At 60.5% G+C, this 56,989-nt stretch carries 53 protein-coding genes (1 of these 53 cut by a window edge); 24 read left to right on the forward strand and 29 right to left on the reverse strand.

Annotation, left to right across the window (positions count from 1 at the left end; all coding sequences use genetic code 11):
- Positions 1-114, forward strand: partial view of a 30S ribosomal protein S20 gene (gene rpsT / locus CRX69_RS23575; protein ID WP_003185593.1) — the 3' portion only. 165 nt of this gene lie to the left of the window's left edge; only the last 114 of its 279 coding nucleotides appear in the window; its start codon lies off the left edge, out of view; the stop codon is at positions 112-114.
- 182 nt (positions 115-296) lie between these two features.
- Here rpsT and CRX69_RS23580 read toward each other — a convergent pair whose 3' ends face one another.
- The 5 genes from CRX69_RS23580 to rplU all read right to left on the reverse strand — a co-directional run bounded on the left by CRX69_RS23580 (position 297) and on the right by rplU (position 4,189).
- Complete coding sequence (locus tag CRX69_RS23580) at positions 297-761, reverse strand: CreA family protein (RefSeq protein WP_076386392.1); 465 nt, start codon at positions 759-761, stop codon at positions 297-299.
- Positions 762-770: 9 nt separating this feature from the next.
- On the reverse strand, positions 771-1,889 hold the full coding sequence (proB, locus tag CRX69_RS23585) for a glutamate 5-kinase (RefSeq protein ID WP_047230164.1): 1,119 nt from the start codon (positions 1,887-1,889) through the stop codon (positions 771-773).
- Positions 1,890-2,167: 278 nt separating this feature from the next.
- A complete protein-coding gene (cgtA, locus tag CRX69_RS23590) occupies positions 2,168-3,391 on the reverse strand; it encodes an Obg family GTPase CgtA (protein ID WP_047230163.1) in 1,224 nt (407 codons plus the stop codon).
- 190 nt (positions 3,392-3,581) lie between these two features.
- Positions 3,582-3,839: a 50S ribosomal protein L27 gene (rpmA, locus tag CRX69_RS23595; RefSeq protein WP_003205738.1), complete on the reverse strand. Its 258-nt coding sequence runs from the start codon at positions 3,837-3,839 to the stop codon at positions 3,582-3,584.
- Between the two features lie 35 nt (positions 3,840-3,874).
- Positions 3,875-4,189, reverse strand: a complete 315-nt coding sequence (gene rplU / locus CRX69_RS23600; RefSeq protein WP_003176051.1) for a 50S ribosomal protein L21 — start codon at positions 4,187-4,189, stop codon at positions 3,875-3,877.
- A gap of 239 nt (positions 4,190-4,428) precedes the next feature.
- Here rplU and CRX69_RS23605 point away from each other — a divergent pair, with 239 nt between their 5' ends.
- The 3 genes from CRX69_RS23605 (at position 4,429) to CRX69_RS23615 (ending at position 6,387) form a co-directional block, all read left to right on the forward strand.
- Positions 4,429-5,397, forward strand: a complete 969-nt coding sequence (locus CRX69_RS23605; RefSeq protein ID WP_047230162.1) for a polyprenyl synthetase family protein — start codon at positions 4,429-4,431, stop codon at positions 5,395-5,397.
- 188 nt (positions 5,398-5,585) lie between these two features.
- Positions 5,586-5,927 carry a zinc ribbon domain-containing protein YjdM gene (locus CRX69_RS23610; RefSeq protein WP_047230161.1) on the forward strand — a complete coding sequence of 114 codons (342 nt, stop codon included), beginning with the start codon at positions 5,586-5,588 and terminating at the stop codon, positions 5,925-5,927.
- A 202-nt stretch (positions 5,928-6,129) separates the two neighbouring features.
- The gene (locus CRX69_RS23615) at positions 6,130-6,387 is read left to right on the forward strand and encodes a PA4570 family protein (protein ID WP_047230160.1); all 258 of its coding nucleotides are present in this window, start codon (positions 6,130-6,132) and stop codon (positions 6,385-6,387) included.
- Positions 6,388-6,514: 127 nt separating this feature from the next.
- Here CRX69_RS23615 and CRX69_RS23620 read toward each other — a convergent pair whose 3' ends face one another.
- The 4 genes from CRX69_RS23620 to CRX69_RS23640 form a co-directional block, all read right to left on the reverse strand.
- Positions 6,515-7,132: a BamJ family beta-barrel-assembly machinery protein gene (locus tag CRX69_RS23620; RefSeq protein ID WP_025215564.1), complete on the reverse strand. Its 618-nt coding sequence runs from the start codon at positions 7,130-7,132 to the stop codon at positions 6,515-6,517.
- A 205-nt stretch (positions 7,133-7,337) separates the two neighbouring features.
- Positions 7,338-7,826, reverse strand: coding sequence for a TIGR00645 family protein (locus CRX69_RS23625; protein ID WP_047230159.1), 489 nt, complete (start codon positions 7,824-7,826; stop codon positions 7,338-7,340).
- 132 nt (positions 7,827-7,958) lie between these two features.
- Entirely contained in the window at positions 7,959-8,300 is a 342-nt protein-coding gene (locus CRX69_RS23630) for a PA4575 family protein (RefSeq protein ID WP_047230158.1), read from the reverse strand.
- Positions 8,301-8,646: 346 nt separating this feature from the next.
- On the reverse strand, positions 8,647-11,085 hold the full coding sequence (locus CRX69_RS23640; RefSeq protein ID WP_047230157.1) for a Lon protease family protein: 2,439 nt from the start codon (positions 11,083-11,085) through the stop codon (positions 8,647-8,649).
- Between the two features lie 272 nt (positions 11,086-11,357).
- Between CRX69_RS23640 and CRX69_RS23645 the strand changes: the two genes are divergently transcribed.
- The 4 genes from CRX69_RS23645 to CRX69_RS23660 all read left to right on the forward strand — a co-directional run bounded on the left by CRX69_RS23645 (position 11,358) and on the right by CRX69_RS23660 (position 14,823).
- A complete protein-coding gene (locus tag CRX69_RS23645) occupies positions 11,358-11,846 on the forward strand; it encodes a DUF3015 domain-containing protein (protein WP_047230156.1) in 489 nt (162 codons plus the stop codon).
- Positions 11,847-11,935: 89 nt separating this feature from the next.
- Entirely contained in the window at positions 11,936-13,789 is a 1,854-nt protein-coding gene (locus CRX69_RS23650; protein ID WP_047230155.1) for an Lnb N-terminal periplasmic domain-containing protein, read from the forward strand.
- A gap of 118 nt (positions 13,790-13,907) precedes the next feature.
- Complete coding sequence (locus CRX69_RS23655; protein WP_047230154.1) at positions 13,908-14,261, forward strand: hypothetical protein; 354 nt, start codon at positions 13,908-13,910, stop codon at positions 14,259-14,261.
- A gap of 70 nt (positions 14,262-14,331) precedes the next feature.
- Complete coding sequence (locus tag CRX69_RS23660; protein WP_047230153.1) at positions 14,332-14,823, forward strand: GreA/GreB family elongation factor; 492 nt, start codon at positions 14,332-14,334, stop codon at positions 14,821-14,823.
- A 290-nt stretch (positions 14,824-15,113) separates the two neighbouring features.
- Here the strand turns inward: CRX69_RS23660 and ettA are convergent, their stop codons facing one another.
- Positions 15,114-16,778 (reverse strand): energy-dependent translational throttle protein EttA, encoded by a 1,665-nt coding sequence (ettA, locus tag CRX69_RS23665; RefSeq protein ID WP_047230152.1) that lies wholly within the window; start codon positions 16,776-16,778, stop codon positions 15,114-15,116.
- 270 nt (positions 16,779-17,048) lie between these two features.
- On the opposite strand from ettA, the gene CRX69_RS23670 reads away from it, so the two are divergent.
- The 6 genes from CRX69_RS23670 to CRX69_RS23695 all read left to right on the forward strand — a co-directional run bounded on the left by CRX69_RS23670 (position 17,049) and on the right by CRX69_RS23695 (position 26,233).
- A complete protein-coding gene (locus CRX69_RS23670) occupies positions 17,049-20,897 on the forward strand; it encodes a bifunctional diguanylate cyclase/phosphodiesterase (RefSeq protein ID WP_047230151.1) in 3,849 nt (1,282 codons plus the stop codon).
- 239 nt (positions 20,898-21,136) lie between these two features.
- Positions 21,137-22,390: a serine hydroxymethyltransferase gene (gene glyA, locus CRX69_RS23675; RefSeq protein ID WP_047230150.1), complete on the forward strand. Its 1,254-nt coding sequence runs from the start codon at positions 21,137-21,139 to the stop codon at positions 22,388-22,390.
- A 200-nt stretch (positions 22,391-22,590) separates the two neighbouring features.
- Positions 22,591-23,121 carry a hypothetical protein gene (locus CRX69_RS23680; RefSeq protein WP_047230149.1) on the forward strand — a complete coding sequence of 177 codons (531 nt, stop codon included), beginning with the start codon at positions 22,591-22,593 and terminating at the stop codon, positions 23,119-23,121.
- Between the two features lie 292 nt (positions 23,122-23,413).
- Positions 23,414-24,727 (forward strand): C4-dicarboxylate transporter DctA, encoded by a 1,314-nt coding sequence (locus CRX69_RS23685; protein WP_076386402.1) that lies wholly within the window; start codon positions 23,414-23,416, stop codon positions 24,725-24,727.
- 59 nt (positions 24,728-24,786) lie between these two features.
- The gene (locus CRX69_RS23690; RefSeq protein WP_047230147.1) at positions 24,787-25,491 is read left to right on the forward strand and encodes a FadR/GntR family transcriptional regulator; all 705 of its coding nucleotides are present in this window, start codon (positions 24,787-24,789) and stop codon (positions 25,489-25,491) included.
- A gap of 22 nt (positions 25,492-25,513) precedes the next feature.
- Positions 25,514-26,233, forward strand: coding sequence for a GntR family transcriptional regulator (locus CRX69_RS23695; protein ID WP_107322958.1), 720 nt, complete (start codon positions 25,514-25,516; stop codon positions 26,231-26,233).
- Here the strand turns inward: CRX69_RS23695 and yjiA are convergent.
- The 3 genes from yjiA to CRX69_RS23710 form a co-directional block, all read right to left on the reverse strand.
- Positions 26,225-27,193: a GTPase gene (yjiA, locus tag CRX69_RS23700; RefSeq protein WP_047230146.1), complete on the reverse strand. Its 969-nt coding sequence runs from the start codon at positions 27,191-27,193 to the stop codon at positions 26,225-26,227. The genes CRX69_RS23695 and yjiA overlap by 9 nt on opposite strands.
- A gap of 310 nt (positions 27,194-27,503) precedes the next feature.
- Positions 27,504-27,701, reverse strand: a complete 198-nt coding sequence (locus CRX69_RS23705) for a YbdD/YjiX family protein (RefSeq protein ID WP_107322959.1) — start codon at positions 27,699-27,701, stop codon at positions 27,504-27,506.
- A gap of 16 nt (positions 27,702-27,717) precedes the next feature.
- The gene (locus tag CRX69_RS23710; protein ID WP_107322960.1) at positions 27,718-29,784 is read right to left on the reverse strand and encodes a carbon starvation CstA family protein; all 2,067 of its coding nucleotides are present in this window, start codon (positions 29,782-29,784) and stop codon (positions 27,718-27,720) included.
- Positions 29,785-29,942: 158 nt separating this feature from the next.
- Between CRX69_RS23710 and CRX69_RS23715 the strand changes: the two genes are divergently transcribed.
- Positions 29,943-30,311 (forward strand): PilZ domain-containing protein, encoded by a 369-nt coding sequence (locus CRX69_RS23715; protein WP_107322961.1) that lies wholly within the window; start codon positions 29,943-29,945, stop codon positions 30,309-30,311.
- Between the two features lie 31 nt (positions 30,312-30,342).
- On the opposite strand, the gene radA is transcribed toward CRX69_RS23715, so the two are convergent.
- The 3 genes from radA to katB all read right to left on the reverse strand — a co-directional run bounded on the left by radA (position 30,343) and on the right by katB (position 33,995).
- On the reverse strand, positions 30,343-31,710 hold the full coding sequence (radA, locus tag CRX69_RS23720; protein WP_030140305.1) for a DNA repair protein RadA: 1,368 nt from the start codon (positions 31,708-31,710) through the stop codon (positions 30,343-30,345).
- A 43-nt stretch (positions 31,711-31,753) separates the two neighbouring features.
- Positions 31,754-32,305 (reverse strand): ankyrin repeat domain-containing protein, encoded by a 552-nt coding sequence (locus tag CRX69_RS23725; protein ID WP_370695174.1) that lies wholly within the window; start codon positions 32,303-32,305, stop codon positions 31,754-31,756.
- Between the two features lie 148 nt (positions 32,306-32,453).
- Positions 32,454-33,995, reverse strand: a complete 1,542-nt coding sequence (katB, locus tag CRX69_RS23730) for a catalase KatB (protein WP_047229581.1) — start codon at positions 33,993-33,995, stop codon at positions 32,454-32,456.
- A gap of 282 nt (positions 33,996-34,277) precedes the next feature.
- Between katB and mscL the strand changes: the two genes are divergently transcribed.
- Positions 34,278-34,691 carry a large-conductance mechanosensitive channel protein MscL gene (gene mscL / locus CRX69_RS23735; protein ID WP_047229580.1) on the forward strand — a complete coding sequence of 138 codons (414 nt, stop codon included), beginning with the start codon at positions 34,278-34,280 and terminating at the stop codon, positions 34,689-34,691.
- 56 nt (positions 34,692-34,747) lie between these two features.
- On the opposite strand, the gene CRX69_RS23740 is transcribed toward mscL, so the two are convergent.
- Positions 34,748-35,524: a ferredoxin--NADP reductase gene (locus CRX69_RS23740; RefSeq protein ID WP_047229579.1), complete on the reverse strand. Its 777-nt coding sequence runs from the start codon at positions 35,522-35,524 to the stop codon at positions 34,748-34,750.
- Positions 35,525-35,815: 291 nt separating this feature from the next.
- Here CRX69_RS23740 and CRX69_RS23745 point away from each other — a divergent pair, with 291 nt between their 5' ends.
- The gene (locus tag CRX69_RS23745) at positions 35,816-36,529 is read left to right on the forward strand and encodes an autoinducer binding domain-containing protein (protein ID WP_047229578.1); all 714 of its coding nucleotides are present in this window, start codon (positions 35,816-35,818) and stop codon (positions 36,527-36,529) included.
- Between the two features lie 182 nt (positions 36,530-36,711).
- The gene (locus CRX69_RS23750) at positions 36,712-37,851 is read left to right on the forward strand and encodes a methyltransferase (protein ID WP_107322962.1); all 1,140 of its coding nucleotides are present in this window, start codon (positions 36,712-36,714) and stop codon (positions 37,849-37,851) included.
- Between the two features lie 20 nt (positions 37,852-37,871).
- Here the strand turns inward: CRX69_RS23750 and CRX69_RS23755 are convergent, their stop codons facing one another.
- Genes CRX69_RS23755 through CRX69_RS23765 form a run of 3 tightly spaced genes read right to left on the reverse strand, consistent with a single transcriptional unit; the run spans position 37,872 to position 40,508 of the window.
- Positions 37,872-38,036, reverse strand: coding sequence for a DUF2474 domain-containing protein (locus tag CRX69_RS23755; protein ID WP_076386412.1), 165 nt, complete (start codon positions 38,034-38,036; stop codon positions 37,872-37,874).
- Positions 38,037-38,057: 21 nt separating this feature from the next.
- The gene (gene cydB / locus CRX69_RS23760; protein ID WP_047229576.1) at positions 38,058-39,065 is read right to left on the reverse strand and encodes a cytochrome d ubiquinol oxidase subunit II; all 1,008 of its coding nucleotides are present in this window, start codon (positions 39,063-39,065) and stop codon (positions 38,058-38,060) included.
- Between the two features lie 3 nt (positions 39,066-39,068).
- On the reverse strand, positions 39,069-40,508 hold the full coding sequence (locus CRX69_RS23765) for a cytochrome ubiquinol oxidase subunit I (RefSeq protein WP_047229575.1): 1,440 nt from the start codon (positions 40,506-40,508) through the stop codon (positions 39,069-39,071).
- 505 nt (positions 40,509-41,013) lie between these two features.
- On the opposite strand from CRX69_RS23765, the gene CRX69_RS23770 reads away from it, so the two are divergent.
- Positions 41,014-42,252, forward strand: coding sequence for an MFS transporter (locus tag CRX69_RS23770; RefSeq protein WP_107322963.1), 1,239 nt, complete (start codon positions 41,014-41,016; stop codon positions 42,250-42,252).
- Here the strand turns inward: CRX69_RS23770 and CRX69_RS23775 are convergent.
- The 5 genes from CRX69_RS23775 to CRX69_RS23795 all read right to left on the reverse strand — a co-directional run bounded on the left by CRX69_RS23775 (position 42,249) and on the right by CRX69_RS23795 (position 47,377).
- Positions 42,249-44,450, reverse strand: a complete 2,202-nt coding sequence (locus tag CRX69_RS23775) for a xanthine dehydrogenase family protein molybdopterin-binding subunit (RefSeq protein WP_107322964.1) — start codon at positions 44,448-44,450, stop codon at positions 42,249-42,251. The two genes, CRX69_RS23770 and CRX69_RS23775, sit on opposite strands and share 4 nt — an antisense overlap.
- Complete coding sequence (locus CRX69_RS23780; RefSeq protein ID WP_047229572.1) at positions 44,450-45,439, reverse strand: FAD binding domain-containing protein; 990 nt, start codon at positions 45,437-45,439, stop codon at positions 44,450-44,452. The genes CRX69_RS23775 and CRX69_RS23780 overlap by 1 nt, the downstream gene beginning before the upstream one ends.
- Positions 45,436-45,957, reverse strand: a complete 522-nt coding sequence (locus CRX69_RS23785; protein WP_047229571.1) for a (2Fe-2S)-binding protein — start codon at positions 45,955-45,957, stop codon at positions 45,436-45,438. Before CRX69_RS23785 ends, CRX69_RS23780 begins: the two co-directional genes overlap by 4 nt.
- 322 nt (positions 45,958-46,279) lie before the next feature.
- Entirely contained in the window at positions 46,280-46,846 is a 567-nt protein-coding gene (locus CRX69_RS23790) for a DJ-1 family glyoxalase III (protein ID WP_107322965.1), read from the reverse strand.
- Positions 46,847-46,921: 75 nt separating this feature from the next.
- Entirely contained in the window at positions 46,922-47,377 is a 456-nt protein-coding gene (locus CRX69_RS23795; protein WP_076386416.1) for a DUF4879 domain-containing protein, read from the reverse strand.
- A 203-nt stretch (positions 47,378-47,580) separates the two neighbouring features.
- On the opposite strand from CRX69_RS23795, the gene CRX69_RS23800 reads away from it, so the two are divergent.
- From CRX69_RS23800 to CRX69_RS23820, 4 genes are all read left to right on the forward strand, one after another.
- Positions 47,581-48,876, forward strand: coding sequence for an NCS2 family permease (locus CRX69_RS23800; RefSeq protein WP_047229568.1), 1,296 nt, complete (start codon positions 47,581-47,583; stop codon positions 48,874-48,876).
- Positions 48,873-49,952: a tRNA (uridine(54)-C5)-methyltransferase TrmA gene (gene trmA, locus CRX69_RS23805; RefSeq protein ID WP_107322966.1), complete on the forward strand. Its 1,080-nt coding sequence runs from the start codon at positions 48,873-48,875 to the stop codon at positions 49,950-49,952. Before CRX69_RS23800 ends, trmA begins: the two co-directional genes overlap by 4 nt.
- Before the next feature lie 295 nt (positions 49,953-50,247).
- Positions 50,248-50,688, forward strand: coding sequence for a type II 3-dehydroquinate dehydratase (gene aroQ, locus CRX69_RS23815; protein WP_014340320.1), 441 nt, complete (start codon positions 50,248-50,250; stop codon positions 50,686-50,688).
- A 5-nt stretch (positions 50,689-50,693) separates the two neighbouring features.
- The gene (locus CRX69_RS23820) at positions 50,694-51,545 is read left to right on the forward strand and encodes a shikimate dehydrogenase (RefSeq protein ID WP_409936834.1); all 852 of its coding nucleotides are present in this window, start codon (positions 50,694-50,696) and stop codon (positions 51,543-51,545) included.
- 110 nt (positions 51,546-51,655) lie between these two features.
- Here CRX69_RS23820 and CRX69_RS23825 read toward each other — a convergent pair whose 3' ends face one another.
- From CRX69_RS23825 to CRX69_RS27620, 3 genes are all read right to left on the reverse strand, one after another.
- Entirely contained in the window at positions 51,656-52,333 is a 678-nt protein-coding gene (locus CRX69_RS23825; RefSeq protein ID WP_047229564.1) for a TetR/AcrR family transcriptional regulator, read from the reverse strand.
- A 104-nt stretch (positions 52,334-52,437) separates the two neighbouring features.
- Positions 52,438-54,339: a 3-dehydroshikimate dehydratase QuiC gene (gene quiC / locus CRX69_RS23830; protein WP_107322968.1), complete on the reverse strand. Its 1,902-nt coding sequence runs from the start codon at positions 54,337-54,339 to the stop codon at positions 52,438-52,440.
- 128 nt (positions 54,340-54,467) lie between these two features.
- The gene (locus CRX69_RS27620; RefSeq protein WP_157952141.1) at positions 54,468-54,608 is read right to left on the reverse strand and encodes a hypothetical protein; all 141 of its coding nucleotides are present in this window, start codon (positions 54,606-54,608) and stop codon (positions 54,468-54,470) included.
- A gap of 3 nt (positions 54,609-54,611) precedes the next feature.
- On the opposite strand from CRX69_RS27620, the gene CRX69_RS23835 reads away from it, so the two are divergent.
- On the forward strand, positions 54,612-55,949 hold the full coding sequence (locus CRX69_RS23835; RefSeq protein WP_107322969.1) for an MFS transporter: 1,338 nt from the start codon (positions 54,612-54,614) through the stop codon (positions 55,947-55,949).
- Between the two features lie 136 nt (positions 55,950-56,085).
- Here CRX69_RS23835 and CRX69_RS23840 read toward each other — a convergent pair whose 3' ends face one another.
- Positions 56,086-56,964, reverse strand: a complete 879-nt coding sequence (locus CRX69_RS23840; RefSeq protein WP_107322970.1) for a DMT family transporter — start codon at positions 56,962-56,964, stop codon at positions 56,086-56,088.
- Positions 56,965-56,989: the final 25 nt, after the last annotated feature.

Here is a 56,989-nt window from a genome sequence, read left to right on the forward strand (position 1 = left end):
CCAGTTATCGACCGTATGGCCGATAAAGGCATCATCCACAAGAACAAGGCTGCTCGCCATAAGAGCCGCCTGAATGGCCACGTAAAGGCCCTGAACGTTGCCGCTGCTGCCTAAGCGACGCGCTCGTTAAAAAACCGACCTTAGGGTCGGTTTTTTATTGCCTGGGATTTACCACACATACCGCAAAAAAATGTGGGAGCGAGCCTGCTCGCGATAGCTGACTAACACTCAATACAAGTTGACTGTTATATAGCTATCGCGAGCAGGCTCGCTCCCACACTGGGATTTGCCTCAGGTTATTGGGTACGAGCCCACGGCAGGATCGGGATCGCCGTCACCGCATTCTGCGGACTGCCTTCGATCACACGGTCGCTGTAGACCAGGTACACCAGCGTATTACGCTTCTTGTCGAGGAAGCGCACCACCTGCATGGTCTTGAATACCAACGACGTGCGCTCCCTGAACACCTCCTCGCCGTCCTTGAGCTCCCCCTTGAAGCTGATGGGGCCGACCTGGCGGCAGGCAATGGATGCCTCGGCGCGATCCTCAGCCAGACCCAGGCCGCCCTTCACACCACCGGTCTTGGCCCGGGACAGATAACACGTCACCCCGTCCACCTTCGGATCATCGAAGGCCTCAACGACGATCCGGTCATTTGGCCCGACAAACTTGAACACCGTCGACACTTGGCCAATTTCCTCGGCCGAGGCCAGCAGCGGCAATGCCACCAGCAAGCCGATCAATCCTTTTGCCAAACCCATGATTTTTCCTTAGACGAGAATCAGGTTGTCACGGTGAACCAGCTCTGGCTCGGCCATGTAACCCAACAGACCGACAATCGCATCAGACGATTGACCGATGATTTTTTGTGCTTCGAGCGCGCTGTAGTTGGCCAGGCCGCGAGCGATTTCGCGACCATCCGGCGCCACGCACACCACCATTTCGCCGCGACGAAAACTGCCCTGGACCAGCTTCACGCCCACCGGCAGCAGACTTTTATTGCCTTGGGACAGCGCCGACACCGCCCCCGCATCCAGCACCAGCGTGCCACGGGTTTGCAGATGCCCGGCCAGCCATTGCTTGCGCGCCGCCAGCATGCCGCGCTCAGGGGACAACAATGTGCCGATGCGCTCGCCCGCCTTCAGGCGATCCAGCACTCGCTCCAGCCGACCACCGACAATGATGGTGTGAGCCCCGGAGCGAGCAGCCAGACGGGCGGCGCGCAGCTTGGTCTGCATGCCGCCACGCCCCAGCGCACCACCGGTACCGCCTGCCACCGCGTCCAGCGCCGGATCATCGGCACGGGCTTCGTAGATCAGCTTGGCATCAGGATTGTTGCGCGGGTCGGCGTCGAACATGCCGTCGCGATCCGTGAGAATCACCAGCAGGTCCGCTTCCACCAGGTTCGCCACTAACGCGGCCAGGGTGTCGTTGTCGCCGAAACGAATCTCGTCGGTAACCACAGTGTCGTTTTCGTTGATCACCGGGATGACTTTCAGCTCGACCAGCGCCCGCAAGGTACTGCGGGCATTGAGGTAGCGCTTGCGGTCGGACAGGTCGTCATGAGTCAGCAGGATCTGCGCCGTATGGCGACCGTGCTCGGCAAAGCTCGACTCCCAGGCCTGCACCAGCCCCATCTGACCGATGGCGGCAGCGGCCTGCAACTCGTGCATCGCGCTGGGTCGCGATGTCCAGCCCAACCGGCTCATGCCAGCGGCTACAGCCCCCGAAGAGACCAAGACCAGTTCGACGCCAGCCTCATGCAAAGCCACCATCTGCTCGACCCACACCGCCATTGCCTTGCGATCCAGGCCCTTGCCATCCGCCGTCAGCAATGCGCTGCCGATCTTCACGACCCAGCGCTGCGCACCCGTCACCTTGCTCCGCATCATCTTCAACCTTTGCCAGCGAACGGCGCGACCCAGCACCGCCCATGGGATTATTCGTATTTGCGTTTTACAGATACCAAAACGCCGCTCGAATGAGCGGCGCCTTGGAAACCGGCTGGTTGCGATGATAACACCGCGCTGAAACACTTAAACCTGTGGGAGCGAGCTTGCTCGCGATTGCATTGGGTCAGCAATATTGATACCGGCTGTCACACCGCTATCGCGAGCAAGCTCGCTCCCACAGGTCCTGGCTTCAACTGAGTGACATCAGCACACGATCAGTCGCGAACGTAGATGATTTCCGGACCGTCTTCGTCATCCACGTCTTCTTCGTCCCAATCGTCGTCACCGATGTCATGGACCGACTTCACGCCGCTACGACGCAGGGCACGCTGATCATCCAGCGCCTGCAACTGAGCACGCGCCTCGTCTTCGATACGCTGATCGAGCTCGGCCAGTTCTTCCTTGTAGGCAGGGTCATTGGCCAGGCGATCGGCACGATCTTCCATGTAACGCATGATGTCGTGGCACAGGCGCTCGGTGCCTTCTTTGGCAATGGCCGAGATCACGTAGACCGGACCTTCCCACTCCAGGCGATCGACGATTTCCTTGACCCGCTCCTCGTGCTCTTCTTCGAGGATCTGGTCGCACTTGTTCAGCACCAACCAGCGATCACGCTCTGCCAGGGCCGGGCTGAACTTGGTCAGCTCGCTGACAATGACTTCGGCCGCATCAGCAGCACTGGTTTCATCCAGCGGCGCCATGTCCACGAGGTGCAGCAACAGCCGGGTACGGGACAAGTGCTTGAGGAAGCGAATCCCCAGGCCGGCGCCATCGGACGCACCTTCGATCAGCCCCGGAATGTCCGCAACCACAAAGCTCTTCCAGCGGTCGACACTGACCACGCCCAGGTTCGGCACCAGAGTGGTGAACGGGTAATCGGCGACTTTCGGCTTGGCTGCCGATACCGAGCGAATGAAGGTGCTCTTGCCTGCGTTCGGCAGACCCAGCAGGCCCACGTCGGCCAGCACTTTCATTTCCAGCTTCAGGTCACGCTGCTCGCCCGGCTTGCCTGGCGTGGTCTGGCGCGGCGCACGGTTGGTACTGGACTTGAAACGGGTGTTACCCAGACCGTGCCAGCCACCATGTGCCACCAGCAGACGCTGGCCAGCCTTGGTCAGGTCGCCAATGACTTCCTGGGTGGCGGAGTCGATCACCGTGGTGCCGACCGGCACGCGCAGGATCAGGTCTTCGCCCTTTTTGCCGGTGCAGTCTGTGCTGCCGCCGTTGGAGCCACGCTCGGCATCGAAGTGACGGGTATAACGGTAGTCCACCAGGGTGTTGAGGTTTTCGTCGGCGAGCATGTAGATCGAGCCGCCATCGCCGCCGTCACCACCGTTCGGACCACCGTTCTCAATGAATTTTTCTCGACGGAAACTCATGCAACCATTGCCGCCGTCGCCGGCCTTTACTCGAATCGATACTTCATCAACAAACTTCATGACACACGCCTCTCGCCATACGGACGAGCCAAAAAAACAAGACATAAGACTCTTGCAAAAATGAGCGCAGCGACCTGATGACACGCCCCAACCGCAGCGCCGACAGCCCATACAAACAGTTTTGCAAGAGACTCACCCCACAAACGAAAAAGCCCCGTCGCAAGACAGGGCTTTTCCAGCGGTCTCGCAATTAAGCTGCGATAACGCTTACGTAACGACGACCGAAGGCGCCTTTTACTTCGAACTTGATCACGCCTTCGACTTTAGCGAAGAGGGTGTGATCCTTACCCATGCCTACGCCGTAGCCAGCGTGGAATTGGGTGCCGCGCTGACGCACGATGATGTTGCCCGCTTTGATAGCCTGGCCGCCATACATCTTGACGCCAAGGCGTTTGGCTTCTGAGTCGCGACCGTTACGGGTACTACCACCAGCTTTTTTGTGTGCCATGAGTTCAATTCTCCTAGTGAGGAATTAGGCTGAAATTAAGCCTGAATACCGGTGATTTTGATCTCGGTGTACCACTGGCGGTGGCCCATACGCTTCATGTGGTGCTTACGGCGACGGAACTTGATGATGCGGACTTTATCGTGACGACCTTGGGAGATCACTTCAGCCACAACGGTAGCGCCAGCAACGACTGGAGCGCCGATATTCACGTCATCGCCATTGGCGACCAACAGAACGCGATCAAAAGTCACGGATTCGCCAGTAGCGATTTCCAGTTTTTCGATCTTCAGGTATTCACCTGGGGCGACCTTGTATTGCTTGCCACCAGTAACAATTACTGCGTACGACATGGTATTTCTCCGATAATCCTGCTCACCCAGCGCTTTATAAGAAGAGGTATTGGCTGGCATGGCTGCATGGGCTGGAAGGCCCGGATGCAATTGCGTAAGGCAGGTGCTGCCCAGGAAGTTCAGGGTGCGCGATTGTACGCAAGCCGCAAGCGCCTTGCAAGAGGCCGTCCATCGCGCCTTGACAGGCCCAGGCGTGGGTCCTAGCATGCCGCGCAACCCTTCTGGAGCACCTGTCGCTGATGCAACCCCAAGCTTTCTACCGCGCGGTGGCGGACGATTTTAGCGCCGTCGACGGCATCATCAAGAAGCAGCTGACTTCCCGAGTGCCGCTGGTATCGAAAATCGGCGATTACATTACTTCGGCCGGGGGCAAACGCCTGCGTCCTTTGTTGGTGCTGTTGTGTGGCAAGGCCTTGGGCCGCGAAGGCGACGACATGCGCCTGCTGGCCGCCACCATCGAATTCCTGCACACCGCGACCCTGCTGCATGACGACGTGGTCGACATGTCCGGCATGCGCCGCGGCCGCTCGACCGCCAACGCCATGTGGGGCAACGCCCCAAGCGTGCTGGTGGGCGACTTCCTGTATTCGCGCTCGTTCGAAATGATGGTCGAGCTGGGCTCGATGCCGGTGATGAAGATCCTGTCCCAGGCCACGCGCATCATCGCCGAAGGCGAAGTGCTGCAGCTGTCCAAGGTGCGCGACGCCAGCACCACGGAAGAAACCTATATGGAAGTCATCCGCGGCAAGACGGCGATGCTCTTCGAAGCCTCGACCCACAGCGCCGCCGCCCTGGCCGGCGCCAGCGCCGAGCAAAGCGAAGCGTTGCGCACCTTTGGCGATCACCTGGGCGTGGCCTTCCAGTTGGTGGACGACCTGCTGGACTACAAGGGCGACGCCGAGACTTTGGGCAAGAACGTCGGGGACGACCTGGCCGAAGGCAAGCCGACCCTGCCGCTGATCTACACCATGCGCGAAGGCACCCCTGAGCAGGCAGCACTGGTACGCCAGGCGATCCAGAAAGGCGGGATCGAAGACCTGGAGAGCATCCGGGAAGCGGTTGAAGCCTCCGGCTCGCTGGACTACACCGCGAACCTGGCCCGTGACTACGTCGCCCGCGCGATCAAATGCCTCGACGCCCTGCCGGCCAGCGAATACCGCGATGCGCTGGTGGAACTGAGCGAGTTTGCGGTGGCTCGCACCCATTGATGGCATGAAGCCCCTGTGGGAGCGAGCTTGCTCGCGATAGCGTTGGGTCAGTAAGCTTGATGCTGATTGGCAGACCGCTATCGCGAGCAAGCTCGCTCCCACAAGGGTATTTCACTGCCCTGCCCTTCGCGGCCTAAAACCCTATATAATGTGCGCCCTTTTACCCTCCTGATACCCAAGGAACCTTAGTGAGCACGTTGCCTCCCTGCCCGAAATGCAATTCCGAATACACCTACGAAGACGGTACTCAACTGGTCTGCCCGGAGTGTGCCCACGAATGGTCTGCCAGCGGTGACGCTGAAACGGCGTCCGATGAGACGGTGAAGAAGGATTCGGTCGGCAATGTCCTGCAGGACGGCGACACCATCACCGTGATCAAGGACCTGAAGGTCAAAGGCACGTCGCTGGTGGTCAAGGTGGGCACCAAGGTCAAGAACATCCGTTTGTGCGATGGTGATCACGACATCGACTGCAAGATCGACGGCATCGGCCCGATGAAGCTCAAGTCCGAGTTCGTCAGAAAAGTCTGAGCCGTGCGTATTCCATCCCACGCCCCGCGTGGGATGGTGCTTCACCCTCCCCGCTCCACCCCCCGTTTACGCCTCCGAGCCAAGCGCGAGCCGATTGAGCTGCCGCAACCCACCGTCAGAAAAACAATTCGAAAACCAATAGAGCCTTGCTATTTAGCGAATAAGAATTATTCTCATAACGCCCATCAAGGAGATGAGAACCATGACTTATTTGATCGATGCCTGGCTGGACCGCCCACACCCTTACCTGAGAATCCTGCATCGGGAAACCGGGGAAGTCTGTGCGGTGCTTGAAGAAGAAGCCCTGAACGAACTGCAGGACCAGGGGGATCTGGACCTCAACAGCCTCAATTCCAGCGAGCCGCTGGTGCTCAAGGAACTGGTGCGCAATCTGTTCCTGTTCTGTTACGCCCGGGCGTTGCGCCCTACGGCGGATTTCAATGGCAGGTTTCATGGATGAAGCGCGCAAACCCTGTGGGAGCGAGCCTGCTCGCGATAGCGGTGTGACACTCAACATCAATATTGACTGACCGACCGTCATCGCGAGCAGGCTCGCTCCCACAAAAGCCTGCTTAAGCGTTGATGCCTTACAGAACGTCCAACAGCTCGACGTCAAACACCAGTACGCTGTGCGGCGGAATGCTGCCAACGCCTTGAGCGCCGTAGGCCAGTTCGCTTGGCACGTACAAACGCCATTTGCTGCCGGCGTTCATCAATTGCAGGGCTTCGGTCCAGCCTGGGATCACGCCACCCACCGGGAATTCGGCAGGCTGGCCACGATCGTAGGAGCTGTCGAACACAGTGCCATCGATCAGGGTGCCATGGTAATGGGTACGCACCTGGTCTTCACGGCTCGGCTTGGCGCCTTCGCCCTGAGTCAGCACTTCAAATTGCAGGCCCGAGGCCAGGGTGGTGATGCCTTCGCGCTTGGCATTTTCAGCCAGGAATGCACGACCTTCGCCAGCGGCGGCTTCTGCCTTGGCGGCAGCTTCGGCCTGCATGATTTCGCGAATGACTTTGAAGCTGGCGGACATCTCGTCCTGGCCCACACGGCTCGGCTTGCCGGCGAAAGCGTCGGTCAGGCCAGCCAGGATTGCGTCCAGGCTCACGCCCGGTGGCGGGTTGTCGCGCAGTTGGTCACCCAACTGACGGCCAATGCCGTAGCTGACGCGGGTTTCGTCGGTGGACAGGTTAACTTCGGACATGATGCTGCTCCGCTGTGCGGACGGCTCGGGAATTTGCCGTGCTTGACACAGCGTCTCCCGGAGCGCCCGGAACCAAAAGGGCGAGCAGACTAGCACAGATGCCGCAGCGGGTGACGAGCCCCCTGATCAAAGCGCCGCCACCAGAAACGACAACGCCCGCCTGCTTTGCAACAGACGGGCGGTGCGCCGCAGCGATGAACGGACCTCAGTGCTTGGTCAGTTTATCCAGGTAACCCATGGCAAACGCCGAAACCACGAAGGTCATGTGGATGATCACGTACCACATCAGGTGCTCGGGATCGACGTTCTTGGCATCCATGAAGATGCGCAGCAGGTGAATCGAGGAAATGGCAACGATCGAGGCCGCGACCTTCATCTTCAGCGAGGACGAATCCATGGTCCCGAGCCAGTTGAGCTTTTCCTTGTCGGAATCGATGTCCAGTTGCGAGACGAAGTTCTCGTAGCCGGAAATCATCACCATCACCAACAGGCCGCCCACCAGCGCCATGTCGATCAGCGACAGCAGCACCAGAATCAGCTCGGATTCGGCCATGGCAAACACATTGGGAATGATGTGAAAGACTTCCTGGAAGAACTTCAGGGCCAGGGCCAGCAAGCCGAGGGACAGCCCGAAATAGATCGGCGCCAGCAGCCAACGGGAGGCGTACATTGCATTTTCGATAAAGCGTTCCATTGAGTCTCACACCAGGGCTGAAAAATCGCGGCGAGTATATCAGTCACGACCTGGGTCATAAACGCCAGGCCCATCCGCGACTTCAGCCCTTGGAGCTAAACCGTACTGCCAGCGCCCGCACGATGACGGCTTTCAATGCAACGGGCGAAACTCGAAGCCGTCGACGCTGCGACAACGGCCTCCATTGATTTCCCGCAATTGGGCCTGCATGTGCAGGCACCAGATCTGCGGGTCGTCGGCCAGCTCATAACCATGCGTTGTCAGGCTTTGCACAATGGTGTCGAGAATGGACTCCGCGGCATTCGGGCCGGGAAAAGGGCCTTGGGCCTTGATGGCCGAAGGTTGTTCGCCAGCCATTCCGGCGGCGAAGAGCAAGGTCCACATACCGGTATCTCCCGCCAGCGGACGGATGGCGCATTCGATACGGGTCACAAGACCCAGGCATTGACGAGTGAGGCAAAGGTTGCGCGACATGGCGGCGCCCCTCGATAGATCCGGTATTCAGCCTCAGGACAAGGCTGTTTCGATCCGATGATGGCTCTCGTTATCCTTGAACTGAGGATAGAAGAAAAGTTCCGGCCGCAAGTCCCGCCGAGACCAGAATGCGCCGAATGGTCATAGTGTGAATATTGACGCCAAAGTGGTGGCACTTTTTAGCCATCACCACAAACAATTGTGGGAGCGAGCCTGTGGGAGCAAAGCTCGCTCGCGATGACGTCGTCACAGACAACACCTCTGTTGGCTGTAAAACCGCTATCGCGAGCAAGCTTTGCTCCCACAAAGCTCGCTCCCACATTGACTTACTCCGACCTGGAACGCATCAAGCCGGCTTGGCCTCCGCCAGCGCCTGTTGCGCCAGTTCCTTTTCCGCTTCCTTGATGTCGTCTTCGCTGATCATCTCCGCGATCACCCGCAGCCGTTCCACCACCCGGGCATTGACGCTCCCTTCGGGGAACTCACCGTTTTCATCCGGCTCGCCGGCCGGCTCACCCACCAGCAGGCTCAGGGCTTCGTCGGCCTGGCGCACCGCATAAACGTGGAACTGCCCGGCGCGCACGGCGGCGAGCACCTTCTCGTCGAGCATCAGGGTGGCGACGTTGGCCTGGGGGATGATCGCCCCCTGCTCGCCGGTCAGCCCACGGGCTTCACAAAGGCGGAAGAAACCTTCGATCTTCTCGTTGACCCCGCCCACCGCCTGCACTTCACCGAACTGGTTGATCGAGCCGGTGATAGCGAAACACTGCTTGAGCGGCGTCTTCGACAAGGCAGAAATCAGCGTGCACGCTTCTCCCAGGGACGCGCTGTCGCCGTCCACGTAGCCGTAGGATTGCTCCAGGGCGATGCTGGCCGAGATCGCCAGAGGAAACTCCTGGGCGTACCGGCTGCCCAGGTAACCGGTGAGGATCATCACGCCCTTGGAGTGGATCGGCTGGCCGAGGTTGACCTCTCGCTCGATGTCGACGATGCCGCTGCCGCCGGGGTAGACCGTGGCGGAAATCCGCGCGGGCACGCCGAACGCCGAATCCCCCACCTCCAGCACCGTCAAGCCGTTGCACTTGCCTACGGCCGCGCCGTCGGTGTCGATCAGGATGATTCCCGCCAGCATGTCGTCGAGGATCCGCGCCGAGACGCGCCCGGTGCGGGTGGCCTTGGCCTTGAGGGCGCGTTCGATGTGACCGGCATCAGTCATCTCGTCACCGGCCAACTGACGAATGAAATCCGCCTCGCTGACCAGCTGGAACAGATCGCCAATCCGCGCCGACAAACGCCCCTGATGTTCGGCCAGGCGCGCACTGTAGGTGGCCAGGCGCGCCACCGCATCGGCGGTCAACGGGGCCATGCCCTCCTCCGAAGTACGGGTCTTGAGCAACTGGGCGAACTGCTCCAGGCTTTCATCCCCCATCGGAATGTCTTCGTCGAAATCCACCAGCACGCGAAACATTTCCTGGAAGTCCGAATCCAGGTCCTGCAAGGCGTAGTAGAGCTGGCGGGCGCCGATGATCACCACTTTGACTTGCAGTGGAATGTGCTGCGGGGTCAGGGTGACCGTGGCCAGACGACCCAGCTCGCCCAGTGGCGACTCCATTTTCAGTTTGCGCGATTGCAGGGCACGTTTTAGTGCATCCCACACGAACGGCTCGCCAAGCATTTTTTCTGCTTCAAGGATCAGGAAACCACCGTTGGCCCGGTGCAACGCCCCCGGGCGCAGTTGTCGATAGGTGGTGTAGAGCGCGCCCTGGTCAGTGCTGTATTCAATGCGCCCAAACAGGTTGTCGTAGGTCGGGTGCGGTTCAAACACCACCGGCGCGCCACCGCTGGTTGGGTGCCCTACCATCAGGCTCGGGGCGTATTGCTCCTCCAGGAGCTTGCGGGCAATGGCGTCGGTCTTGCTGTCGTCCACCAACTGCTCGACCACCGTTTTGAGCAAGTAGACCTGCATGGCTTGCAAGTAGCCGCAGACCGCGGCGTTCTCTGCGTACTTTTCCGACAGCGGCGCCAGCAACGGTTGCAGGGCCAGGGTGATGGTTTCTTCGTTAAGTTGACGCAACTGGTTGCTGGACTCGCGCTTCCACTGCGGCAGGCTGGCGAGCTCTTCGTTCAGGCGTTCTTCCAGGCCCGAGATGTCGTCATGAAAACGCTCGCGCTCGGACTCCGGCAACTGGGCGAATTCCGCTTCGTCCAGGGCCTTGCCCTCGCTCATCGGCGTGAAGGCGATGTTGCTGCTGTCACGGTACAGGGCGACATCCTTCTCCAGCGCCAGGCGCTCGATGACATCCAGGGCGCGGTCGTAGCGCTGGTTGAAAGCACGGTCGATGGCGCTTTTTTTCTGTTGATAGGACGGATGCTCGAACACCGCCGGGAAAGTCGCCAGCAGGTTGTCGATCAGGCCGTTGATGTCGGCGATGAAAGCCCCCGCCGTACCCGATGGCAGCTCCAGGGCGCGGGGTTCGCGGGGCTCATCGAAATTATTGACGTAGACCCAGTCCGCCGGGGTCTGCATACGCTTGCCTTCGGCCTTGAGATAACGCTTTACGAACGAAAACCGGCCAGTGCCGGGCTCTCCCATGACAAATACGTTGTAACCGGGGCGCGGCATGGCCACGCCGAACTGCAATGCTTCGACCGCACGCTCCTGGCCAAGCACACCGCGGAAGGGTTCCAGATCATTGGTGGTAGAGAAGCTGAACTGTTCAGCGGAAAACGGGCGGGTCAGCGCTTCGGGCGCTAGACGCAAGCTGGCAGCAACAGGATCAGGCATCGGGCTTCCTTACATCAGGCGGGGCAGATAGCGGCATTCTGGCGCTGCCTGCACCTGACTGGCAAGAAGCGCCTCAGGCCAAAGCATAGTCCAGGGGCATCCCCTGAGCCCGAGCCCGTAAATTCATGACACTGCTGTTACTTTTTGCAAAATGTCACGGAACCCCAGGATCGTGCCTAAACTCCAAATTGCGCGGCTGGAACAATAACCGGCCCACTGGCCTGTAGGGTCAGACCCTGTCCATTGGTATGCACATAAAAGAGAACATAGCTATGAAACGGATTCTTCTCGGTACTCTCTTCACCGCTGTATCCCTCAACGCCATGGCTCAGGCGCCAGGCGGTCCGGATTGCGGCTGGGGCAACATGCTGTTCGAAGGTCAGCGTGGCACCCCGGCTCACTTCCTGGCATCCACCACCAACGGCACCTCGGGCAACGCCACCTTCGGCATGACATCCGGCACCAACGGTTGCTCGACCAACGCGGCACTGACCTACGGTGGCAAGTCCTGGCTGGCCATGAATGGCATGATGAACGAGCTGTCCGAAGACATGGCCAAGGGCCAAGGCGAAGCGCTCACCACCTACGCCGTAGTACTGGGCGTGGCACCGGAAGACCGTGCGCATTTCTCCGCTGTCACTCACGAGCACTTCCAGCAGATCTTCAGCAAGGCTGATGTGACCGCAGAAGACGTGCATACCAACACCCTGGCCGTGCTGAAAAGCGACCCACGCCTGGCCAAGTACGCCACTCCAGCTTAAGCTCGACACCACTCGCTCCTCTCGGGGAGCGGGTTTTCTTTTTGGGGCCCCTTCCGGTCTTTATTTTTCGATTGTCCAAGTAGCCAACTATGCTCAAACGCCTTGCCTGGCTGGCGCTCTGTGTGTGCGCCCCGTTGTCCGCCGCACCTCATGTCGACCCTCAACGCTTGCAGCAACTGGCCAACGACCGTTTCTGGATTTCCCTGGGCCACTACGAAACCGCCAAGCTCGGTGGCTGGCGCAGCTATATCAGCGACAAAAGATTTTTCCTCGCTCCCGACGGCAACGAACATCCCGACCACGAACTGGCCGCCACGGTGCAAGCGCTGTACGGCCCGGCCAGTGCTGGTCAGCAACACGCCCAATGTGTGTACCCGGCGCGAACACGCTGGCTGAAGGCGCAGCTCAACCTGACGGATCTGCCGACGGTTGACTGCAGCGAATTCACCCAATGGTTCAAGGACGTCGCGCCCCACAGCGCGGTGATGATTTTTCCGGCCGCCTACCTGAACAGCCCTTCTTCGATGTTTGGCCACACCCTGCTGCGCATCGACCAGGCCGATGTGCAAAGCGACAAGACCGCGCTGCTCAGCTATGCGATCAACTTCGGCGCCTACATCGAAGGCTCGGACAACAGCATTCTGTATGCCTGGAAAGGCCTGATGGGCGGTTACCCGGGCCTGTTCGCCCTGGTGCCCTATCAGGAAAAGCTCTCCGAGTACCGCAGCCTGGAAAACCGCGACCTGTGGGAATACCGCCTCAATCTGAGCCAGGTGGAAACCGAGCGCATGGTCGAGCATGTGTGGGAACTCAAGCAGATTGAGTTCGACTATTTTTTCTTCGACGAAAACTGCTCCTATCGCCTGCTCGAACTGCTGCAAGTGGCCCGTCCCAGCCTGCGGCTGACCGAACAGTTCCCGTTGACGGCGATTCCCACCGACACCGTGAAGGCGGTGAAAGAAGCCGGGCTGGTGGAAAGCATCGAATACCGGCCCTCCCGTGAGCGGGAACTGCTCAGCCGCGCCGAACCACTCACCGACGACGAGCAGCAGTGGGTGCTGAAAGTCAGCGCCGACCAAAAACAACTGCAGACTTCAGCATTCAAGGCATTGCCTCGCGCTCGCCAGGCGCTGATCATCGACGCCGCCTATCGCCTGGAGCGCTACCGCGCCAACGGCCAGGAACGCGACCCACAGCGCGCCCAGCGCAGTTTCGAACTGTTGCGGGCGATCAACCAGAACCCCGCGCCGGAACTCGACATCCCGCAACCGGGCCTGCCCGAGGATGGCCACGAGTCGCGCACCTGGCAGGCTGGCCTCGGCACTCGTGGCGACCGGGCGTTCGGCGAATATGGCCTGCGCATGGCCTATCACGACCTCAACGACAACGCCGAGAGTTTCCCGTTGGGCGCACAGATCGAGATCCTGCAACTGAAGCTGCGCCAGTACGAAGGCAATGACTGGCAGGTGCAACAGCTGGACCTTGCAACCATTCGCTCCCTGACTCCGCGCAACGAACTGCTGCAACCGCTGTCCTGGCAAGTCACCGGCGGCCTGGAGCGGGTGCCGGGCAAGCACGACGACGAAACCCTGGTCAGCCACGTCAATGGCGGAGCCGGCGGCACCTGGGCACTGGGTGACGACATGCTGGGGTTCGCCTTGGGCACGGTGCGGGTCGAACACAACAACGACTTCGCCCAGTTCATCGCTCCGGCCGCAGGCTTCAACACTGGCGTGCTGTGGAAAAACCCGCTGGGCAACTTGAGCCTGGAGGCCAAAGGCGACTATTTCATCAACGGCGAAGTGCGCCGTAGCGTGAGCCTGAACCAGCAGTGGGAACTGTCACGCAACCTCGGTCTGCGCCTGAGTGCCCAGCGCGAGTTCAGCCATCTGGCGTCACCGGAGAACGAAGTGATGCTGGAGGTGAAGTGGTATCACTATTGACTGGGGCATACCCCGCACTCACCTAAGCGAACAGATTCATCACAGCGCTTTCACATCGGCCTGACGAATCCACTTCTAAACTTCTCTTATGAGTGGATCAGGCAGGAATGCAAAAAAAATGAGGCGCGCGGTGGTGCTGAGTGTGGTGATGTTGCTCGGTGGCTGCGAAACCACCCACGAAAACCTGATCGCCCGGGGTTACCCTCCGGCATTCGCCGACGGCTTTGATGACGGTTGCAGCAGCGGCCGGCAGGCAGCCGGCGTGATCACCGGCCAGTTCAGGAAGGACGTGCCACGGTATCTCAAGGACGCTCCCTATGCCGAAGGCTGGAGCGACGGTTTCCGTCAATGCCAGGCCATGCGCGAAAGTGAGGAGCGTAACGCTTACCGCGAACGCCATTGGGACGAGCGAGAACGGGCCTGGCAGCAGCAGAAGGACCAGGACGCAGCCCGGGCTTATCGCTCACAGTGAGTCGCGTACAGACATCCGCTGAAACCAAAAGCCTGCGACCATGGCCCAAACTCCAATAGAGGAGAACATCATGAGTCGCGCCTTCGTCAATGAGGACAACGCCGCTGCCCAGGCCGATCAGCCGGTCGAACGCCAGGTCAGCGCGCAACCCAATTACGTCACGCCCGCCGGACTCGCCCAATTACAGGCCCGGGTCGCTGAGCTGCAGGCGCTGCACAGCCAGCAGGTGGCCAGGGGAGAACTGGCGGACAAGCAGCGAATCGCGGATATCGAACGGGATCTGCGGTATTTCAATCAGCGTTTGCAAAGCGCGCAGGTCGTTACGCCAACCTCATTGGATCAGGTGCGGATCGGGCATTGGGTGACCTTTGTCGATGAGCATGACCACGAGCAGCGAGTGCAGTTGGTGGGTGAAGATCAGGCCGATGCGGCCAGCGGACTGGTCAATTGGGGCTCGCCGCTGGGGCGGGCGTTGCTGGGGACGAAAGTTGGCGATGAAGTGATCTGGAAACGGCCGGTGGGGGATTTGACCATTGAAGTGGTGGCGATAGAACCGGGGTGATCTTGCCAGCCTCATCGCGAGCAGGCTCGCTCCCACAGGAATCGCGCCCCACCGTGCAGCTTGTGACTGACCCAAAACCAGCGTGGGAGCGAGCCCCACCGTGCAGCTTGTGACTGACCCAAAACCACTGTGGGAGCGAGCCCCACCGTGCAGCTTGTGACTGACCCAAAACCACTGTGGGAGCGAGCCTGCTCGCGATGGCGGCGGGTCAGGCAACTTACGCTGGCTGATCCACCACTATCGCGAGCAGGCTCGCTCCCACAGGGTTTGTCGCTCGGTCGCCGGCCGAATCAGGCCAGCTTCTTGTGCCTTACGCGGTGTGGCTGGGCAGCGGCTTCGCCCAGGCGTTTCTTGCGGTCGGCCTCATACTCGGTGTAGTTGCCTTCGAAGAACACCGCTTGCGAGTCGTCTTCGTACGCCAGGATGTGGGTCGCCACACGGTCGAGGAACCACCGGTCGTGGGAGATCACAATCGCTGCGCCCGGGAAGTCCAGCAGGGCTTCTTCCAGGGAACGCAGGGTTTCGACGTCGAGGTCGTTGGACGGTTCGTCGAGCAGCAGGACGTTGCCGCCCTCCTTCAAGGTCAACGCCAGGTGCAAGCGACCGCGTTCACCACCGGACAGGTCCTTGACGAACTTCTGCTGGTCGCCGCCCTTGAAGTTGAAGCGCCCCACGTAGGTGCGCGACGGAATTTCATAGTTGCCGATGCGGATCTGGTCGGAACCGTCGGAGATCTGCTGGAACACGGTCTTGCTGCCGTCCAGGTCTTCGCGGCTCTGGTCGACACAGGCCAGTTGCACGGTTTCGCCGATTTCGATGGTGCCCGAATCCGGTGTTTCCTTGCCCATCAGCATGCGGAACAGCGTGGATTTACCCGCACCGTTACCACCGATCACACCGACAATGGCGCCTTTGGGCATGGCGAACGACAGGTTGTCGATCAGCACGCGGTCGCCATAGCCCTTGGTGACGTTCTTGAATTCGATGACCTTGTCGCCCAGGCGCGGACCGGCCGGGATGTAGATCTCGTTGGTTTCACTGCGCTTCTGGAATTCCTGGGACTGCATTTCCTCGAAGCGTTGCAGACGTGCCTTGGATTTGGACTGGCGGGCCTTGGCGCCTTTGCGCACCCACTCCAGTTCTTCCTTCATGGCTTTTTCATGGGCCGACTGCTGCTTGGATTCCTGGGCCAGACGATCGGACTTGGCTTCAAGCCAGCCCGAGTAGTTGCCTTCGTAAGGAATACCCGCGCCGCGGTCCAGTTCCAGGATCCAGCCGGCGACGTTGTCCAGGAAGTAACGGTCGTGCGTGATCGCGACCACAGTGCCCGGGAAATCGTGCAGGAAGTGTTCGAGCCAGGCGACAGAATCGGCGTCCAGGTGGTTGGTTGGTTCGTCGAGCAACAGCATGTCCGGCGCCGACAGCAGCAGGCGGCACAGAGCCACACGACGCTTTTCACCACCAGAGAGGTGTTCAACCTTGGCATCCCAGGCCGGCAGGCGCAGCGCATCGGCGGCGACTTCCAGCTGGCGATCCAGGTTATGGCCATCGCTGGCCTGCAGGATCGCTTCGAGCTTGGCCTGTTCGGCGGCCAGCTTGTCGAAGTCGGCATCCGGTTCGGCGTAGGCCGCGTAGACCTCGTCCAGGCGCGCCTGGGCATCCTTGATCACGCTGACCGCCTCCTCGACCACTTCCCGTACGGTCTTGGTCGGATCCAGCTGAGGCTCTTGAGGCAGGTAACCGATGTTCAAGTCGGGCATCGGACGGGCTTCACCGTCGAACTCGTTGTCGACACCGGCCATGATTTTCAGCAGCGTGGACTTACCCGAGCCGTTGAGGCCCAGCACGCCGATCTTGGCCCCGGGGAAGAACGACAGTGAAATGTTTTTCAGGATTTCCCGCTTCGGCGGAACAACTTTGCTCAGCCGATGCATGGTGAAGACGTATTGAGCCATGGTGAACCTAGCGTCAGTGACAGGTGAAAAGAACGGGCCAGGCCATGCGCGGCGCCGGCGCTTGACGGTTATCAATGCCGGCGGGCAGATAAAGCCTGGGGATCGGAGCTTGCGCGCTCTTGTTTGACCGGCAAAGCTACCTCAACCATCGGTCAAGGTCCAGCCACCAGGGGCTGGCACTTTGCCACAAGTCAAGGCATGCTAGCCGCCCTTTGGGCGTCCGGCTTATAGTGCACGTCGCGCCAGTCCAGCAAACTGCAGGATTACAGCTTGTCCAACGTCACGCCGACCCTGTCCCCACGCGCACCGACTGCTGCGAGCGGCTCGCCCCTGCGCGGGACATTGAAGGGCGCGCTGGCCACACTGGTGCTCTTGCTGCTTGGATTGCTCTTCTGGCAGTTGCTTGATCAATTGCGCGAAACCCAGCAGCAACAGCGCCAGTACACCATCGATTACACCGCCGACCTGGCCGCGCAAGTCAGCCTGAACATGGCCTTGAATGCGCAGATCGCCCTCAACCTGCTACCGATCGTCGAACAACCGCAGAGCGCCGACGAACAGCAGGCCCTGCTGCGCAAACTCCAGCAATCGTTGCCCGAGCTACGCAGCCTGGCGTTGCTGAGCCCTTCCGGCCGGGTGCTCAGCGACAGTGATCCTGCCAGCCACGATGCCGATTACCTGGCAGAGCTGGTACGGCGCAGTCGGGCCCAGGCGCACTATTTCAGCAATGCCGATGACGGCTCCGTGGTGCATCTGTTGTTGCACCAGGCCAGCGGCAGCAGCCGCAGCTATTGGGCGCTGCGCCTGACCCCAACCTTCTTCTCGACCCTGACCAAGCAGGCCGATACAGGCATGCGCCCACTGTGGCTGGTGGAAAACCGCCTCAACCAGCAAATCATCAGCCGGGACGAAAGCCTGCCCTCGGCCAGCCCTACCCGGCTGTCCCCGGATGATCTGAGCAACACCGTGCTGACCGTGCCCCTGAGCAGCAGCGACTGGCAATTGCGTGGACTGTTCGACCGGCGCCAGGTGCTGGAGCAATTGCTGCCGGCCTTCATCGGCAAATGCCTGCTAGGCCTGGCGTTTTCAATGCTGCCGGTGATCGCGCTCTTGAGCATGCGCCGTCGCCAGCGTCAGTTGCACGAGGGCCGCCGACGCTACCAGGATATTTTCGAAGGCACCGGCGTCGCGCTCTGCGTGCTTGACCTGTCGAGCCTCAAGGCATTTTTTGAAAGGACCGGCCTGCGCAACGGCGACCAGTTGCGCGCCTGGTTGGCCATCCCTCACCAGCTTGAACAACTGCAGCAGGAAGTTCACGTCACCGAGGTCAATCAGATGGCGTTGAAGCTGCTCAACGTCAACTCCTGCGAGCGGGCCTGGCAACTGCTGGTCGGCAATGCTGCCCAGGACAACAACCCAGTGGGTTCGAAGCTGCTCGAAGCGCTGCTCGACCAGCACAAGCAGTTGGAGCTGGAAATCAAGCTGCAGGACGCCCATGGCCGTGATCAGCACCTATGGCTGGTGCTGCGTCTGCCGGAAAAACAGCAGGACTACAACGCCGTCATCCTGAGCATCAGCGACATTACCAGCCGCAAGCTGATCGAACTGTCGCTGCTCGAACGCGAAGGCTTCTGGTCCGACGTGGTGCGCACCGTACCGGACCATCTCTATGTGCAAGACGTGATCAGCCAGCGGATGATCTTCAGCAACCATCACCTGGGACAGACCCTGGGGTACGACCGCACCGAACTGCACCAGATGGGCGAATACTTCTGGGAAATCCTGCTGCACAGCGAAGACGCCGACCACTATCACAACTTGCGCCAGGCACAACGCCAGGCCGGGTATGCGCAACTGCTGCAATGCCAGCTGCGCTTTCGCCATCGCAATGGCAAGTGGCGGCGCTTCGACATTCGCGAACAAGCCCTGGCCCGGGACCGGCACGATCAGGTGACACGGATCATCGGCGTAGCCAAAGACATCACCGAACAGATCGAAGCCAGCGAATCGCTACGCGACAGCGAACAACGCTATCGGATGCTCGCCGAAAGCATCAGCGACGTGATTTTCTCCACCAACAGCAAGCTTTCGCTCAACTACGTCAGCCCCTCGGTGCAAGCAGTGCTGGGCTACAGCGCTGACTGGATATTCCAGAACGGCTGGCAATCGACCATCGCCAACCCGCAACAACTGACCGGCATCTACACCTTGATGGATCGGGTCAGCAAAGCCCTCGACAAGCCTGAGCAACTGGCCGAGTTGCGCAACCAGATGCAGACCCAGCTGTTTCTGTTCGACTGCCTGCGCGCCGACGGGCGCAAGATCCCCATCGAGCTGCGGTTGGTGCTGGTGTGGGATGAGCACGGCGCGTTCGAAGGCGTGCTGGGCGTGGGCCGCGATATCAGCCAGCAACGACGCGCCGAAAAAGACCTGCGCATGGCCGCCACGGTATTCGAGCATTCGACCTCGGCGATCCTGATCACCGACCCGGCCGGTTACATTGTCCAGGCCAACGAAGCCTTCAGCCGCGTCAGCGGGTATGCGGTGTCGCAGGTGCTGGACCAGTTGCCCAACATGCTGACCGTGGACGAGCAGCAGGAAGCCCACCTGCGCTACGTGCTCAAGCAGTTGCAGCAACACAGCACCTGGGAAGGCGAGGTCTGGCTCAAGCGCCGCAATGGCGAGCACTATCCGGCCTGGGTCGGCATTACGGCGGTGCTGGACGATGAAGGCGACCTGGCCAGCTACGTGTGCTTCTTCAGCGACATCAGCGAACGCAAGGCCAGCGAACAGCGCATCCATCGCCTGGCCTACTACGACGCGTTGACCCACCTGCCCAACCGCACGCTGTTTCAGGATCGCCTGCACACCGCGCTGCAATCGGCCGAGCGCCAGAAAAACTGGGTCGTGCTGATGTTCCTCGACCTGGACCGCTTCAAGCCGATCAACGACTCCCTGGGCCACGCCGCCGGCGACCGGATGCTCAAGGAAATGGCCACGCGGCTGCTCGGCTGCGTGGCCGACGACGACACCGTGGCGCGCATGGGCGGCGACGAATTCACCCTGCTGCTGCAACCGCGTTCCAGCCGCGAAATGGCGCTCAACCGGGCGATCAACGTGGCCGAGCAGATCCTCGCCAGCCTGGTCCGACCGTTCGTACTGGAAGGTCGGGAGTTCTTCGTCACCGCCAGCATCGGTATCGCCCTGAGCCCTCAGGACGGCAACGAGCTGAGTCAGCTGATGAAGAACGCCGACACGGCCATGTATCACGCCAAGGAGCGCGGCAAGAACAACTTCCAGTTCTACCAGGCCGACATGAACGCCAGCGCCCTGGAACGACTGGAGCTGGAAAGCGACCTGCGCCACGCCCTGGAGCAGAACGAGTTCGTGCTGTATTACCAGCCACAGTTCAGCGGCGACGGCAAACGCCTGACCGGCGCCGAGGCCTTGCTGCGCTGGCGCCATCCACGACGCGGGCTGGTGCCGCCAGGGGACTTCATCCCGGTCCTCGAAGAGCTCGGGTTGGTGGTGGACGTCGGTGACTGGGTGATCAGCGAAGCCTCTCGGCAGCTCAAGACCTGGCACCAGGCCAAGGTCCGGGTGCCGAAAGTCTCGGTCAACATTTCGGCCCGGCAGTTCTCCGATGGCCAGCTCGGCACGCGCATCGCCAACATCCTGCGTAGCACCGGCCTGCCGCCGGCCTGTCTGGAACTGGAACTGACCGAAAGCATCCTGATGCGTGAAGTCAGCGAGGCGATGCAGATCCTGGCCGGGCTGAAAAACCTGGGCCTGAGCATCGCCGTGGATGACTTCGGCACCGGTTATTCGTCCCTCAACTACCTCAAGCAATTCCCCATCGACGTGTTGAAAATCGACCGCACCTTTGTCGATGGCCTGCCATCCGGCGAACAGGACGCCCAGATCGCCCGGGCGATCATCGCCATGGCCCACAGCCTCAACCTGGCGGTGATTGCCGAAGGGGTCGAAACCCACGAGCAACTGGACTTTCTGCGCGAGCACGGCTGCGATGAAGTCCAGGGCTACCTGTTCGGCCGGCCGATGCCGGCCAACCGGTTTGAGGCGCAGTTCAGCAATGATGCGCTGTTCATGCTCGACTGAAAGCTTGTGCTGGCCGGGCGGGCCTCATCGCGAGCAGGCTCGCTCCCACAATTGCTTTTGGCTGTCCTTGGAATAGACATACACCACAGCCCCCCTGTGGGAGCGAGCCTGCTCGCGATGAGGCCAGTACAGGCAGCGTGAATCCCATTCGTCCGCGACATGACGTCCTTTCATATGCCTTCCAAAACCGGTTGGGTTAGAATGCCCCCCTTTTCTGCCCCCGATCCTTGAGGACCGCCATGTTCAGCCGTGATTTGACTATTGCCAAGTACGACGCCGATCTCTTTGCCGCCATGGAGCAAGAAGCTCAGCGCCAGGAAGAGCACATTGAGCTGATCGCTTCGGAAAACTACACCAGCCCCGCGGTGATGGAAGCTCAAGGCTCGGTACTGACCAACAAGTACGCCGAAGGCTATCCAGGCAAGCGCTACTACGGTGGTTGCGAGTTCGTCGACGTGGTCGAGCAACTGGCCATCGACCGCGCCAAGGAACTGTTCGGTGCCGACTATGCCAACGTCCAGCCTCACGCCGGTTCCCAGGCCAACGCCGCTGTCTACCTGGCGCTGCTGTCGGCCGGTGACACCATTCTGGGCATGAGCCTGGCCCACGGCGGTCACCTGACCCACGGCGCCAGCGTTTCGTCCTCGGGCAAGCTGTACAACGCCATCCAGTACGGCATCGACGGCAATGGCCTGATCGACTACGACGAAGTCGAGCGCCTGGCACTCGAGCACAAGCCGAAAATGATCGTGGCCGGTTTCTCCGCCTACTCGCAGATCCTCGACTTCCCACGTTTCCGCGAAATCGCCGACAAGGTCGGTGCCTACCTGTTCGTGGACATGGCGCACGTTGCGGGCCTGGTTGCCGCTGGCGTCTACCCCAACCCCGTGCCATTCGCCGACGTCGTCACCACCACCACCCACAAGACCCTGCGCGGTCCACGTGGTGGCCTGATCCTGGCTCGTGCCAACGCCGACATCGAGAAAAAGCTCAACTCCGCCGTATTCCCCGGCGCCCAGGGTGGCCCGCTGGAACACGTGATCGCCGCCAAGGCGATCTGCTTCAAGGAAGCGCTGCAGCCTGAGTTCAAGGCTTACCAGCAACAAGTGGTGAAAAACGCCAAGGCCATGGCCGGCGTATTCATCGAGCGTGGCTTCGACGTAGTGTCCGGCGGGACCGAGAACCACCTGTTCCTGCTGTCGCTGATCAAGCAGGACATCTCCGGCAAAGACGCCGACGCAGCGCTGGGCAAGGCGTTCATCACCGTGAACAAGAACTCGGTGCCCAATGACCCACGCTCCCCGTTCGTCACCTCCGGCCTGCGCTTTGGCACCCCGGCCGTGACCACCCGTGGTTTCAAAGAAGCCGAGTGCAAGGAGCTGGCTGGCTGGATCTGCGACATCCTGGCGGACCTGAACAACGAAGCGGTGATCGACGCCGTTCGCGAGAAGGTCAAGGCGATCTGCAAAAAGCTGCCGGTATACGGCGCTTAATCAGCCCGTTACACCTCAGTAAGAAAGGCCTCCATTGAAAGATGGGGGCCTTTTTCATGGGCGCAAACAATTACCCCAAATAACTAACCCCCACGCTTATCTAATGTCTTGCAATACACACACCACCACCGACAGCTAATAAATCAATAATATCGCTCCATAACTGCACACTTCATAAACCCAACGAGGAGTCGAATCACATGGACCGTGATCAATCTTTTAACGCCACACTTCGAATGTTTGACAACCACGTCAACCTGCTTGAAATACTTCATGGCAAACCCGCGATGGCCACCGTGAGTTTATTCAGCGGCGGCTTCTTTACCGGCCGCCCGCAAACCCATGACCACTCCAGCCTGCTCGGCATGCGCCCCAAAAATCAGGGTCAATCCAGCAACCCATTGAAATTGCATTTGCGACACACCCCGAACGGCTACAACCTGGTCATTAAAAACACGGGGGAACATGAAAACAAACTTATCGGTAAACGCTGGCTTGAGGTTCTCGGCGCACAGGACTCCGGCACGGATGATCCGATGCTCTTTACCCTCGTTGATCATCAGAACAACGCCATCACCCGGCAGAATATTTCCACGCCGCATTTACCTGTCTCGTTCATGACAAAAAATAAAAAATATATCGGCGGATTGAAAGTTCGAGGCTCGCCTTATATTTATCTCGCCGAGACAGAAGAAAAATCGAAAGTGACATTTATCCTGAGTGTTCTTTAAAGAACATGTCGATATCTTTGTGGCGAGAGGACTGATCCCTCGCCACAGGGAGCTGTGGCGCACTGCTTGCCACCCACATTTTTTTCACTGCAACAAACGGCTCAAGCACAAGGGTTCCGGCCAAACTGGTAAGACCGGTCATGCCAAATCTCTACAGATCAGCTTGCGCAGCAGCGAAAACAAGGCCTAGACTGCGCCTGCACTGGACAAACCGGTAAGACCACAATAATGAAGTCCTGACGCCAACAGCTCTATTGACGGCGAAAAGGACACCGAACCAGGAATCCCTCCCATGCTCAAATGGTGCTCGCGTTCGATCTTCCTTCAAGTTGTCCTCGGATTGGTACTCGGCATCGTCTGTGGACTGACCCTTCCCGAATACTCCGCACAGCTCAAACCCCTCGGCGACGGCTTTATCAAGCTGATCAAGATGCTCATCGGCCTGATCGTGTTCTGTGTGGTAGTCAGCGGCATCTCGGGTGCCGGAGACCTCAAGAAGGTCGGGCGCATTGGCCTCAAGTCGGTCATCTACTTCGAAGTATTGACCACCATCGCCTTGGTCATCGGTCTGGTGCTTGCCTTCAGCACTGGTATCGGCAGTGGTGCGAACATCCACCTGGAACAACTCTCCAGCGCGGACATGGGGGATATCGCCCAGCGTGGCGAGCACCTGGTCACCACCACCCAGTTCCTCATGAACCTGATCCCAACCTCGGTGCTCGGGGCCTTCGCTGAAAACAACATTCTGCAAGTGCTGTTGTTCTCCGTGCTGTTTGGCAGCGCCTTGAACCTGGTGGGCGATGCAGCGTCCGGCATCTCGCGGTTGATCAACGAACTGAGCCACGTGATCTTCCGCATCATGGGCATGATCGTGCGTCTGGCCCCCATTGGGGTCTTCGGGGCCATCGCCTTCACTACCAGCAAATATGGCCTGGACTCACTGCAACACCTGGGCAGCCTGGTGGGCCTGTTCTACCTGACCTGCATCGCCTTCGTTGCGCTGATCCTCGGCTTGGTGATGCGTGTCTCGGGCCTGCCGATGTTGCCGTTTCTCAAATACCTGCGTGAAGAGCTGCTTATCGTGCTCGGTACGGCCTCTTCCGACGCCGTGCTGCCACAGATCATGCGCAAGCTTGAGCACCTGGGGATCGGCAGTTCCACGGTCGGCCTGGTGATTCCGACCGGCTACTCGTTCAATCTGGACGGTTTTTCGATCTATCTGACCCTGGCGATTGTGTTCATTGCCAACGCCACCGGCACACCTCTGGCCATGAGTGATTTGCTGACCATCCTGCTGGTGTCACTGATCACCTCCAAGGGCGCCCACGGGATTCCCGGCTCGGCGCTGGTGATCCTGGCTGCCACGTTGACGGCCGTCCCGGCGATCCCGGTGGTTGGCCTGGTGCTGGTACTAGCGGTGGATTGGTTCATGGGCATCGGCCGGGCCCTGACCAACCTGATTGGCAACTGCGTGGCCACCGTGGCGATTGCCCGCTGGGAAAAAGACATCGATGTCCCTCGGGCGCGCAAGGTACTGTCCGGCCAACACGGTTATACCTTCCAATCCAGGAAACCGGTGGGCACTGCCCATCAGCAGCAATTCTGAAAGACTGCGGTGCCGGCCCGCGAACCGGTACCGCCTGATTGATTTTCGAGGAGTCACCAGTGATCAGTTCATCAACCGTCGTCAATTCCGTAGTGGAGAAACTACGTGCCGCCCTCGCTCGGGGCCAATGGCGCTCGGGCGACATGCTGCCCGGCCAGCGCGAGCTGGCCGAGCAATTGGGCATCAGCCGACCAAGCCTGCGCGAAGCGGTGATTGTCCTGGAAACCCTGGGGCTGGTGCGTTCGATGCCCGGCAAGGGCGTCGTGGTGCTGGAGGCCAACTTCACCGACACCGCCAATGAAGGCAGCGCCATGGCCGGCGCCAGCCTGGAGGACGTGCTGCAACTGCGCTACACCCTGGAGCCTTTCATCGTCGGTCTTGTGGCGCAATCCATCAGCAGCAAGGAGGTCGGCCAGTTGCGCCTGACCCTCATGGACATGCGCGAAGCGTTGGAGGCCAACGACAGCGACGCCTGCGCCAATGCCTACATTGCCTTCCATGAAGAGCTGTTTGCCTTGACGTCCAACCCGATTTTTCAAAACGTGGTCCAGCAGACCAGCAACGCGCTCAAGCAAAGCGCCGATGTGTTGCGCAATTCACCCCAGCATCTGGCCGAACGCCTGGAGGAAAACGAAGCCGTGGTGCGCGCCATCCGCGCCAAGAACAGCGCCCAGGCCAGCACCGAAATGCGCCGGCATATCCTCAGGGAAGGCCAGCGCATGGGCATCGAACTGAACATTCCGGACGACAACCTCGGCACTTGAGCCACACCCTGCGGAGACCGCCATGAACAACCTCATGCCCCACCCGGATCAGCCTGAGCGTAACGTGCTCGCGTCCCTGTCGCTGCCCGGTCGGGCCGGCAAACCGTCGGTGGACGATATCTACCCGCGGATCTTCGACGCCATCCTCGAACAACGCATTGCTCCGGCCAGCCGTTTCACCGAGGAAAGCCTGGGGGATGTGTTCGGTGTCAGTCGCAGCATCATTCGCCGTGTCCTGGCGCGCCTGTCCCACCAGCAAGTGGTGATCCTGCGGCCCAACCATCGGCCCCAGGTGGCGGCACCGGACCTGGAACAGACCCGGCAAATCCTGCATGCCCGGCGCCTGGCCGAACAGACCCTGGTGCGCCTGGCCTGCAAGGCGCCGCAGCCCAAGGACCTGCAGCGCCTACGCGATCTGATAGAGCGCGAGCGCCAGTGCCTGGATCGCGGCGAACGCGGCCCGGCGATTCGCCTGTCCGGCGAGTTTCACCTGCAATTGGCGACCATGGCCGGGAATGCGCCGTTGGCGCAGTTTCTCGGCAACCTCGTGCCATTAACCTCGCTGGCCCTGGCGCGGCATGAGATCAAGTCCCGCAGGCATTGCGCCTGGCAGGAGCATTTGGCGATCGTAGACGCGATGGAACGTGGCAGCGTTGATCAAGCGTTGCAACTGATGAGCGAGCACCTGGACCATCTTGAACAAAAGCTGCTGATGGCCGCAGGCACCGGGACGTCAAAGTAGCGCGGCTTCGAAGCCTGCGCGGATCTTCTCTTCGGGCAACTCGTCGGCGATGAACACAATGACGCTCTCCCGTGCTTCGCCTGGCGCCCATTCGGTGTCCCAGTCAAAACCGTACAGTTTGAGTACGCCCTGGAACACCAGTCGACGGGATTCGCCAGCGATGCTCAGTACCCCCTTGTAGCGCAGCAACTGCTTGCCGTGCTCCTCCAGCAACTGGTTCATGAACTCGCTGAGTTTGTCGATATCCAGCGGTTTGTCGGTGCGAAGCACGAGGCTGCTGATGCGGTCCCCGGTGCTTGCCTTGCCCACCGGTCGCAGGCTGAACCCCGCCCCCAGGTCTGCGTTGAGATTGAAGCCGCGGATGTCGAGCAATTCGGCCAGATCGATCTTGCCGTGTTCCACCACCCTGATCGGCGCCCGTCGGTTGATCCGCGTCAGTCGTTCGCCAAGGGCTTGGACATGGGCGGCGTCCACCAGATCGGTCTTGCTCAGCAGCAGACGGTCGGCAAACCCGACCTGGGCCTGGGCAATGGCCTGGGTCAGGTGGATCTCGGCGTGAGCGGCGTCCACCAGGGTCAGGATACCGTCGAGGATGTAGCGCTCGCGCAGGTCCTCATCGATAAAAAATGTCTGGGCCACAGGGGCCGGATCGGCCAGACCGGTGCATTCGATCACCAGGCGATCAAAGGCAATTTCGCCGCTGTCCAGACGTTCGAGTAGCAGGTACAGGGCTTTGGTCAGGTCAGTGTGAATGGTGCAGCACACGCAGCCATTGGCCAGGGTCATGACTTGCACCGGCTCATCGCCCAATAGCTGGGTATCGATGCCGGCATCGCTGAATTCATTTTCGATCACGGCGATTTTCAGGCCGTGCTCGGCCTTGAGCAAATGACGCAAAAGGGTGGTCTTGCCGGCGCCGAGGAAGCCGCTGAGGATGGTGACCGGGATGGGAGAGGACAACGTGATTCTCCTGTTGCGAAATTAAAAGAAGAGCACCGAACCCATGTGGAGGCGAGGCAAACTGTTGCGACGCCATCGCGAGCAGGCTCGCTCCCACAAGGGGATCGGTGGTGTATGCAAATGTTGAGATCCCCCCAAAACAACTGTGGGAGCGGTGGCATATGCAAATCCCGAGGCCATCCTAAAACAACTGTGGGAGCGAGKCTGCTCGCGATGGCGGTGGYTCAGTCAACATCATCGTAACTGACCCGACGCCATCGCGAGCAGGCTCGCTCCCACAGGGTTACCTCATCAACCTGAAATCAGTTGATCAACAGCACTTGGGTCCCGCCTTGCCACCGTATCGGGCTTCCTGGCGTTCGCGGAAGAACGCCTCGTAGTCCATCAYCGGTTTGTCCGGGTGTTTGCTTTGCATGTGCTCGACGTAGTTGTCGTAGTCGGGCATGCCGACCATCAGGCGGGCGGCCTGACCGAGGTATTTACCGAGGCGACTCAAGTCATTGAACATCGTTGCAATCCTCGATTCAGGCGTCCGGCACGGCCTGGAAGGGSGCTTCTTTATCCGTGCGTTCCTTGTGACCCCAGGCAGCGATGCCGACCTTGAGCGCGTAGAACAGGATGCTGAAGACCACCAGCAGGAACAACACCGTCAGCGTTGCGTTGGTGTAAGCGTTGTACACCACGTGCTGCATCTGCTCGATGCTCTTGGCCGGGGCCAGGATCTGGCCGGCGGCCAGGGCATCGTTGTATTTGCGCGCCAGGGCCAGGAAGCCGATCGCCGGGTTGGCGTCGAACAGCTTGATCAGGCCCGCCGTGGTGGTGCAGATCAGCAGCCAGACCGCCGGCAGCATGGTCACCCAGACGTAGCGCTGGCGCTTCATCTTGATCAGTACCACGGTGCCGAGCATCAGGGCGATACCGGCCAGCATCTGGTTGGAGATGCCGAACAGCGGCCACAAGGTGTTGATGCCGCCCAGCGGATCGATCACGCCCTGGTACAACAGGTAGCCCCACAGCGCCACACAGCCGGCGGTGGCGATCAGGTTGGCYACCCAGGATTCYGTCCGCTTGAGGGCRGGMACGAACGAGCCCAYCAGGTCCTGCAGCATGAAGCGCCCGGCACGGGTGCCGGCGTCTACCGCCGTGAGGATGAACAGCGCCTCGAACAGGATTGCGAAGTGGTACCAGAACGCCATGGTGTTCTCACCCGGCAACACCGAGTGCAGGATCTGCGCGATCCCCACCGCCAGCGTCGGCGCACCGCCGGCACGGGCCAGGATGGTGGTCTCGCCGATGTCATTGGCCACCGCCTGCAGCGCTTCGGGGGTGATTGCAAAGCCCCAGCTGCTGACAGTCTGCGCCACGCTCACCACATCACCGCCGACGATCGCCGCCGGGCTGTTCATGGCGAAGTACACYCCCGGCTCGATCACCGAAGCGGCGACCATTGCCATGATGGCRACGAACGACTCCATCAGCATGCCGCCGTAACCGATGTAGCGGGCGTTGACTTCGTTATCGAGCATCTTCGGCGTGGTYCCCGAAGAGATCAGCGCGTGGAAACCCGAAACCGCGCCACAGGCGATGGTGATGAACAGGAACGGGAACAATCCGCCCTTCCACACCGGGCCCGTGCCGTCGGTGAACTGGGTCAGTGCCGGCATTTTCAGCTCGGGCATGGTGACCAGGATGCCGATCGCCAGGGCGACGATGGTGCCGATCTTCAAGAAGGTGGACAGGTAGTCGCGCGGCGCCAGGATCAGCCAGATCGGCAACACCGCGGCAACAAAACCGTAGCCGATCAGCATCCAGGTGATTTGCACGCCGGTGAAGGTGAAGGCCTCGGCCCAGACCGGGTCTGCGGCCACTTGCCCGCCGAGCCAGATCGAACCCAGCAGCAACAGCACGCCGATGAGGGAGATTTCACCGATGCGGCCCGGGCGGATGTAGCGCATGTAGATGCCCATGAACATCGCGATCGGGATGGTCGCCATCACCGTGAAGATCCCCCACGGGCTCTCGGCCAGGGCCTTGACCACGATCAGCGCCAGCACCGCGAGGATGATGATCATGATCAGGAAGCAGCCGAACAGCGCGATGGTGCCYGGAACGCGGCCCATCTCTTCGCGGACCATGTCGCCCAGGGAGCGACCGTTYCGACGYGTGGACAGGAACAGGACCATGAAGTCCTGCACGGCACCGGCCAGCACCACCCCGGCGATCAGCCAGAGCGTACCGGGCAGGTAGCCCATCTGCGCCGCCAGTACCGGCCCGACCAGCGGCCCCGCACCGGCAATGGCCGCGAAYTGGTGGCCGAACAGGATGTGTTTGTTGGTCGGGACATAGTCCAGGCCATCGTTGTTGAGCACGGCGGGGGTGGCCCGGCGCGCATCGAGTTGCATCACGTTATTGGCGATGAACAGGCTGTAGTAGCGGTAGGCGACCAGGTAGATGGCCACGGCTGCGACGACGATCCAGAGGGCGTTGATCGCCTCTCCCCGACGCAATGCCACGACGCCCAGGGCGCTCGCTCCCAAGACGGCCAGCAGTAGCCAGGGTATGTGGCGCAGCAGGCTATTATTATTTGTCATTTTTATATTCCGGCCAGGGGGACAAGAAAGACAGCCATCGGAGTTTAGCGCTAACGAGAACAAAGGCCACCCCCGACATTTGTCTGCCAGCAGCCCAACGGTGACGACGGCGCGCCAGTTGGGTCTATAGTCAATCAATCTTCAGAAAGGAATACGTAATGAGCGAACGCCGCCGCTTCGTACGAATCGAGTTCCATGCCCGAACCGAGCTGAGTCAGGGCAAGGACGAGGACAAACTGACTTGGCCGGTCGAACTGCTGGACCTGTCTCTCAAGGGCCTGCTGATCAAAAAGCCCGAGCCCTGGCTTGGCAATCCCGAGAAGACTTTCGTAGCCGACATTCACTTGAGCAACGACGTGGAAGTGCAGATGGAGGTTCGGTTGACCCACGACGACCATGGCCATCTGGGCTTTGTCTGCGAGCATATCGACCTGGACTCCATCGCCCATCTGCGCCGGCTGGTGGAGTTGAACCTCGCCGATCAGGCTGAGCTTGAGCGGGAATTGGCGGCGTTGGTACATATTTGAATAACCCTGCACCACGCAGCAGGCCTCGGAGTTATTCGAACAATGCATCCAGCGCCTGTTCCAGGCGAGTCACGGCAATGATCTGCAACCCGGCAGGCGCTTCCTTCGGCGCGTTGCCCTTGGGCACGATGGCGCGTTTGAAACCGTGCTTGGCCGCCTCCTTGAGCCGCTCCTGTCCGCTGGGCACCGGCCGGACTTCCCCCGACAGCCCCACTTCACCGAACACCAGCAGATCATGGGGCAGCGGCCGATTGCGCAAGCTGGACATGACCGCCGCCATCAACGCCAGGTCAGACGCGGTTTCCAATACTTTGACGCCGCCCACCACGTTGAGGAAAACATCCTGATCGTGGGTAGGAATGCCACCGTGTCGATGCAGGACCGCCAGCAACATGGCGAGCCGATTCTGATCCAGCCCCAAGGTGACCCGACGCGGGTTCGCCAAATGGCTGTCATCCACCAGCGCCTGAACCTCCACCAGCATCGGTCGGGTGCCTTCCCAGGTCGCCATGACCACACTGCCCGGCACTTCTTCCTGGGCGCGCGTGAGAAAAATCGCCGAAGGATTCGAGACTTCTTTCAAGCCTCTGTCGGTCATGCCGAACACACCCAATTCATTGACGGCGCCAAAGCGATTCTTCACTGCCCGCAACAAACGCAGGCGACCGTCGGATTCGCCCTCGAAATACAACACGGTATCCACCATGTGCTCCAGCACCCGCGGGCCTGCCAGCGCGCCTTCCTTGGTGACGTGGCCCACCAGGAAAATCGCCGTACCGCTCTGCTTGGCATACCGCACCAGCAACGCCGCGCTTTCACGCACCTGTGACACGCCGCCCGGCGCCGATTGCAGTTGTTCGGTGAAAATCGTCTGGATCGAGTCGATCACCATGACCTTGGGTTTTTCCAGGCGGGCCGTGGCGATGATGGTTTCGATGCACGTCTCGGTCATGACCCGCAGTTGATCCTGGGGCAGCCCCAGACGCCGGGCGCGCATGGCGACTTGCTGCTGGGATTCCTCGCCAGTGACGTACAGCGCCGGCATGCGCGTGGCCAGGTTGCACAAGGTTTGCAACAGGATGGTGGACTTGCCGATGCCCGGGTCCCCGCCAATCAGCACGACCGAACCGTCCACCAGACCACCGCCCAATACGCGGTCCAGCTCGCCGGACGCGGTGGAAAACCGTGGAATTTCCTCGACGCTGACTTCGGCCAGGGTCTTGATTTGCGCCTGCTGACCGGCCCACCCCGTGCGACCGGTGGGGGCTGCGGCACCGCCACTCTCCACCATGGTTTCGGTCAAGGTGTTCCAGGCACCGCACTCACTGCACTGGCCGGCCCATTTGGGAAAGGTCGAGCCGCACTCGGTGCAGCCATACATGCGCTTTGCCTTGGCCATCTGAACTCCGGGATAAAAACCGCGATGATAGCCCACGCGGGGGTCAGCGCGGGGCCGGCATTCTGATTTCACCGTTGGCCAGGTTCGCCGCGGTATTGCCCAGCGGATCCTGGGCCTGCAGGTCCGCCCCTTTGGCCGCCAAGGCGTCGAGCAACTCGACGCGCTTGAACAGGCCGGCGTACATCGCTGCGGTCTGTCCGGCGCCGTTGCGCTGGTCCGGGTTGCAATCGGTGGACAACAAACGGCGCGCGATCTGCACTTGGCCCTTGAAAATGGCGCCCATCAGCGCCGTGTTGCCCCGGTTGTCCTGGGTGCAGGCATCGGCGCCAGCGGCCAGCAGCCGCTCCACCGCCGCGCCATGGCCGTGGTAAGCGGCCAGGATCAGCGCGGTGTAGCCTTTTTCGTCCTGGGTGTTGAGCGAGTAACCAGCCTCGATAAAGGTCTCGAGCATCGGCACGTCGCCCCGCCGGGCGGCGTCGAAGTAATAAGTTTGCAACTGCTCTTGTACAACCACCGGGTCGGTGGGCATGGGCTGATCGGCCCATACGCTCAACGACCCGATTGCGAGCATCGAAAACAGGAAGTTACGCAGCATGACGTCTCCTTGGCGCAAGGCTGTAGATGCAGGGTTGCGGGAGCATGGCTTGCCCGCAACGCAGACGACTCGGTCTGGCTTCAGACCGCAGCGCCTGCTTCGCGAGCAAGCTTTGCTCCCACGGGTTATGCACGTGCCAGGCTGTGGATCAGTCGCTGAGTTTTTCCGCCAGCGCCTTGACCCGGGTCAGATCGCCTTTGGCGACACGGGCTACACCGGTGCCGTATTCAGGATCAGCCTTGTAGAGGAACGACAGGATGATGTGCTTGCTCTCCTCATCGGTGGTCGCCAGCGATCCGCCGAAGCTTTCGATCAGGTCATTGCGCTCTTTCTGGTTGAACGAGCGGTACAGGTCACCGGCTTGCTTGAAGTTCTGCTCACGCTGGATCTTCGCCTGCTGGGTACTGCCAGTCAGCGCGGTCTGGCTGTAGCGTGCCGTTGGCTGTTCCTGGCGAGGCATCAGGCGGCTCGGCTGATAATTCACGCCGGTGCTGGTGGCGCCCGAATTCATCGCGCCGTCCTGGTTGCCATTGTTGACCGCCACCTTCGGCGCATTGATGGGCAACTGAAGCGCGTTGGGTCCTACTCGATACATTTGCGTATCGGCATAGGAGAACACCCGCCCCTGCAACAGTCGATCTTCCGACGGCTCGATGCCCGGAACAAGATTGGCCGGCGCCATCGCCACTTGCTCGGTTTCCTGGAAAACATTCGCCGGGTTACGGTTCAAAACCATTTGCCCGACTTTGCGTTCAGGCACACCCGGCCAGATTTTTGTCGCATCAAGAGGATCGAAATCAAACGTGGAAAGGTCCTGCGGGTTCAGCACCTGAACGTACAAGTCCCATTTCGGGAAGTCGCCCTTATTAATATGACTCACCAGATCGTTAGTCATATGGCTGTAATCTTGCCCCTGAACTTTCACAACTTCTTTCGGATCGAGATTTTTCAGGCCCTGCAAACTTTTCCAATGAAACTTTACGTAGTGAACTTCACCCTTTGCATTCACCAACTTGTAGGCATGCACACCATTACCGTCCATTTCACGATAACTGGCCGGCGTGCCGGAATTGGAATACAACTCGGTCAGCGTGCGCGTTGCTTCGGGCACGTGAGAAAAGAAATCGAAACGGCGGGCGTCATCATCCAAGTTGGTCCGAGGGTCGGGTTTGAAAGCATGGACCATGTCTGGAAACTTGATGGCATCGCGAATGAAGAAGGTCGGGAAGTTGTTACCCACCAGATCCCAGTTACCCTCGGCCGTGTAGAACTTGGTGGCAAAGCCACGGGGGTCACGCAGGGTTTCCGGCGAATGGTTGCCATGCACTACAGCAGAAAAACGCACGAACACCGGCGTGGCCTGGCCAGCGGCGAAGACTTTGGCCTTGGTCAGATCACTGAGGTCGTCGGTGACTGTAAATGTGCCATGGGCGCCGGTTCCTCGTGCATGCACCACGCGCTCGGGGATGCGCTCGCGGTCGAAGCGCTGGAGTTTCTGGATCAGTTGCACGTCTTGCAACAAGGTCGGCCCGTTAGGACCGGCTGTTTGCGAGTTCTGGTTGTCGCCCACAGCCGCACCGTTATCGCGGGTCAGGGTGGCCGCGTTGACGGACAAGGACAACAGGCTGGCGGTGAGCACAAAAAAAGCACGGCGAGGGGTGAAAGTCCCGCCGCCAAGGGAAATGTTCATAGGCGTTTCCTCTGATGTTATAGAGCGCATCCATGTGCGCCTTGCAGAGGCTAGTGCTCTAAAAAGAAAAACCTAAATAGAAATGCCGCACCGATCCGATAGAAAAATCCTTATAGGGAATCGGCTCGGGACCGCGTATCACGCGCGATTGATGGCACTTTGTAAACTTTTCCTCCTGTCCCGAGTCGATAACTGAAGCTTTGTAAGCAGGCGTTTCGAGCAGGACGCGTTTGGCTGATTTACACTGCCACCATCCACTTCATCTGTCACAAGGAACAACTCATGGGCGTGATTAACGAGTTCAAGGCCTTCGCGGTCAAAGGCAATGTCGTCGACATGGCCGTCGGGATCATTATCGGTGCTGCTTTCGGCAAAATCGTTTCGTCCTTCGTTGGCGACGTCATCATGCCTCCGATCGGCCTTTTGATTGGCGGGGTGGACTTTAGCGACCTGGCCATCACACTCAAGGCGGCACAAGGCGATGCGCCGGCGGTGGTATTGGCCTATGGCAAATTCATTCAAAGCACCATTGATTTCATCATTGTGGCGTTCGCCATTTTCATGGGCGTCAAGGCCATCAACCGTCTCAAGCGCGAAGAAGCCGTTGCTCCCAGCGCGCCACCGGTTCCGACCAAGGAAGAACTGTTGCTGAGCGAAATTCGCGACCTGCTCAAGGCCCAGAACGAGAGGCCCTGACTCACACTTCGCCGCCTGTGGCGTGGGTTTTTATCTCCTCGCCACAGGCGCCTTTTCTACCAATAGTTTTCCACGGCCACCTGACCTGGCCGACGGCTGAGACTCAGTTGCAGGCCCCTGGCCTTGAGCAGCTTGCGCGTGTCATCGATCATCTGCGGATTGCCGCACAACATCACCCGCGAGTGTTCCGGCGTCAGCTCGATGTCAGCCGCCCTTTCCAACTCGCCATTTTCGATCAGTGTCGTGATTCGTCCGCTGAGCGCACCGGGATGCTGTTCACGGGTGACGGTCGCGATGAAACGAAACTTGTGGGCGTAGCCGGCCAGGTAGTCGCGCTGGCTCAACCCTTTGATCAGCTCCTGATATGCCAGCTCCCGTGCCTCGCGGACGCTGTACACCAGGACGATCGTCTCGAATTTTTCCCATGCTTCGAAATCCTGGAGAATCGAGAGGAACGGTGCGACGCCCGTTCCCGTGGACAGCAGCCACAAATCGCGCCCGTCAACGAAACGATCAAGCGTCAAGTAGCCAAAGGCCTGGCGATCAACCAGCAGGCTGTCGCCTGGCTGCAGCCGACTCAGTTCGCTGGTGAACTCGCCGTCCGGTACTACGATGGAAAAAAACTCGAGGAATTCATCGAACGGCGAAGACACCATGGAATATGCCCGCCAAACGATGGTGCCATCCGCTTTAGCGACCCCGAGCCGGGCGAACTGCCCCGCCCGAAAACGAAAACCGCGATCCCGTGTGGTACGCAACGTAAACAAATGAGGTGCCACGGGCTGCACATCGAGCAAGGTTTGACGGGTGAACTTCTCTGAGCTGTCGATCATGAGCCACTCCAACGAGACAAGACTTACAGTGTCCCGCAAAGTGAGCCCCTTCACCACTGACAACGAGTAGTGGCACTTTAGCTACTAATGCCTCCGTCGCCGAGCATATCTTCTACCAGACTTATACAAAACTATCCCAACTGTAAAATCATACTCAAAAAGTTTATTTCTTAAACATTTCAAACTGTAAGCAAATAAAAAAAAGCTCACTGCAATTTAAGAATAGTCCTACACTAAAAATTCGCATCATGGATTGGATCCGCATGGACGAACTCAACCCAGGAGAGAGCGATGGACAAGTGGAAGGACTTGCTGTTGAGGAAGTTATCCTGTGAAAAGGACTTACAGACGGCCTATCGTCTAGTCCTGAATTTCTTTAACAATCAGGGATTTGAATATTGTGCATTCTCAGCCTATCTCGGAAGCCCGGACAAGCATACCAACAAGGTAAACCTGAATAACTACCCTTATGGATGGGACAGACTATATGAACAGAACGGCTATGCATCGAACGACCCACTAGTAGCACATTGCAATCAATCACCGCTTCCAATCTTGTGGGATGAGACTGTTTTTGCTCAGGCCCCCAAGTTGTGGCGAGAACTTAATCGTCAGGGACTCAAGTATGGCTGGACCCAGGCCGTTCATGATGAACAGGGGGCACACTGCAGCCTTTTCAGCCTGGCTCGGACTCATTGCCCCATCGATATCGACGAGCATTACGCAAATCTGGGCTATGCCATTTTCGCCAGTCAAAGATTGCATGCGCTGGCCAGCAAAAAACTGGCTGACGCTGCCGCGACTCCACAAAAATGTCATTTATCACCCAGAGAGATCGAAGTATTGAGGTGGTCGGCCGAAGGCAAGACGGCTTCGGAAGTGGGCAGAATCCTCTGCCTCTCCGAGCGCACCGTGAACTTCCATGTGTGCAGTTGCATGCGAAAGCTGAACGTCAACAACAAAATCTCAGCGGTAGCCAAGGCGGCCCACATCCATGTGATCTGAACCGTGCGGCGCACTTACCAACCTGAAAAAACCCGCGAGTAATGCCTGGAAAAAAAACGTACCATTTACGGCTCCACTTGAATGATGACGCGCCCAGTACGCGACGAAGTTCATTCAGGCGGTCCCGCTGAGACACCTGCCCCGGGGCAGCGGGACATTCGTTGATCTCCAGAGTCCCAGCCATGCCCTTGCTCGACAGTCCCTTCGCCCAACTTGACCTGATCCGCCAACCCGAACAGCAGAACGAACCGCTGCAAGCCTTTGACGCAGCCGACGAATACCTGCTCGCGTATCTGGCCGAGCAACAGCCGCTCGCCGATACCCGGGTCCTGGTCCTCAATGACAGCTTTGGTGCCCTGGCGGCGAGCCTTGCCGGCAAGGTTGAAGTCATCAGCAGCAGCGACTCGTACCTGGCCTTGCAGGCGCTGGAGAAAAACCTGGTGCGCAACGGCCTGCCCTTTGATGCAGTGCCGACGTTGCCGGCCAGTGAACCGTTGACCGGACCTTTCAACCGCGTCCTGATCAAAGTGCCGAAAACCCTGGCCCTGCTGGAAGAACAGTTGATTCGCCTGCAAGGCCAATTGGCCCCCGGCGCCCAGGTGATTGCTGCTGCGATGGTCAAGCATCTGCCACGGGCCGCCGGTGACCTGCTGGAACGCTACGTTGGCCCGGTGCAGGCCTCGCTGGCAGTGAAAAAAGCTCGCTTGTTGATCGCCACGCCAGAAGCGCTCCAGCCAGAAACCCGAGTGCCGACCGCATCCCCCTACCCCACGCGCTATTGGTTGGAAGAGCCAAAGATCGAATTGCTCAACCACGCCAACGTGTTCTGTCGCGAAGGCCTGGACATCGGCACCCGGGCATTTCTGCCGCATCTGCCAAAGAACCTGGGCACCGCCCGCGTCGCGGACCTGGGGTGCGGCAACGGTGTACTGGCAATCGCCAGCGCCCTGCAGAATCCCGAGGCCCACTACACCCTGGTGGATGAATCGTACATGGCCGTGCAGTCGGCCGCCGAGAACTGGCGCGCCGCCCTGGGCGAGCGTGAGGTGACCATACGAGCTGGGGACGGTCTGGCCGGGCAAGAGGCGCAGTCATTGGATGTAGTGCTGTGTAATCCGCCTTTCCACCAACAGCAGGTGGTGGGCGACTTCCTCGCCTGGCGGATGTTTCAGCAGGCGCGCGAAGCACTGGTGGTCGGCGGCGCGCTGTACATCGTCGGCAATCGGCACCTGGGCTACCACAGCAAACTGGCGCGGTTGTTCCGGGGGGTCGAACAAGTGGCCGCAACCCCGAAATTCGTCATCCTCAAGGCCCGCAAATAATTTGACCCTGCCCGGGAGCGTCAGTGGGTGGTCAGCCCTGCGGCGTTCATGAACATCCGCATCAGGCTGGCGACGATAAACAGGGCCAGCACACTGCCGGCCCAGATCAGCGCCAGCCAGCCAAGTCGCTGCCAGAGCGGCTTCTTTTCAGCCGCTTCGATGTCTTTCAAATCAGGCTTGGCCATTTTCAATGCCTCGCTGGTCAATCAATGGTAGCCGTCGTCATGGGTCACCTTGCCTCGGAACACGTAGTAGCTCCAGAAGGTGTACACCAGAATCAAAGGAATGATGAACAGCGTCCCGACCAGCATGAACCCCTGGCTCTGTGGCGGTGATGCCGCGTCCCAGATGGAGATGGATGGCGGCACGATGTTCGGCCACAAGCTGATGCCCAGACCGCTGTAACCGAGGAAGATCAGCGCCAGCGTCAGAATGAACGGCGTGTAGTTGGCGTTGCGGGCAACGGCGCGAAACAACCCGTACATGGTCACCAGCACCAGGATCGGCACCGGCAGGAACCAGAACAGATTCGGCAGGGTAAACCAGCGCGCCGCGATATCGGCGTGAGCCAGCGGAGTCCAGATACTGACGATACCGATCACCGCCAGCACCCCGAACGCCAGCGGCCTGGCCAGGTTATGCATCTGCTCCTGCAACTTGCCTTCGGTTTTCATGATCAGCCAAGTGCAGCCGAGCAAGGCGTAGGCGACGATCAAGGCCAGGCCACAGAAGACGGTGAACGGTGTGAACCAGTCCAGGGAGCCGCCGGCGAACTGGCGATCGACCACTTCGAATCCATCAATGAACGCCCCCAACGCCACCCCCTGGAAGAAGGTGGCCGTCAGGGAACCGCCGATGAACGCCTTGTCCCACAGATGGCGCTTGTGAGCCTTGGCCTTGAAGCGAAACTCAAAGGCCACGCCGCGGAAAATCAGCCCGATGAGCATCAGGATCAGCGGCAGGTACAGCGCCGAAAGCACCACCGAATAAGCCAGCGGAAACGCCCCGAACAGGCCCGCGCCACCCAGCACCAGCCAGGTTTCGTTACCGTCCCAGACCGGCGCTACGGTGTTCATCATCACGTCACGATCACGCTCGGCCTTGATGAAGGGGAAAAGAATGCCGATCCCCAGGTCAAAGCCATCCATGATCACGTACATCATGATGCCGAAGATGATGACCACGGCCCAGATCAGCGGAAGATCAATACCCATGACTCAATTCCCCTTGTGCGAGCTGTCGTTATGGTCCACTTCGTCGTCGCCATCATCGGCGGCCGACAATGGACGGGCCGGGGTACGTTTCTGACCCGGGCCACCGTCGGCCGGCTCATCTTCATGGGCTTCCGGCCCTTTGCGCACCAGGCGCATCATGTAGCTCAGCCCCGCACCGAACAGCGCGAAATACACCACGACGAACAGCACAAGCGTGATGCTCATCTGCGCAAAGCTGTGGCCGGAGGAAGCATCGGCCGTGCGCATCAGGCCGTAGACCACCCAGGGCTGGCGACCGATTTCGGTGGTGAACCAGCCAGCAAGGATCGCGATCAGGCCGGACGGCCCCATCCACAAGACCATGTGAAGGAACGGTCGGGATTGGTAGAGCCGGTCGTTGCGGCGCAACCAGAGACTGCACAGACCGGTGAAAATCATCAGCAGCCCCAGGCCCACCATGATCCGGAACGACCAGAACACAATGGTCGAATTCGGTCGGTCTTCAGGCGGGAACTCCTTGAGGGCCGGCACCTGTTTGTCCAGGCTGTGGGTCAGGATCAGGCTGCCCAGGTAGGGGATTTCCACGGCGAACCGGGTCTTTTCCGCCTGCATGTCCGGCCAGCCAAACAGGATCAGCGGGGTAGGCTCATTGCCGACATTTTCCCAGTGACCTTCGATGGCCGCGATCTTGGCCGGTTGATGCTTGAGGGTGTTGAGGCCATGGAAGTCGCCAATGACGGCCTGGATCGGCGCCACCAGCAACGCCATCCACATCGCCATCGAGAGCATGCGGCGAATGGCCGGGGTATCCCGACCGCGCAACAAGTGCCAGGCCGCCGACGAACCGACGAAAAACGCCGTGGCGACAAACGCTGCCGTGGACATGTGCAACAGGCGATAGGGGAACGAGGGGTTGAACACCACCGCCAGCCAGTCCACCGGGATGACCCGGCCATCGATGATTTCGTAGCCCTGGGGAGTCTGCATCCAGCTGTTGGAGGACAGGATCCAGAACGTCGAAATCAGCGTGCCGATCGCTACCATGACTGTGGAAAAGAAATGCAGACCACGCCCGACGCGGTTCCAACCGAACAGCATCACCCCCAGGAACCCGGCTTCGAGGAAGAACGCCGTGAGCACCTCGTAAGTCAGCAGCGGCCCGGTGACCGCACCGGCAAAGTCAGAGAAACGGCTCCAGTTGGTGCCGAACTGATAGGCCATGACCAAACCGGATACCACACCCATGCCGAAGTTGACGGCAAAGATCTTCGACCAGAAGTGGTACAGGTCGCGGTAGGTGTCGTCGCGGGTCTTGAGCCACAAGCCCTCGAGTACCGCCAGGTAACTCGCCAGGCCGATGGTGATGGCCGGGAACAGGATATGGAACGAGATGGTGAACGCGAACTGGATTCGGGCGAGATCGAGCGCCTCCAAACCGAACATAAGTCTTCCTCTGTCAGGTAAAACCGGCTGCGGGCGGGGCTTGCATCGCAACCTCCAGGGATATGGAGTGCGATGCTTTTCAAATCGTTCTTTTTTTAAACCGTCACAACGCAGGAACGTGGCCGGATGGCCGCCAGCCCAAGCCCCCGAAGGGTATTGACCTGGATCAAGCAATGCTCAAAGAGTAGTCGCATTATGGCCGCCGGACGGCGTGGTCTTTTGTCGCGTGACAGGTTGTCTCAGTGCTGCAATCCTGCTCTAAGCCAAGATTTCTTGAATCTTGAGGAGTGCACTGTTGTGGCGAGGGGATTTATCCCCGCTCGAGTGCGCAGCGCTCGCAAAAGCTTGGGGCCGCTTCGCCCCCCAGCGGGGATAAATCCCCTCGCCACAAAAAAAGCGTGCCATGTGAAAAGTAGATGCTTGGCTAACTATTTTTCCAGCAACCGCAACCTCCAGTTACAACTCGGTGATAATCTCGATGCCCTCATCACCGGACCCGTCATAGATGCCCAACCAAGCGCCATTGCTGCTCCGCCACCACCGCCCCTTCATCGCCTTCTGGCTGGCCCGGATTTTCACCGCCAGTGGCTTCCAGATGCTCACCGTGGCCATCGGCTGGAACCTCTATCAACTGACCGGCAACGTATTGGACCTGGGTCTTGTAGGGTTGGTGGAGTTTGCTCCGCGTGTGCTGTTCATGCTGCACACCGGGCATGTGGCCGACCGCTATGATCGCCGCAAGGTCGCGGCGATCTGCCAGTCGTTGCAGGCGATGATTGCCCTGGCGCTGGTCATCGGCAGCGCCACCGATAACGTCACGCGGGAGATGATCTTCATCCTCGCCTTCCTGCTGGGCGCCGCCCGCTCCTTTGAGATGCCGACCACCCAAGCGCTGCTGCCGAGCATCGTGCCGGCCGCGCTGTTTCCCCGCGCCGTGGCCGCCGCGCAGTCGGCCCAGCAGTCCGCGACCATCGTCGCCCCGGCACTGGGCGGTCTGCTCTATGCCTTCGGCAGCGTCTGGGTCTATGGGCCGACCGTGTTGCTCTACGTCATCGCCTGCTGCCTGATGCTCAACCTGCCCGCCCGCCAGACGCCGCTGAACAAAGGCAAGGCAACCATGGATTCGTTGCTGGCCGGGATTCGCTTCATCCGCAGCCGCCCGGACATTCTCGGGGCGATTTCCCTGGACCTGTTCGCGGTACTGCTGGGCGGCGCGACCGCGCTGTTGCCGGTGTTCGCCAAGGATATTCTGCTTACCGGTCCCTGGGGCCTGGGCCTGCTGCGCTCGGCTCCGGCGGTGGGGGCCTTGCTGATGTCGCTATGGCTGGCGCGGTTTGCCGTGGAGCGCAAGGTCGGTCGGGTGATGTTCACCGCCGTGGGCGTGTTCGGCGTCGCCACCATTGCCTTCGGCCTCTCCACTTCGTTCTGGTTTTCCCTGGCGGTGCTGGTGGTGCTAGGCGCGGCGGACATGATCAGCATGGTGATCCGCGCCTCCTTCGTGCAGTTGGAAACGCCAGACGAAATGCGCGGCCGGGTCAGCGCCGTGAACGGACTGTTCATCGGTGCCTCGAACCAGTTGGGCGAGTTCGAGTCCGGCCTGACCGCCCACTGGTTCGGCACCGTGCCGGCGGTGGTCATGGGCGGTGTCGGCACACTGCTGGTGACCGGGGTCTGGATCAAACTGTTCCCGACCCTGGCCAACCGTGACCGGATGCACGAACCGGTGGACGCTGCGAAAACCTAAAGCAATTTATCCAGCGTGATGGGAAAGTCCCGGACACGTTTGCCGGTGGCGTGATAAATCGCATTGGCCACGGCCGCCGCCACACCAACGATGCCAATCTCACCGACGCCCTTGGAGCCGAGGGCATTGACGATCTCGTCGTGCTCGTCGACAAAAACCACGTCAATGTCCCCGATGTCGGCGTTCACCGGCACATGGTATTCCGCCAGGCTGTGATTCATGTGCCGGCCCAACGCATGGTCAGTCAAGGTTTCTTCGTGCAAGGCCATGCCGACGCCCCAGACCACGCCGCCGAGGATCTGGCTGCGCGCGGTTTTCGGGTTGATCACCCGTCCGGCGGCGATGGCGCTGACCACCCGATTGACCTTCACCGTGCCCAAGTCCTCATCCACCAGCACTTCGACAAACACCGCCGAATGCGTGGCCGTAGCGTAGGCTTGGCGTTTTTCCTCCGGCTCGGCAGTAACCTGAACCTGCAAGGGCGTCTCGCCGCTTTTTTGCGCCAACTCTGCCAACGAGACACAGGCCTCGCCCAACCGTAGCTGACCGTCGGCAAACGTCACTTGCTCAAGGGTCGCGCCAGCAAAGGCCGGACAGCTCTGCCGCGCCACAGCCAGGAGTTTTTCCTTCAGGGCTTCACAGGCCTGCTGCACAGCGGTGCCCACCGACGAGACGGTGAACGAGCCGCCCTGCAGCGGCGCAGTCGGCAGCGACGAATCACCGAGGATAAAGGTGACGTTTTCCAGGGAAACGCCTGACGCTTGGGCGGCGATCTGGGTCATGACTGTGTAGGTGCCAGTACCGATGTCAGTGGTGGCACTGCTGACGGTCAACTGACCGTTGGCATCCAGCGAGGCCCGAGCGCTGGCCTTCTGCTGCATGGCCTCCCACACACCGCCCGCCATGCCCCAACCGACCAACTGCCGACCTTCACGCATGCTGCGCGGTTCCGGGTTGCGCTTGTCCCAGCCGAAACGACGGGCACCTTGGGCATAGCACTCACGCAACTCCTTGCTGGAATATGGCTTGTCTTCGTTCTCGTTACGCTCGGCATAGTTGAGCAACCGCAGTTGAACCGGATCGATCGCCAGGGCACAGGCCAGTTCATCCATGGCGCACTCCAGGCCGATCAGTCCCAGGGCAGCGCCGGGAGCGCGCATGTCCAGCGGCGTATAGACGTCCAACGGCACCAGTTTGTAGGTCAATTCAACGTTGTCGCAGTGATAGAGCATGCCGCTCCACTCCACCACATGCTCGGTGAAATCTTCAAAGCGCGAGGTCTGGCCGATGGCGGTATGCGCCACCGCCAACAGTCGCCCGTTGGCCGCGGCCCCCAGTTGCAGGCGCTGAAAGGTCCGTGGTCGATAGCCAAAGGTAAACATCTGCTGGCGCGTCAGACTGACCCGCACCGAGCGTTTGAGCGTCAGCGCTGCCATCACCGCCAGGGGCAGTTGGTACTGTGGCCGCAGCCCGGAACCGAAGGCGCCGCCCACATAGGCGGCAAACACTCGCACCTGCTCTTTCTCAAGCCCGAAGACCTTTTGCACATAGGCCTGGCAGTTTTGCGTGCCTTGGGTCTTGTCGTGGATGTGCAGGCTGCCGTCAGGCTGATACAGCACGGTGGAGGCATGAGGCTCCATCGGGTTGTGGTGTTCGATCGGTGTGCTGTAGGACACGTCCACACTGAGGGCCGAACTGGCGTACTCGCCCTGAAAATTCCCACGGGGCTTGGGCAATTCTGCCGGCGCCGGATGGGCTTCGTTTTGCAGGATTGCCAGATCGGTCTGATGGTCCCGGGCTTCATATTCGATTTCAATAAGCGAACCGGCGTAGCGGGCCAGCTCGAGGTTTTCAGCGACCACCAAGGCCAACGGCTGGCCGCTGTAGAGTACCTGATCGTTGTACAGCGGTCGGAACGGCGAACCCTCTGCCGCATCGGCGTCCTCGTAAGGCTCGTCGTAGCTGGCGATCCTGGGGCGGTTGGTGTGGTCGATCACCGTGACCACCCCGGGCAACGCCAACGCTCGGGTGGCATCGATGCGCAGCACGCGGCCACGGGCGATGCTGCTGGAGACGACGCTGCCGTGCAGCAAACCGTCCTCGGGGTATTCGCCGGCATATCGGGCCTGGCCGGTGACCTTGAGCAGGCCATCGACCCGGTCAAGTGGTTGCCCTATGGATTTGCTCGAAGCATTCATCAGGCTTGTCCTCCCACCAGTGCGGCATCGCTCAAGGCGCGGACCACTGCCCGGCGCGCCAGTCTGACCTTGAAGCCGTTATGTTCCAGCGGCTCGGCGTTTTGCAACAGCGCGTCAGCGGCAGCAGTGAAGGTTTCGCGGCTGACGGTCTGGCCGGTCAGCCAGCTCTCCACGGCCCGGTCGCGCCAGGGTTTGTGGGCCACGCCGCCGAGGGCCAGGCGCGCCTGGCGGATCACCGGCCCGTCCAGCTCGAGCGCCGCCGCTACCGAAACCAGCGCAAAGGCGTAGGAAGCCCGGTCCCGAATTTTCAAGTAATGGCTGTGTTCAGCGAAACCGGCGGCAGGCAACTCAATGGCGGTGATCAGTTCATCATCGGCCAGTTGGTTGTCCCGTTCCGGGGCATCGCCGGGCAGACGGTGAAAGTCAGCGAACTCGATGGTCCGTGCCCCGCCCCGACCGATAACATGCACCACGGCCTCCAAGGCAGCCAGTGCCACGCACATGTCGGAAGGGTGCGTGGCGACACATTGATCACTGGCGCCGAATATCGCGTGCATACGGTTCAAGCCGTCCCGAGCCGGACAGCCGCTGCCTGGCCGTCGCTTGTTGCACGGCACGTTGGCGTCATAGAAGTAATAACAGCGGGTGCGTTGCAGGAGGTTACCGCCGGTGCTGGCCATGTTGCGCAACTGCGGCGAGGCGCCCGCCAGGATTGCCTGGGAAAGCAGCGGATAGCGGCGCTGGATCCAGGGATGCCAAGCCAGATCGGCATTGCTCACCAACGCGCCGATCATCACCCCACCGGAAGGGGTTTCGCTGAGGTCCGCCAGGGGCAGCCCGGTAATGTCGATCAGGTGCTCGGGGCGGGTGAGGTTTTCTTTCATCAGGTCCAGCAGGTTGGTGCCACCGGCAATGAAGCGTGAAACCGGGCTCGACAAGTCGACGGCGGCCTGCACGGTGTCGGGCTTGCTGTATTGGAAAGGGTTCATTGATCACCTCCCTGCTGACAGAGCGGCAATGCCTCTTCGATAGCGTCACGAATGTTGTTGTAGGCGCCGCACCGGCAGAGATTGCCGCTCATCAGTTCGCTGATCTGCGCCCCAGTCTGTGCCCGGCCTTCATTGGCCAATCCCACCGCGGAACAGATCTGCCCAGGCGTGCAGTAACCGCACTGGAAGGCGTCGTGCTTGATGAAAGCCTGCTGCATGGGATGCAACTGATCACCGTTGGCCAACCCCTCGATGGTGGTCAGCTCAGCGCCGTCGCACATCACCGCCAGGGTCAGGCAGGCGTTGATCCGCTTGCCATCGCGCAGCACCGTACAGGCACCACATTGACCGTGGTCGCAACCTTTCTTGCTGCCCACCAGATCCAGTTGCTCACGCAGCAGGTCCAGCAGCGTGGTCCAGGGCAGCACGTGCAGTTCGCGCGCCTGACCATTGAGCGTCAAGCGGATCGGATGGCGGACGAAGGACGCCGGTGTCGCTTCGGACAGGGTCGCGCTCATAAACACCTCACGGTTGGTCGTACACTCGCGGCGTTTTCGCAAACCGCCGTCATAAGGGGTACGACTTCGGGGTGGGGTGAGCGTTCAAGGCAAGTTAGCGACGTTGGAAGCCAGCGCCTTCAGTGGGTCGGCTTGCATTGATGTTGAATGTACTGACGCCATCGCGAGCAGGCTCGCTCCCACATTGGTTCTCGGGTGTTCATAGATGCTGCCTCCACCACAAATCCCTGTGGGAGCGAGCCAGCTCGCGATAGCGGTGGGTTAGCTTGCATTGATGTTGAGGAGCAAGCTTTCTCGCCACAGGCCGGTGGCTTGAAGAGTGTCAGGCCAGCAACTCCGCCGCCACCACGCCCCTCATGCCCTTGCCACAGAGCTGTTCCACCAGCGTCAAGGCAAACGCCAGCGCGGCAGCCGAGCCTTGGGCGGTGATGCAGTTGCCGTCCACCACCACCGGCTGATCGACAAAATTGCAACCGGACAGTTGCTGGCTCACGGCGGGCAGGCAGGTCATGCGGCGCTGGCGCAGTACGCCGAACGCCTGCAAGGCAAGGGCCGGGGCTTCGGCGATGGCGGCGAAGAAACGTCCAGTGGCGGCCTGGTCCTTGATCAGTTGTCGCAGTGGCTGATGGGCCGCCAGGTGTTGGGCGCCGATGATGCCGCCGGGCAGGACGATCAGATCAAAGTCCTGTGCCAACAAGTCCACCAGCATACCGTCGGCGGTCAGGCGCGTGCCGCGGGCACAGGTGAGCATCCGCCGCCCTTCGATACTTGCCACCACCACTTCGACCTGAGCTCGACGCAGCACGTCGATCAGCGTAACGGTCTGCAAGTCGTCGACACCCTCGGCGACGGCTATCAGGGCTCGGGGGATCTTGGTTCCAGGCATCATCGGTGTTCTCCGCTGGGTGGTTTATGAAGCCTAGTCAGGTTTGCCGGGCCGCGTGCGGCTTGTCAGGCTGGAAGGTCATTTGATGTACAGCTGGGTCGACATCCGGTTGCCTGGTGCGTTGATCGACTGGTTGCTGAAGCTGAAGGTGCCTTCCTGCTTGCCCTTCAGATCGAAGACATACAAATAGCCAACCGTTTTGCTCCGCACGGAACAATCATTCAGGTTGCCATTGCTGAACGCACAGACCGGCGAGCGGGTGCCATCGACTTCAAAACCGTCCAGCGTGACGTGAGGCTGACGGCCATACCCCACCTCCAGCACATAGACCTTGATACTCGGGCCGCTGTGATTGCAACGGGTCTGCTCTTGCCCTTGGGCGATGTCCTCGAAACCGCAGGCGGGCGACTCGACCTTGAGCACCTTGACCTCGCTCAGGGGCGGCGCCGAAGCGGCATTGACGGCCTGCCCGGGTAACCCCAGGCCCAGCGCACACCCCCATGCGACCAATAGGTGTTTTTTCATACGATGCATAAAGACCTCCCGGACCGCGCGCAGTATGGCCGACTTGGCGCTTGGGCAAAACATCGACGACGATCGCAGCCACAGCGCCACGCTGCTGGTATGATGCGCGGCTTTTTCCGACCCACAGAAAATTCCCGAGCGCCCCTGGCGGTCTGTGCTTTGCTGTTGAGGTCGATACATTCACGGCGCCCGGCGCGCCACGGGGAGCAGACATGCTGGAAAGGCTGTTTCAACTCAAGGCACACAACACCAACGTGCGGACCGAGATTCTGGCGGGCGTCACCACCTTCCTGGCCATGGCCTACATTCTGTTCGTCAACCCGAGCATCCTCGGCGAAACCGGCATGGACAAAGGTGCGTTGTTCGTCGCCACCTGCCTGGCGGCGGCCATCGGCTCCACCACCATGGGCCTGATCGCCAACTACCCGATCGCCCTCGCGCCGGGCATGGGCCTGAATGCGTTTTTCACCTACACCGTGGTCCTGCACATGGGCCATACCTGGCAGGTGGCGCTGGGTGCGGTGTTCATTTCCGCCGTGTTGTTCTTCCTGCTGTCGATCTTTCGTATCCGCGAGTGGATCATCAACAGCATCCCGCTGCCCCTGCGCTCGGCCATCGCCGCCGGTATCGGCCTGTTCCTGGCGCTGATCGCCCTGAATAACGCCGGCATCGTGGTGAAAAACCCGGCAACCATGGTCGGCCTCGGTGATTTGAAACAACCCGCGCCGATCCTCGCTACCCTCGGCTTCGTCCTGATCGTCGCCCTCGAAGCGCTGAAAGTGCGCGGTGCAGTGCTCATCGGCATCCTGGCGGTCACCGTCGTTTCGATCCTGATGGGCTTCACCCCGTTCGGCGGCGTGATGTCGATGCCGCCATCCCTGGCCCCGACCTTCCTGCAACTGGACATCAAGGGCGCCCTGGACATCGGTCTGGTGAGCGTGATTTTCGCCTTCCTGTTCGTCGACCTGTTCGACAATTCCGGAACCCTGATCGGCGTCGCCAAGCGCGCCGGACTGATGGGCAAGGACGGCCACATGCCGAAGATGGGGCGGGCACTGATCGCCGACAGCACCGCCGCCATGGCCGGTTCGCTGCTGGGCACCTCCACCACCACCAGCTACATCGAGTCGGCGGCGGGCGTCAGCGCCGGCGGCCGCACCGGCCTGACCGCCATCGTCGTGGCGATCCTGTTTCTGCTGGCGCTGTTCTTCTCGCCACTGGCCTCCAGTGTCCCGGCCTTCGCCACCGCACCGGCGCTGTTGTTCGTCGCCGTGCTGATGACCTCAGGCCTGGCGGAAATCGACTGGGACGACATCACCGTGGCCGCTCCCGTGGTGATTACCGCGCTGGCGATGCCGTTCACCTATTCCATCGCCAACGGCATTGCCTTCGGCTTCATCGCCTGGACCGCCATCAAACTGGTGTCTGGCCGTGGCCGTGAGCTGAACCCGGCGCTGGTCATCCTGTCGATTCTGTTCGTGATCAAGTTGGGTTGGTTCAACGCATGACTTTTGATTCCCAGGCCTACGCCACTCAGCTCCAGGACAAGGTCAGCCGCTTGCGTGACCTGCTGGCCCCGTTCGATGCGCCGGAGCCAGCGGTGTTCGATTCACCGCTGGAGCACTTCCGCCTGCGGGCCGAATTCCGCCTGTGGCGCGAGGCCGGCGAACGGCATTACGCGATGTTCTCCCAGGACGACAAGCGCACGCCGATCCTCATCGAGCAGTTTCCCATCGCCAGCCTGCGCATCAACCAGTTGATGCCGCAACTCAAGGCGGCCTGGCAAGCCAGCGCGCCGCTGAGTCACAAGCTGTTCCAGGTGGAGTTCCTGACCACCCTGGCCGGCGATGCGATGATCACCCTGTGTTACCACCGCCCGCTGGATGAGCACTGGCACGCAGCGGCCACGAAACTGGCGAGCGACCTCGGTGTGAGCATCATCGGTCGCTCCAAAGGCAAACGGGAAGTGATCGGCCATGATTACGTGGTGGAGAAACTCGACGTCGGTGGCCGCACTTTCAGCTATCGCCAACCTGAAGGCGCCTTCACCCAGCCCAACGGCACCGTGAACCAGAAGATGCTCAACTGGGCCTACGAGGCCTTGGGCGATCGCAGCGACGATCTGCTGGAGTTGTACTGCGGCAACGGCAACTTCACCCTGCCTTTGGCCACCCGCGTGCGCAAAGTGCTGGCGACCGAAATCAGCAAGACGTCGGTGAACGCCGCGCTGAGCAACCTCAGCGAAAACGCTGTGGATAACGGGACTCTGGTGCGCCTGTCCGCTGAAGAACTGACCGAAGCCTTGAACGAAGTCCGCCCGTTCCGTCGCTTGCACGGCATCGACCTCAAGAGCTACGCATTCGGCAGTGTCTTCGTCGACCCGCCCCGCGCCGGCATGGACCCGGACACCTGCGAACTGACCCGGCGTTTCGAGAACATCCTCTACATCTCGTGCAACCCGGAAACCCTCGCCGCCAACATCGCGCAACTGCACGACACCCACCGCATCATGCGCTGCGCGATGTTCGATCAATTCCCCTGGACCCATCACATGGAATCCGGGGTGTTGTTGACGCGGCGCTAAACGCTGCGGGGCTGGACAGGGCAAAGCTATGTGGGAGCAAGGCTTGCCCGCGATACAGGCAATGCGGTCGTTCAGAATTTGAGCCGCCTGTATCGCGGGCAAGCCTTGCTCCCACAGATAAATCCCCTCGCCACCATTGCCCTCCCTCACCTCCCGACCAAGATCATGTTCGATCATCGAACACTTATTGCCCGATGCCATCGGCTTTGTTTGACCAAATTAACCATCTAGTACAATTTATCTCCACCGGCTGAAATCCGCCGACATCAACAATAAAAATTGTGGAGAAATTGCGATGCCTCCGATCGTTCTGGTGCTCAACGGCCCGAACCTGAACCTGCTCGGCACCCGCGAGCCGGCGACTTATGGCCACGAAACCCTGGCGGACATCTCCGCACTGTGCGGCCGCGCCGCTGAAGAATTCGGCCTGGCGGTGGAGTTTCGCCAGACCAATCAGGAAGGCGAATTGCTCGACTGGGTGCATGGCGCCCGCGGTCGGTGTGCCGGCATCGTCATCAACCCGGCAGCCTGGACCCACACCTCGGTAGCGATCCGTGATGCGCTGGTCGCCAGCGAAGTCCCGGTGATCGAGGTGCACCTGTCCAACGTTCACGCCCGCGAAACGTTCCGTCATCACTCCTTTGTTTCATCGGTCGCCATCGGTGTGATGTGCGGGTTTGGCAGCCATGGTTATCGCCTGGCGCTGGAGCATTTCAGTCAGCGGTTGAAGGGTTGATGAGCATGTCGAATATCACCGTGCTTGCCGGCCTGATTGGTGCGGGCATCCAGGCGTCGCGCACCCCTGCGCTCCATGAGCGCGAGGGCGATGCCCAGGGCATGCGTTACCTCTATCGACTGATCGACCTGGACGCCCTGGAACTCGACAGCGGCGCCCTGCCCGATTTGCTCAAGGCCGCCGAGCGCATGAACTTCACCGGCCTGAACATCACCTTTCCCTGCAAACAGGCGATCATCCCGTTGCTCGACGAGCTGTCGCCCGAGGCCAGGGGCATTGGCGCGGTGAATACCGTGGTGTTCAAGGAGGGCAAACGCATCGGCCACAACACCGACTGCCTGGGGTTCGCAGAAGGGTTTCGCCGCGGCCTGGGTGAAGTGGCTCGCAAGCACGTGGTCCAGATGGGTGCCGGCGGCGCAGGCGCGGCGGTGGCCCACGCGCTGTTGGCAGAAGGCATACAGACGCTGAGCATTTTTGATGTTGAAGTCAGCCGTGCCGAAGCACTGGCAAACAACCTGAATCAACACTTCGGTCCTGGCCGCGCCCGGGCCGGACATGATTTGCCTACGGCGATGGCCGAGGCGGACGGCCTGGTGAATACCACGCCCATGGGCATGGCGAAACTGCCGGGCATGCCGGTGCCGGTGGAGCTGCTGCGGGGCCAATTGTGGGTCGCGGAAATTGTCTACTTCCCCCTGGAAACCGAACTGCTGCGCAACGCCCGCGCTCTGGGTTGCCGCACGCTGGATGGCGGCAACATGGCCGTGTTCCAGGCGGTGAAGGCGTTCGAGCTGTTCAGCGGCGTAGCGCCGGATGCGCAGCGGATGCTGGAGCATTTCCAGAGCATGAATCACTGAAACCACCCTTGTGGGAGCGAGCCTGCTCGCGATAGCGGTGAATCAGTCAGTGTTGATGTGACTGACATACCGCTATCGCGAGCAGGCTCGCTCCCACAAAGGTTTCAAGGTCAGGCCTGCAGATACCGCAACACCGACTCACAAATCATCTGGCGATGACGCTGCTTGATCGCTTCGTCCGGCAAATCGATCTGAAAAATCTCACCGAATGTGTGGCGGTTGGACACGCGGTAAAAGCAGAACGAACTGATCAGCAGATGCACATCCAGCGGTTCCAGGCCGGCGCGGAACACCCCCTCTTCGGCACCTCGGCGCAGGATCACGCCCAAGGAATCAAGGATGGTATTGGTCATTGCCTTGATGGCGCCCGATTGCTTGACGTACTCGGCGTTGTGAATGTTTTCGATGCAGACGATGCGCACGAAATCCACATTGCGGTCATGGTGGTCGAAGGTGAATTCCACCAGGCGCCGGATCGCATCGACCGGGGCCAGTTCCGCCAAGTGCAGGCGGCTCTCAGTGTTGCGGATATCGCCGTAGAGTTTTTCCAGCACCTCGACGTACAACTGCTCCTTGCTGCCGAAGTAGTAGTAGATCATGCGCTTGGAGGTGTGGATGCGCTCAGCAATGGCGTCGACCCGAGCGCCGGACAGGCCCTGCTGGACGAACTCGACGATGGCTTCCTGAAGAATGTTTTCCCGGGTTTTCTCCGGGTTGTTCTTGCGACTCTTGCGCGGCTCGACGACAGGTTCGTCGAGGTCTGCGGAAAGCTCTGAATTCGTAGTCATTGCGGGGCTCACGGCCATCACTGCACAGGTTGGCGATTATGGGCCGCACCGCGCAGTCAAGCCAAGCCACGGGGTTGCCCTTTACCGCCGCGTTTACGATTTGCCTACAACTTGGCGTGCCGCAAGCCACCGCTGCGGGACTTGGCCATGGCTGCCAGCCTTACCGCGACATTGGCGGCGCCGTAGCCGGCATAACCGTTCTTGCGCTGGATGATTTCAAAGAAGAAGCGCCCTTCGAACGGCTCGGTGTAGACGTGAAACAATTCACCGCCCTGGGCATCTCGGTCGTACAACACGTTGAAATAAGCCAGCTCGCTGAGAAACTCATCATCGAAATCGAAACGCGCCGCGAGGTCATCGTAATAGTTGAGCGGAATGTCCAGCAGCGGCACGCCGGCCTCTTTGGCGCGGCTGACCTGGGCAAAGATGTCATCGCAGTCGAAGGCGATGTGGTGCACGCCGGAGCCGCGATAACTGGACAGCGCATGGGAGATCGCGGTGTTACGGTTCTCGGAAATATTGAGCGGTAAGCGGATCGAACTGCAACGGCTACGCAGGGCGCGACTCTTTACCAGGCCATACGGATCGGGCAGCACCACTTCGTCGTCGGCTTCGAAATCCAGCAGGCTCTTGTAGAACAGCACCCAGCTGTCGAGGCTATCGGCCGGCAGCGCCATCGCCATGTGGTCGATGCGCTTGAGTCCGGCACCGATGACAGCGCCCGGTTGCAGGTTGAAATCGGTGCCGTAGACGTCGGCGTCCTGATCCACCAGGTAAATCAGGCTGCCGTCCGGTGCACGCACCGCCGCCAACTCCAACTCGTTGGGCCCCACCAGGCCGCGATAAGGCTGGCCCTTGTAGGCCACGGCCCGCTCCAGGGCGCTGGCGCTGTTTTTGACCCGCACGGCGGTGGCGCACAGCGATGGCCCGTGAGCTTCGAAAAAGCTGTGGGCAAACGAATAGGGTTCGCAATTGAGGATCAGGTTGATGTCGCCCTGGCGCAGCAGGCTCACGTTCTTGGAGCGATGCTGGCCGGCCTTGACGAACCCCAACCGTTCCAGCCAATGGGACAGCTTCGCGCCAAGACTGTCGTCCACGGCAAACTCAAGGAATTCGATACCGTTGTATTCGCTGGCCGGTGGTGTGGCGAACAGGATGTCAGCATGGCTTGCCGGTTCGGCCTCTTCGGCCAGCCGCTGGCGGGTCTTCTCCTCCAGGTACAGCAACGAACGCAGGCCGTCGGCGGCATTGGCCCGTGGTGGCGCGGCGCGGAAACCGTCGTTGAAAATCTCCAGCGACAATGGCCCGGTGTAGCCACTCTTGATGATCGGTGCCAGGAAGCCCGGCAGATCGAACTCGCCCTGGCCCGGGAAGCAACGGAAATGCCGGCTCCATTCCAGGACATCCATCGCCAGGATCGGCGCATCGGCCATTTGCACGAAGAAAATCTTGTCACCGGGGATCTGGGCAATCGCACTCGGATCGCCCTTGAGGGACAAGGTATGGAAGCTGTCGAGCAACACCCCCAGATTGGGGTGGTCGGCCTGACGCACGATGTTCCAGACCTGTTGATAAGTATTGACGTGCCGGCCCCAGGCCAGCGCCTCGTAACCGATGCGCAAGCCTCGCGCCCCGGCTCGTTCGGCCAGCAATCGCAGGTCATCCACCAAAATCTGCTCATCACCCAGGCTGTCGGCCGAGGCATTACTGCACACCAGCACCAGGTCGGTGCCCAGCTCCTGCATCAGGTCGAACTTGCGCTCGGCCCGCTCCAGATTGCGCGCAAGGCGTTCGCGACGGCAACCTTCAAAATCCCGAAACGGTTGGAAAAGCGTGATGGCGATGCCCAGGTCGGCGCACATCTGCCTGATTTCCCGAGGGCTGCCATCGTGATAGAGAAGGTCGTTCTCGAAGATCTCCACGCCGTCGAAACCGGCGGCGGCAATGGCTTCAAGTTTCTCCGGCAGGGTACCGCTCAAGGACACGGTGGCAATGGAACGCTGCATGACTTCGGCTCCCGGGACAGGCATCGGCTACACACAGGTGTGCCGCTTTTGAAAGAGTGAGCCGATTATTGAGCTGGAGGTTTGTTTCAGCAATTTAATATGTACCATCCGGTTAGTTTTTTGGGCGATTATCGAACACAATGCCCGATCAGCGAATTGACGGTTTTTTGCTCACTGCGCACCATCGGCCCCTCATTGAGGCCGCCCTGATCGTCGGCACCTTTGAACAGACCCAGACCACACCATAAGAATTTCAAAAACGGGTACACGCTATGATTCCTTCCCAAAGCTCCCGCCTGCCCCCCGTCCTTGGTGCCACCACCGCTGGCGTCGGTGACAAGATCCGCGGCGCCCTGGCCGTGGGCAAAACCCGTTGGGGCATGCTCGCCCTGGTGTTTTTCGCCACCACCCTGAACTACATCGACCGCGCCGCACTGGGCGTGATGCAGCCCATTCTCGCCAAGGAAATGAGCTGGACGGCGATGGATTACGCCAACATCAACTTCTGGTTCCAGGTTGGTTATGCCATCGGTTTCGTGCTGCAAGGCCGACTGATCGACCGGATCGGCGTCAAGCGTGTGTTCTTCTGCGCCGTACTGCTCTGGAGCCTGGCGACCGGCGCCCATGGCCTGGCCACGTCGGCGGTGGGCTTCATGGTCTGCCGATTCATCCTGGGCTTGACCGAAGCTGCCAACTACCCGGCCTGCGTGAAGACCACACGGCTATGGTTCCCGGCCGGTGAACGGGCCGTGGCGACCGGTATTTTCAACGCCGGGACCAACGTTGGCGCGATGTTCACGCCAATGCTGCTGCCGCTGGTCCTGCAGGTGTGGGGCTGGCAGGCTGCGTTCCTGTGCATGGCCGCGCTGGGCGGAATCTGGCTGGTGTTCTGGGGCCTGAAATACTTCAACCCGGAGGATCATCCCAGCGTCAAACAGGCGGAACTGGACTACATCCAGGCCCAGGACGAACCCGATCAGGTCCGCGTGCCCTTCTCCCGTATCCTGCGCATGCGCGGCACCTGGGCGTTCGCCCTGGCCTACTCGATCACCGCACCGGTGTTCTGGTTCTACCTCTACTGGTTGCCGCCGTTCCTGAACCAGCAATACAACCTGGGCATCAACGTGACCCAGATGGGCATCCCGCTGATCATCATTTACCTCACCGCCGATTTCGGCAGCGTGGGCGGCGGGATTCTGTCCTCATTCCTGATCGGCCGCGGCCTGAACCCGATCAAGGCGCGGCTGATTTCCATGTTGCTGTTCGCCTGCTGCATCATCGGCGTGATCCTGGCCGCCGGTTCCAGCAGCCTGTGGATGGCGGTGTTTGCCATCTCCCTGGCCATCGGCGCGCACCAGGCCTGGACCGCCAACATCTGGAGCCTGGTGATGGACTACACGCCCAAGCACATGATGAGCACGGTGTTCGGCTTTGGCGGCATGTGCGCCGCCGTCGGCGGGATGTTCATGACCCAGTTGGTGGGCCACATCCTCACGGTGACCCACAACAACTACACCGTACTGTTCACCCTGATCCCGGCGATGTACTTCATTGCCCTGATCTGGTTGTACTTCATGGCACCGCGCAAGGTGCCGACGCTGGAAAGCTGATACCAGTCAGCCCGGGATTCATCCCCATGTGGGAGCACGGCTTGCCCGCGATGCAGGCACCTCGGTTCACTCAGGACCGTATCGTCTTCATCGCGGGCAAGCCTTGCTCCCACAATCGATCCCACCACGGTGCGCGTTAGCTCCGCCGCTGTTGCCACGCCGCCGCCAGCCCGCTGAGGCAGATCAGCACAATGCCGAACACCGTGGTCAACGTTGGCGTATGGCTGAACAGCAACCAACCCAACAGGCCGGCAAATACGATCTGGCAATACCCGAACGGTGCCAGCAGCGCCGGGGCGGCGAAGCGGAAGGCCTGGGTCAGCATCAGGTGCGCCGTCATCCCACACGCTCCCAACGCAAGCATCATTGCCCCATGCACCAGGCTTGGCACCTGCCAGAAGAACGGCACCAGGGCGCTCATCACCAACGTATTGCACAAGCCGGCGAAGAAGTTGCTGGTGGTCGGGCTGTCAATCTCACTGAGCTTGCGAGTGAGCAGCTGATAGAAACAGAAAAACAGCGCCGAACAGAACGGCAATAACACCGCTGGCGTAAACAGGTCACCGCCCGGATGGACAATGATCAACACCCCGATAAAGCCGAAGATCACCGCGACCCATTGGCCGCGCGTCACGTGTTCGCCCAGCAAAGGCACCGACAATGCAGTGACCAGCACGGGCGCCAGGAAGTTGACCGCGGTCGCTTCCGCCAAAGGGATGTATAGCAGCGCCGTGGTGAAGAACAGGCTGGTGCCCAACAGACACAACGCACGCGCCAACTGCCATAACGGACGCTTGGTACGCAGCACCCGCAGCCCCGAACGCGGCAGGAAAATCCCGGCCATCAACAGCGTGTGCACGACATAACGCGCCCACACCACCATGATGATCGGATAGAACCCTGAAAGGTATTTGGACAAGGCGTCATGGCTGGAGAACAGGAACGTCGCGCAGAGTATCAACAGGATGCCCTTGAAGGCCTGATTGACGCCGGAAAGCGGAGTGCTGACGGTCATGTAGGAATCCTGTGTTGCTTGATGT

The organism is Pseudomonas rhizophila (genome assembly GCF_003033885.1).
GTDB classification, from domain to species: Bacteria; Pseudomonadota; Gammaproteobacteria; order Pseudomonadales; family Pseudomonadaceae; genus Aquipseudomonas; species Aquipseudomonas rhizophila.

Excerpts from the sequence above, each read along its gene's own strand:
- CRX69_RS23580 (WP_076386392.1), bottom strand. The coding sequence starts at position 761 with ATGGGTTTGGCAAAAGGATTGATCGGCTTGCTGGTGGCATTGCCGCTG.
- proB (WP_047230164.1), bottom strand. The coding sequence starts at position 1,889 with ATGCGGAGCAAGGTGACGGGTGCGCAGCGCTGGGTCGTGAAGATCGGC.
- cgtA (WP_047230163.1), bottom strand. The coding sequence starts at position 3,391 with ATGAAGTTTGTTGATGAAGTATCGATTCGAGTAAAGGCCGGCGACGGC.
- rpmA (WP_003205738.1), bottom strand. The coding sequence starts at position 3,839 with ATGGCACACAAAAAAGCTGGTGGTAGTACCCGTAACGGTCGCGACTCA.
- rplU (WP_003176051.1), bottom strand. The coding sequence starts at position 4,189 with ATGTCGTACGCAGTAATTGTTACTGGTGGCAAGCAATACAAGGTCGCC.
- CRX69_RS23605 (WP_047230162.1), top strand. The coding sequence starts at position 4,429 with ATGCAACCCCAAGCTTTCTACCGCGCGGTGGCGGACGATTTTAGCGCC.
- CRX69_RS23615 (WP_047230160.1), top strand. The coding sequence starts at position 6,130 with ATGACTTATTTGATCGATGCCTGGCTGGACCGCCCACACCCTTACCTG.
- CRX69_RS23620 (WP_025215564.1), bottom strand. The coding sequence starts at position 7,132 with ATGTCCGAAGTTAACCTGTCCACCGACGAAACCCGCGTCAGCTACGGC.
- CRX69_RS23625 (WP_047230159.1), bottom strand. The coding sequence starts at position 7,826 with ATGGAACGCTTTATCGAAAATGCAATGTACGCCTCCCGTTGGCTGCTG.
- CRX69_RS23630 (WP_047230158.1), bottom strand. The coding sequence starts at position 8,300 with ATGTCGCGCAACCTTTGCCTCACTCGTCAATGCCTGGGTCTTGTGACC.
- CRX69_RS23640 (WP_047230157.1), bottom strand. The coding sequence starts at position 11,085 with ATGCCTGATCCTGTTGCTGCCAGCTTGCGTCTAGCGCCCGAAGCGCTG.
- CRX69_RS23645 (WP_047230156.1), top strand. The coding sequence starts at position 11,358 with ATGAAACGGATTCTTCTCGGTACTCTCTTCACCGCTGTATCCCTCAAC.
- CRX69_RS23650 (WP_047230155.1), top strand. The coding sequence starts at position 11,936 with ATGCTCAAACGCCTTGCCTGGCTGGCGCTCTGTGTGTGCGCCCCGTTG.
- CRX69_RS23655 (WP_047230154.1), top strand. The coding sequence starts at position 13,908 with ATGAGGCGCGCGGTGGTGCTGAGTGTGGTGATGTTGCTCGGTGGCTGC.
- CRX69_RS23660 (WP_047230153.1), top strand. The coding sequence starts at position 14,332 with ATGAGTCGCGCCTTCGTCAATGAGGACAACGCCGCTGCCCAGGCCGAT.
- ettA (WP_047230152.1), bottom strand. The coding sequence starts at position 16,778 with ATGGCTCAATACGTCTTCACCATGCATCGGCTGAGCAAAGTTGTTCCG.
- glyA (WP_047230150.1), top strand. The coding sequence starts at position 21,137 with ATGTTCAGCCGTGATTTGACTATTGCCAAGTACGACGCCGATCTCTTT.
- CRX69_RS23680 (WP_047230149.1), top strand. The coding sequence starts at position 22,591 with ATGGACCGTGATCAATCTTTTAACGCCACACTTCGAATGTTTGACAAC.
- CRX69_RS23685 (WP_076386402.1), top strand. The coding sequence starts at position 23,414 with ATGCTCAAATGGTGCTCGCGTTCGATCTTCCTTCAAGTTGTCCTCGGA.
- CRX69_RS23695 (WP_107322958.1), top strand. The coding sequence starts at position 25,514 with ATGAACAACCTCATGCCCCACCCGGATCAGCCTGAGCGTAACGTGCTC.
- CRX69_RS23715 (WP_107322961.1), top strand. The coding sequence starts at position 29,943 with ATGAGCGAACGCCGCCGCTTCGTACGAATCGAGTTCCATGCCCGAACC.
- radA (WP_030140305.1), bottom strand. The coding sequence starts at position 31,710 with ATGGCCAAGGCAAAGCGCATGTATGGCTGCACCGAGTGCGGCTCGACC.
- CRX69_RS23725 (WP_370695174.1), bottom strand. The coding sequence starts at position 32,305 with ATGCTGCGTAACTTCCTGTTTTCGATGCTCGCAATCGGGTCGTTGAGC.
- katB (WP_047229581.1), bottom strand. The coding sequence starts at position 33,995 with ATGAACATTTCCCTTGGCGGCGGGACTTTCACCCCTCGCCGTGCTTTT.
- mscL (WP_047229580.1), top strand. The coding sequence starts at position 34,278 with ATGGGCGTGATTAACGAGTTCAAGGCCTTCGCGGTCAAAGGCAATGTC.
- CRX69_RS23740 (WP_047229579.1), bottom strand. The coding sequence starts at position 35,524 with ATGATCGACAGCTCAGAGAAGTTCACCCGTCAAACCTTGCTCGATGTG.
- CRX69_RS23745 (WP_047229578.1), top strand. The coding sequence starts at position 35,816 with ATGGACAAGTGGAAGGACTTGCTGTTGAGGAAGTTATCCTGTGAAAAG.
- CRX69_RS23750 (WP_107322962.1), top strand. The coding sequence starts at position 36,712 with ATGCCCTTGCTCGACAGTCCCTTCGCCCAACTTGACCTGATCCGCCAA.
- CRX69_RS23755 (WP_076386412.1), bottom strand. The coding sequence starts at position 38,036 with ATGGCCAAGCCTGATTTGAAAGACATCGAAGCGGCTGAAAAGAAGCCG.
- cydB (WP_047229576.1), bottom strand. The coding sequence starts at position 39,065 with ATGGGTATTGATCTTCCGCTGATCTGGGCCGTGGTCATCATCTTCGGC.
- CRX69_RS23765 (WP_047229575.1), bottom strand. The coding sequence starts at position 40,508 with ATGTTCGGTTTGGAGGCGCTCGATCTCGCCCGAATCCAGTTCGCGTTC.
- CRX69_RS23770 (WP_107322963.1), top strand. The coding sequence starts at position 41,014 with ATGCCCAACCAAGCGCCATTGCTGCTCCGCCACCACCGCCCCTTCATC.
- CRX69_RS23775 (WP_107322964.1), bottom strand. The coding sequence starts at position 44,450 with ATGAATGCTTCGAGCAAATCCATAGGGCAACCACTTGACCGGGTCGAT.
- CRX69_RS23780 (WP_047229572.1), bottom strand. The coding sequence starts at position 45,439 with ATGAACCCTTTCCAATACAGCAAGCCCGACACCGTGCAGGCCGCCGTC.
- CRX69_RS23785 (WP_047229571.1), bottom strand. The coding sequence starts at position 45,957 with ATGAGCGCGACCCTGTCCGAAGCGACACCGGCGTCCTTCGTCCGCCAT.
- CRX69_RS23790 (WP_107322965.1), bottom strand. The coding sequence starts at position 46,846 with ATGATGCCTGGAACCAAGATCCCCCGAGCCCTGATAGCCGTCGCCGAG.
- CRX69_RS23795 (WP_076386416.1), bottom strand. The coding sequence starts at position 47,377 with ATGCATCGTATGAAAAAACACCTATTGGTCGCATGGGGGTGTGCGCTG.
- CRX69_RS23800 (WP_047229568.1), top strand. The coding sequence starts at position 47,581 with ATGCTGGAAAGGCTGTTTCAACTCAAGGCACACAACACCAACGTGCGG.
- trmA (WP_107322966.1), top strand. The coding sequence starts at position 48,873 with ATGACTTTTGATTCCCAGGCCTACGCCACTCAGCTCCAGGACAAGGTC.
- aroQ (WP_014340320.1), top strand. The coding sequence starts at position 50,248 with ATGCCTCCGATCGTTCTGGTGCTCAACGGCCCGAACCTGAACCTGCTC.
- CRX69_RS23820 (WP_409936834.1), top strand. The coding sequence starts at position 50,694 with ATGTCGAATATCACCGTGCTTGCCGGCCTGATTGGTGCGGGCATCCAG.
- CRX69_RS23825 (WP_047229564.1), bottom strand. The coding sequence starts at position 52,333 with ATGACTACGAATTCAGAGCTTTCCGCAGACCTCGACGAACCTGTCGTC.
- quiC (WP_107322968.1), bottom strand. The coding sequence starts at position 54,339 with ATGCAGCGTTCCATTGCCACCGTGTCCTTGAGCGGTACCCTGCCGGAG.
- CRX69_RS23835 (WP_107322969.1), top strand. The coding sequence starts at position 54,612 with ATGATTCCTTCCCAAAGCTCCCGCCTGCCCCCCGTCCTTGGTGCCACC.
- CRX69_RS23840 (WP_107322970.1), bottom strand. The coding sequence starts at position 56,964 with ATGACCGTCAGCACTCCGCTTTCCGGCGTCAATCAGGCCTTCAAGGGC.